This window comes from Streptomyces sp. BR1 (assembly GCF_052373795.1).
Lineage (GTDB): Bacteria > Actinomycetota > Actinomycetes > Streptomycetales > Streptomycetaceae > Streptomyces.
In genome coordinates this window covers 281,060-334,944 of record NZ_CM126252.1, presented here as the reverse complement: position 1 = coordinate 334,944, position 53,885 = coordinate 281,060, and the positions used below count along the sequence as shown (strand labels likewise).

The window sequence follows — 53,885 nt, the reverse complement described above, 5'->3', positions numbered from 1 at the left end:
CTCGCTCGCCGATCCGCATCCGTACCACCTCGTGCTCGTACGACGACGCCACGACTTGAACCTGACACCGGTGTCAACTCCTACGATCCCGGCATCCCAACCACGTCGTACAAGGAGGAAACAGCGATGAGTGACCTGACCGGCAAGGTAGCCCTCGTCACCGGTGGCAGTCGTGGGATCGGTGCGGCCATAGCGAAGCGCCTGGCCGCCGCAGGGGCCGCCGTCGCCCTCACCTACGTACAGGCAGAAGACCAAGCCCGCACCGTTGCCAAGGACATCGAGGCGGACGGCGGGCGGGCTCTCGTCATCCAGGCCGATCTCACCCAGCCCACCGCCGCCGCCGAGGCAGTGGAGCAGACCGTACGCGAGCTCGGACGCATCGACATCCTCGTCAACAACGCGGGCTTCCTCACCTACGGCCCACTCGACGAGGTGTCCGTCGACGAACTCGACCGGGTGCTCGCTGTCGACGTCCGGTCCGTGTTCCTGGCCGCGCAGGCCGCCGCCCGGCACATGAGCGACGGCGGACGGATCATCAGCATCGGATCGTGCTTCAACGGGCGCGTTCCCGGACCGAACTTCGTCCTCCAGGCGATGGCCAAGACCGCGCTCGTCGGGCTGACCAGGGGACTCGCCCGGGAGCTGGGGCCGCGCGGGATCACCGCCACCATCGTGGACCCGGGCCCGATCGACACCGACATGAACCCCGCCGCCGGGGAGACCGCCGACTTCCAGCGTTCCCTCACCGCCCTCGGCAGCTACGGCCACGCCGACGACATCGCCGCCGCCGTGGCCTACCTGGCGGGCCCCGGCGGACGGTACATCACCGGCACCGCCCTCGCCGTCGACGGCGGATACACCGCCTGACGGCGAGCCTCTACGGGGCGGCCGCGAGCGGGGAAGCCGAGATCGCCCGCCTGCTGTCGGCGGCCGGGGCGAGCCCACCCGCCCGTTGGCATCTTCCGCATCAGCCTCAGTTTCCGCTGCCGATGGTTCACGGCGGCCGAGGCCAGCCCAAAGGGCACACGGCCGAGCCAGCCATTCCCACCCCCCCCGCCCCCCACCGCCGCCTACCGTGCCTCAATCGGCCCATCCCTCCGCGCGCCACCCCCACCCCCCACGTTCCAATGAACAAGTGACCGCCGGACAGTTCACCGCGCCCCTCACCGCGCCGCTGCCGCCGCCCCACGTCGCCGTGGCGCCCCACGACTGTCTCGCGCGCAACGAATGGATCTGCGGCCAATACCTCTCCACCCGCCGCCACATCCTCTGGGACGCCGTCGTCCAGCACCTTCAGCTCACAGTCGTATCCGTACTGCTGGGGCTCGCCATCGCCCTCCCGCTCGCCGTCGTCGCGCGGCGTTGGCGGTGGGCCGCCGGGCCCGTGCTCGGGGTCACCACCGTGCTGTACACCATCCCCTCCCTCGCGATGTTCTCGCTGCTCCTTCCGGTGTACGGGCTGTCGGCGACCCTCGTCGTGGCCGGGCTCGTCCTGTACTCGCTGACCCTCCTCGTACGGAACATCCTCGCCGGGCTGCGAGCTGTGCCCGAGGACACGCGGCAGGCCGCGCGCGGCATGGGATACGGGCCCGTACGGCTGCTCCTCGCCGTCGAGCTGCCGCTCGCGCTGCCCGCCGCCATGGCGGGGCTGCGGATCGCGACCGTTTCCGCCGTCTCGCTCGTCACCGTCGGCGCCATCGTCGGATACGGCGGACTCGGCAACCTCATCTACTCCGGCATGAACACCTACTTCAAGGCCCAGGTCCTCACCGCCTCCATCCTCTGCGTCGTCATCGCCATCGCCGCCGACCTCGTACTCCTCCTCGCCCAACGGCTGCTCACGCCATGGACCCGGGCGGTACGGGCATGACCCCGGGCACGATCTCGCGCGCCGAGACCCCGGTCCCGCACCCCGCCACCCCGGCGGTACCCGTATGACCACCCTCACCGACGCCTGGTCCTGGCTCACCGGCTCCGCCCACTGGCACGGCGAGAACGGCATCTGGCACCGGCTGGGCGAGCATCTCTGGCTCACCGCCCTGTGCCTCCTCCTCAGCTGTCTCATCGCGCTGCCCGTCGCACTCGTCCTCGGACACCTCGGGAAAGGCGGCGCCCTCGCCGTCAACCTCTCCAACATCGGCCGCGCCGTGCCCACCTTCGCCGTACTCGTTCTGCTGCTCCTCACCCCGCTCGGCCGGCACGGCGAGGCCCCGACGATCGTCGCCCTGATCCTCTTCGCCGTACCGCCGCTGCTGACCAACGCGTACGTCGGCATGCGCGAAGTCGACCGGGACGTGGTGAGGGCCGCTCGGGGCATGGGGATGACCGGTAGCCAGCTGCTGTGGCGCGTCGAGCTGCCGCTCGCGCTGCCCCTCGTCCTCACCGGCGTACGCATCGCCGCCGTCCAACTCGTCGCCACCGCCACCCTCGCCGCGCTCGCGGGCGGCGGCGGACTCGGACGGATCATCACCGCCGGATTCAACCTCGCCTCCACCCCGCAGGTCGTCGCGGGCGCGATCCTGGTCGCCGTGTTCGCGCTGGTCGTGGAGGCGATCTTCGAGGTCGTCCAGCGCCTCGGGCCGCGATGGGCGAGGGCCGGCGGTGCCGGATGAGGCTCCTTCGCGCACTCCTCGCCCGGCCGTGGCGCACCCCTCGCCTCCACCGCGCACTCCTCGCCCGGCCACGGCGCGCCCCTCGCGCCCACCGCGCACTCCTCGCCGCCGCCCTCCTCACCGGAACCGCCACCGCCTGCACCACCGGCCCCACCCTCGAAAACCAGGGCGCCGTCACCGCCCCGCCCGGCGACAGCAAGCACCTCACCATCGGCACCGCCGGATTCACGGAAAGCGATCTGCTGGCCCAGATGTACGCCCTGCTGCTCAACAACGCCGGCTACCGCACCAAGATCCTGTCCGTCACCAACCGTGAGCTGTACGAACCCGCCCTCGAATCCGGACAGATCGACGTCGTGCCCGAGTACGCCGCCACCCTCGCCGACTGGCTCAACGCCAAGGCGCACGGCCCCGACGCACCCCCCGTCGGCTCGCCCGACCTCGCGAAGACGATGACCGCGCTGCGGCGGCTCGCCACGCCACGCGGCCTCACCGTCCTCGACCCGGGCCGGGCCGTCGACCAGAACGCGTTCGCCGTCACCGTCGACTACGCCCGGCAGCACAAGCTGAAGACGCTCAGCGATCTCGGCGCCTCGAAACTCCCCGTACGACTCGCGGCGGGTGACGAATGCGTTCAACGCCCGTACTGCGAACCCGGGTTGAAGAAGACGTACGGGATCGACATCACCGCCGTCGACCCCAAAGGTGTCGGCACCACCCAGTCCAAGCAGGCCGTCCAGAACGGGCAGGACCAGATGGTCCTCACCACGACCACCGACGCCACCCTGGACAACTTCGGACTTGTTCTCCTCGCGGACGACAAGCATTTGCAGAACGCCGACTACATCGTGCCCGTCGTGAACCGCTCCCGAGCGGGCAGCAAAGGAGTGACTGACGCACTCGGCGCGCTCAACACCGTACTCACCACAGCCGACTTGGCCAGCCTCAACCAGCAAGTCGACAGCTGGCGGCGGTTGCCGCAGGACGTGGCCAAGACCTACTTGGAGTCGAAAGGCCTGCTGCGGCCGCGGCCCTGAATCCGGTCCCGCAGACGGTCCTTGCCGCGGCGGTGCAGACGGTGCTGGACCCGGCCCAGGACGCGGTCCGGCGGTGGCTCGTCCGGCAGGTCGTCCAGGCCCTGCTGTACGCGCGCGTGGACGTGCACGTCGTGCCAGCCGTCGGCGTGCAGCTGGGCGCTGCGCCGGGTGCTCTCGGTGGGGAAACCGGACTTCATGGCGACGCGGCAGGCCGCCTCGTTCGCCATGGGGTGCGCGATCTCGATCCGGTGCAGGCCGACCGTGTCCAGCGCCCAGTACGCGAGCGCGGACACGCCCGCCGGAGCCACGCCCTGGCCGCGCGCCGGGGGCAGTACCCAGTACCGGCACTCGGCGCGGCCGACCGCCAGCTCCAGATGGCACAGCGCCGCCCACCCGATCACCGCGCCGTCCGACGCCCGGGCCATCGCCCAGTGCGCGTCCGTCTCCGCCCGCCAGCCCTGGCGCCAGCGCGCGATCCACTCCCTCGTCTCGATCTCGCAGTCCGCCCGCCGACGCGTCCAGTGCTGGATCGACGGATCCTGGTACGCCTCGTAAACGAACGGCGCGTCGTCGAGTTCCCAAGGGCGCAGGAACAGACCGGCGGAGACCGGGAGCGAGGGCTGCTCGGACCGGCCGAGGCGGCCCGCCGGAACAACCGCAGGGACCAGCTGGGGCATACGCACATCATGTCAGCCGAGCACCCTCGGAGGGGCGCGCTCCGGTCGGTCCGCACACAATCCGGCAGGAATCCGCGCCTCCCCCGGCACGCACCCGCGCCCCCGCCATTCACCACCGTACAAGCCCAGTTGACCCGACAATGGGGCAGTCGAAGATCGCGAGAGGGGTAAGTGGACATGGATCACAAGGAGCTACGGGACCGGTTCGCCGCGCTGACCAGCGCGCACGTCGCGGACGCCTGCCTGCGTGCCGGCGTCCCCGTGCGGTGCGCGCCCGCCGAAGTGCAGGCCGTGGTCGAGGGCGGACGCGTCGCCGGACGCGTCGCACCCGCCCGGCACGTCGGCAGTGTCGACATCTTCCTGGAGGCGTACGAGGAAGCCGCGCCCGGCGACGTACTGGTCGTCGACAATGGCGGGCGGCGCGACGAGGCGTGCGTCGGGGACCTCGCCGTGCTGGAGGCCAAGGGCGCGGGGCTCATGGGCGTGGTCATCTGGGGGCTGCACCGCGACACCGCCGACATCCGGGCGATCGGCCTGCCGGTCTTCAGCATGGGCTCCACTCCGACCGGCCCGCAGCGCCTCGACGGCCGCCCCGAGGACGCGGTGGAATCCGCCGTGGTGGGGCAGTGGACGGTGAGCCGCGCGGACGTGGTCCTCGGTGACGACGACGGCGTCCTGTTCGTCCCCGCCGACCGCGTCGACGAACTCCTCGCCCTCGCCGAGACCATCCGCGACACCGAGCGCCGCCAGGCCGAACGCATCCGCGCGGGCAACTCCCTGCGCGGCCAGGTCCAGTTCGAACGCTACCTCGCCGAACGCCGCCGGAACCCGTCCTTCACCTTCCGCGAGCACCTGCGGGCGGTGGGCGGCGCGATCGAGGAATAGCCCCGGCCGAAGCCCCCTCAGGCCGTGCCTGCGCCCTCTCAAGTCGTACGTGCCCTGCGTGCCGGGCGACAGTGATCGTGATACGACCATGGTCATACGTCCCCGGGAACGAAAGGGTGTCCACGATGCTGTTCGGTGCGCACGAGCCGCTGGCCGTCGAGGTGGCGACCGTGATCCGAGCCGGGGACGTCCCGCGGCTCAAGGCGCTGCTCGCCGCGCACCCCGGTCTCGCCGGGGCGCGGCTCGGCGACGAGCTGAAGAACCGCACCCTGCTGCACGTGGCCACGGACTGGCCGGGCCACTTCCCCAACGGCCCGGCGGTCGTGACCGCGCTCGTCGAGGCGGGCGCGGACGTGGGCGCGCGGTTCACCGGGCCGCACTCCGAGACCCCGCTGCACTGGGCGGCCAGCTGCGACGACGTCGCCGTCCTGGACGCCCTGCTCGACCTCGGCGCGGACATCGAGGTCGACGGGTCGGTCATCGCGGGCGGCACGGCGATCGCGGACGCGGTCGCGTTCGGCCAGTGGCACGCCGCCCGGCGCCTGCTCGAACGCGGTGCCCGCACCACGTTGTGGCAGGCGGCCGGGCTCGGCGAACTCGACCGCGTAGCCGCCTACTTCACCCCGCCCGCCACTCCACCGCCCGCGATCGAGGTCACCGAGGCGCTGTGGTGCGCCTGCCACGGCGGCCACCGGCCGACGGCCGCGTACCTCCTGGAGCGGGGCGGCGACATCAACTGGGTCGGCTACGACGAACTCACCCCGCTCGACACCGCCGCCCGCGCGGGGCATGTCGAGTTGGTGGCGTGGCTGCGGGGGAGGGGCGCGAGGTCGGCGCAGGACCGGGCGTGAGACGCCCCAACCTCCGTATGGTCGCGTGGCATTGAGGGCATAGCCGTACGTATCGGGACGGGCCACCGGTGGGGAGCGCGTTGGGGCACCCATCGGTAACGAGGTATTCACCGCAAGGGTCTACCCGCATAGATGGCTGAGATGTTGTCATGCCTCTATCACTCCGTTGGACCCCACCTAGTCCTTCGGAGACCGCCTCGATCCAACGGGAGCCCCCACATGCCTCGTTTTCGGCAACTCGCTGTCGCCGCGTCCTCTGTGATGCTCGCGACCGGCGGTCTGATCGTCTCCACCGGCACCGCCCACGCCGCCGTCACCTGCTCGCAGAGCTACCTGCCGCTGCCCGACGCCTCCTGTCAGCCCGGCGCCCTCAACCCGGACGTCACACAGGACACGATCCAGGACACGATCTGTGTCGGCGGCTACAGCACCTCCATCCGTCCGCCCACCAGCTACACCAACGCGCTCAAGGTGCAGCAGATCGCCCAGTACGGGTACAGCGACACCAACACCGCCGACTATGAGGAGGACCACCTCATACCGCTCTCGCTCGGCGGCAACCCGCGCAGCCCGCAGAACCTGTGGCCGGAGCCGCGCTACCAGGCGGGCGGCAGCACCTCGACCGACAAGGACACCGTGGAGTACAAGCTGTACCGCGCGGTCTGTGCAGGAACGGTTCAGCTCGCCCCGGCGCAGCAGGCCATCGCCACCGACTGGACCACCGCACTGGCCCAGGTCGGCCTCTCGTAATCGCCTCGCGCCCATCGCTCCCGCCGTGCACGCCCACGGCGGGAGCGCCGCGCAACTCGCCTCCGACCGCCCGGAATTGCGGACACCCGCTCCGGAACGGCAAATTCCCCACCATGTTTCGGTCAGGGTCTGTCCGGGCTGTCGCGAGCACGCCAAGATCTCCCTGGCGTCGGGCCACCCCTGTGCCCGGCGCGGGGAGGAGAGCGCATGATGCCCGCACGGCGTCGACGACGGTTCATGACCTGCACCGTCGTGGCCGCCGCGTTCGGACTGGTCGGCACCCAGTCGTTCGCGGCGTCCGGTGACACCAGACCCAGACCCTGGAACGCGCGCCACCAGGCCGACATCGGCCGCAAGCACACCAAGGCGGTACTAGCCGGACACGGCAGGTCCGCCCTCGCCGCCCAGGGCGGGGACGACGGCTCCGACGAGGCCGAGAACTCCGCCGAAGGCACCGCCCAGTACACCGAGGCCCGCACCGCCCCCGGCGTGGTGGCGCCCGGCGCCTACGGCGCCGCCTGGGCGCAACTCCAGTCCATGCCGCACACCCGCGGCGACTGGGACCATGTGACCAAGAAGGCGTACAACTCGGACGACCCCCGCTACCGCGACATCAACTCCAACTCCAGCGGCGGCTCCGGCGACGTGACCGGCCGGATCACCGGCATCGCCGCCGACGACCAGGGATATGTGTACGCGGGCGGCGCCAACGGCGGGGTGTTCCGCTCGAAGACCGGCGGCGGACACTGGCAGCCCATCGCCGACAAACTGCCCTCCCTGTCCACCGGAACCCTCGCCCTCGACAGCTCCAAGCGACTCTGGTACGCCACCGGCGAGTCCAACACCGGGGCGACATCGTTCGTGGGCACGGGAGTCTACGTACTCGCGGACCCGCAGCACGGGCAGTTCCAGCCGGGTGGCCGCGTCGGCGGCGCCGAGCTGGAGAGCACCGTCATCCACGCGCTGCGCTTCGCCGGAACCACGGTGTGGGCGGCGACCAGCCGAGGTGTCTGGTCGCACTCGACGACCACCCTCTCGGGACCGTGGAAGCTGGAGTTCGCGCCCAACCCGGACTATCTGCCCGGCGGTTCCAAGGCGGCCGACCCGTCCGCCCCGTACAAGAACATCGCCAATGACATCGCGGTCGACCCGAAGGACCCGAGCAAGGTCCTGCTCGCCGTCGGCTGGCGGGGCGGCGACACGTACAACGGGCTCTACGGCAAGCAGAGCGACGGCAGTTGGAAGCCGGTCAGCGGGCTCGGCGACCTGCCGACCAGCAGCGACGACGTCGGCAATGTGACGTTCGGTGCGGCGGCCGACGGTTCGCGGCTCTACGCCATCGACGAGTCCCCGGCCCAGATGGCGTCCAACCCGGACAGCGGTCTCAAGGGCGTATACGTCTCCAAGAACGGCTCGCCGTTCGGGCCGTGGACGCAGATCGCCGACTACACCAAGCTCAAGAACTCCGGCTCCGCGCTCCAGGGCGCGGGATACATGCCCGGCATCCAGTCCTGGTACAACCAGTTCCTCCAGGTCGATCCGACCAATGCCGACCATGTCTACCTCGGTCTTGAGGAAGTCTTCGAGACGAAGAACGGCGGGACGAGCTGGATCACCCCCGGCCCGTACTGGAACTTCTCGTTCCCCTGCTGGAGCATCGACCCCACCAAGCAGACCGGTGACTGCTCACCGACCACCCACTCCGACCAGCACGCCGTCGCGATCGGCTCCTACAAGGGCAAGAGCTGGGCGTACGTCGGCAATGACGGCGGTATCTACCGGCGCCCGCTCAACGGAGCGGTCGACTCCGGCGGCCACGCCAAGGACTGGCAGTCGCTCAACGACGGCACCATCGACACCCTCCAGTACTACTCGGTCGGCATCGGCAAGGACCTCGACCACGGCGGGGTCTCGATCACCGGCGGGCTCCAGGACAACGGCCAGTCGATCCTGCGCGCCCACGACAAGGTGATGGGCTCCAACTTCGGCGGCGACGGCGGCGACACCATCGCCGACCCCGCCAACGGCTGCGACATCGCCGAGGAGTACGTCTACCTCGACATGTGGGTCACCCAGGACTGCGGCGCCAACAACGGCGCCTGGGCCACCGACCCGACCAAGGCCACCGAGTACGAAGTCGCCCCGCCCGACAAGGACCTGGGCGGCGCGGGTGCCCGCTTCATCGCCCCGATCGCCGCGGACGCCAAGGACGGCAACACCTGGGTGGCGGGCGGCCGTCACGTCTGGGTGCAGACCAAGGGCTACGCGATCCGCTCCGGCGCGGAGTGGAAGAACGCCTTCGACCTCGGTGCAGGCCATGTGGCCACCGCCGTCGCCTCCTCGGGCGGCACGGTGTACGCCGGTTGGTGCGGTCCCTGCAACAACCAGGGCTTCAGCCGGGGCATCGCCGTCGGCAACGCGGACGGCACCGGCTGGCACCAGCTGAACCTGCCGGTCGACGCCACGATCCCGAACCGCTACATCTCCGGCTTCGAGGTCGACCCGGCCAACGCCCAGCACGTGTACGTCGCGGTCAACGGGTTCTCGCGCAAGTGGACCGAGGGCCCCGGCGCGGGCTACGGCCACATCTTCGAGTCCCGTGACGGCGGGGCCAGTTGGACGGACATCTCCGCCAACCTGCCCGACGTGCCCGCCAACACGGTCAAGCTCCTGCCGAACGGCGGCCTCGCCCTCGGCACCGACCTCGCCGTCTTCTACCGGCCGGCCGGCGCGAGCCAGTGGCAGGTCCTGGGCTCGGCCCTGCCCACCACCGCCGTCCTCCAGCTGAAACTCGGCCCGGACGGCGAGCTGTACGCGGCCACCCATGGACGCGGCATGTGGTCCTTCGACCCGCGACGGCTGAAGCACTGAATCACTGAAGGACTGAAGCACTGACGGACTGGAGGGGCGTACGATCTGCCCCTCTCAGGACTCCGGCCCCCGTACGGCGTATGTCGTACGGGGGCCGCCGTGTTGCGGCCGACTCGGTTCTTCGGGTCCTCGTGCGGGGCCGTTGTCAGTGGCGCGTGCGAAGGTGATGAGCATGAGTACGACACCTGACGGGCGCCGGATTCCGGCGCCGCACGCCGACGAACGAACCATGCTGGAGAGCTGGCTGGACTTCCAGCGGGCCACGCTCGCGCTGAAGTGCGCGGGGCTCGACGACCGCGAGATACGGCTGCCCGCCGTCGGGCCCTCCCGGATGACGCTCCTCGGCCTGGTCCGGCACATGGCGGAGGTCGAACGGAACTGGTTCCAGCGGGTGTTCGCCGCCACGGATATACCGACGGTGTACGGGGAGGACGGCGACGCCGGATTCGCCCTCGACCCGGGCCGGGGCATCGACACGGCGCTCGCGGAGTGGCGGGCCGAGGTCGCACGCGGCCGCGAGCTGACGGCGGACGCGTCGCTGGAGGACTCCGGCACCCTGCCGGACCACGACGCGGCCGTGCTCGGGGACAAGACTGTCTCGCTGCGCTGGATCCTGATCCATCTCATCGAGGAGTACGCGCGCCACAACGGCCACGCGGATCTGATCAGGGAGCGCATCGACGGCACGACGGGGGTGTGACGCCCATCAAGGGCGTGTGACGCTGTTGTCCGCGAGCGGCAGCCGGGCCTCGAACGCGGCGCCGCCTGCCGCTGCGTCGACGACGGTCAACGTACCGCCGTGCCGCTCGATGACGTCCCGGGCGATGGCCAGACCGAGCCCGGCGCCGCCGTCGTCGCGGCTGCGGGCGTCGTCGAGCCGGACGAACCGCTCGAAGACACGCTCACGGTCGGCGTGGGGCACACCGGAGCCGTCGTCGGCGACCGTCAGCACGGCCTGCGCGCCCTCGGTACGCAGGCTCAGCGTGACGGTCCCGGTGGCGTGGCGCTGCGCGTTGTCGAGCAAGTTGCCCAGGACACGGCCGAGTTGACCCCGGTTGCCGTCGACGTCGACCGCGTCGTCGGTGAGGTGGACGGTGGGGGTGATCCGCTCGGTGGGAGCACGTTTGGCGAGTTCTTCATGGACGAGGGAGGTGAGCGGGACCCTGGTGGTCGGGGGATGGTCACCCGCGTCCAGACGGGCCAGCAGAAGCAGATCGGAGGCGAGATCCTGAAGTCGTACGGTGTCCTCCAAGGCGCCGCTGACCAGTTCGCCCCACAACTCGGGGTCCGGGTGGGCCTGGGCGACCTCCAGCTGGGTGCGGAGCACCGTGATCGGGCTGCGCAGCTCGTGCGAGGCGTCCGCGATGAACTGGCGCTGGCGGGTCCCTGACGCCTCCAGCCGGTCCAGGGTGGCGTTCATCGTGACGGCCAGTCGGGCGATCTCGTCCTGGCTGCGCGGCACGGGCACGCGCCGGTGCAGCTCGCGGTCGCCGATCGCGGCCACCTCGGCACGGATCGCCTCCACGGGCCGCAGCGCCCAGCCCGTCACCCGCCAGGTGACCAGGGCGACGGTCAGGACGAGCAGCGGTACGACGACGACCAGCGCGACCCCGATGGTCTCGTCCGCCGCGTCGGCCTGCCGCAGCGACGTGCCCGCGTACACCGTGACCAGCCCGTTCGCGGTGGCCGTGGTGACCTGGACGACGCGCTGGCGGTGCTCCTCGCGCATCCGTCCGCCGTTCCAGGTGCCACGGACAGTGCCGGGCGAGCGGGGCTGGTCGGTGGTCAGGGCGGGGCGCCCCGCGAGGTTGGGGCTCGCCGCGAGGACCCGGCCCCGGGCGTCAACGACCTGGAGGAAGTCCGCGCCGCGCTCCGGCGCCAGTACGGGGTCGAGTCGGCCTGCGGCGGCCAACTCGGCGGTGTGCAGGGCCTGGCGTTCGGCACCGGTCTGGGCATTGCGGATGAGGTTGCGGTCGAGGAGCCCGAGCAGCCCGAAGGACGCGACCCCGAGCGCCAAAGCCACCACCAGGGACGCGCCCAGAGTGGCCCGGGCGCGGACGGAACGGGGGCGCAGGCGGCGGGCGAGGTCGCGGAGCGCCGCGCCCCGGCGCCTGGCGCCTCGCTGCTCAGCCACCGTCGGCCGCCAGTCGGTAGCCCGCGCCACGGACGGTCTCCACCGAGGCCCGGCCGAACGGTGCGTCTATCTTCCGCCGGAGCGCACTGACATGGACCTCGACGACGTTCAGATCACCCTCGTACGCCGTGTCCCAGACCTGGTGCAGGATCTCCCGTTTGGGCACCACCTCACCGGCATGCCGGGCCAGATACACCAGGACGGCGAACTCGCGCGAGGTCAGCCGGGCCTCGGTCCCGCCCCGGGTGCACCGCTGCGCCGCCGGGTCGATCACGAGATCGCCGAACTCCATGATCTGCGGACTGCGCCGCCCGGTGCGCCGGACGAGCGCGCGCAGCCGCGCGACCAGGACGACGTACGAGAACGGCTTGGAGAGGAAGTCGTCCGCGCCCGTGTCGAGCGCCTCCGCCTCGTCGTACTCGCCGTCCTTCGCGGTGAGCATCAAGATCCCCGACTCGCAGCCGGCCGCCCGCAGCCGGGCACAGATCCGGTAGCCGTTGAGGCCCGGCAGCATGATGTCCAGCACGATGGCGTCGTAGTCGTGCTCACCGGCCAGCCACAGTCCGTGCGGGCCGTCGTGGGCGACGTCCACCGAGAACCCCTCGGCGCGCAGCCCACGCTGCAATGCCGCGGCCAGTCGCCGCTCGTCCTCGACCACCAGTACGCGCATGGGTCCAGGTTCTCAGGCCAACCTGAGGAGTTCCTGAAGAAACCTTCAGGTTGCTTCAGCGAGGCTTCAGCATGCGCCTCGCAGCATCTGACGCAGCCGGGCGCAGCGCCCGGCTGCCAGATCGCGAGGAGCAGTCCGATGACTCAGTCCAATCCCCAGCCCTCCGAGGGCCCGGCGGGCCCCGGTGAGGCGGCGGCCGACACGACCGGCAAGGCGGCCGCCCGCCGCGGCCGATTCGTCCGGCTGACCCGGCAGGGGCGCACGCGATGGGTGGTGCTCGGCGTGGTCGTCCTGCTCGGCGCGGGAGGTGTGGCCGCGGCGGTGGCGGAACACCACCACGAGGGTCACCGGGGTGGGTACGCCGCCGAGGCCCGGGGTCACCACGGCGAGCGGGGTGCGGACGGCCGCGGGCAGAAGATGCGCGGTGAGCGGCCCGGCGGCGGACAGGGCTGGGGCCGCATGGGCCACGGCCCGGCCGGCGGCGGATTCGGCCAGGCCCCCGCGCCGCTGCCCGCGCTCACGGCCGCGCAGGCCGTGGACAAGGCGGCGGCCACTGTCTCCGGGGGCAAGGTCGAGGCGCTGCGGGTCGTGGCCCAGCAGGGCGGCGGCAGCGCATGGCAGGCCGTGGTCCTCGGTCCCGACGGCGTGCGCCACGAGGTGACCCTGGCGGGCGCCGACGGCACGGTGACCAGCAACACGGTCGTCGGGGGAGCCCCGGCCGCCAAGGGCTGATCAAGGGGGGAGGGGCGTCGGGCGCAGGTGGCCCGACGCCCCTCACCGCTATCCGTCCCCGCGATCCGCGGTGTCCGCCGTGAGCCCGGAGACGAACCACTCGGGACGGTTCTTCCGGAGCTCCGACAGCGCGGGCAGGGTGTCGGTCAGCGTGTTCTGGAGCGGATAGTGATTGCACTCCTCGATCTTCACTTCACGGCCGCCGAGGCGAACGGTCATCGTCAACACCTCATACGCTCCCACCGCGTCCCCCGCGCCCCAGCTCTCCCAAGCGGAGTCAGTGGAGAGGCGTACCTGCTCCACGCAGGAGTAAGGGATGCTGAGGGGGATGAAGTTGGTGCGAATGGTGATGCGCGCGTCGGTGAACGCGATCATGCCCGACGTGCGGCCGTACCAGCCCACATTGACGTAGCCGATGAGCTGTTCGTCCCCGTAGATCGCGCATTTGCTCTTGACCTTGCCGATCTGTCTGGCGGTCTTGCGTGTTTGGGTTCCGCCCTCCGGCACCAAGGGGATGCCGGTGTCGGCCAGCAGCATGCGCAGGGCGTCGACGAAGGAAGCCGGCTCGCACCGGTGCTGCTCGATATGGGCGTCCACCTGGGCTCTGTCGAAGCCGTAACGGTTCTTGCCGGACACCTGGCTGAAGTAGGGCGCTCTCGCTCTCCTCCGGCGACGGGGGTCGGCGACGAGGGCGATCACGTCGAGCCGGTACGCGTCGACCTGTTCGATGTCGTATCCGGCGCCCTTGACCGGGTCGAAGTGGGGACGCCCGGACGGCGTCGTCGGTGACGCCGTGGCCGACGGTTCAGCCGACGTGTTCGTGGGCCGTGCCGGGCTGGTCCGGTCGGTGTTGCGTACGAAGGGGAAGTGGGACGCGCTGTCGGTGGTCAGCCGGTTGGGCGCGGGCAGGCCCGCGTGCCGCAGCCGCGCCGCGAGATGCGGGTAGATCGTGTCGAGTGTGAGCCACGGCGACTCGCCGGGCAGTCCTGACCGTACGAGTTCGAGAAGCTGGCCCGTGAACGAGGTGGGAACCGCGCTCTGCTCCGCGAGGGGCGGCACATGGGCCACTTCCAGGTCGGCGGCGGTGAGCGTGTACACACCTCTGGCCGCCACGGCGTTCACCGTGTCCGAGCCGAGGGCTTCGATGGCGCGCCCGGAATAACAGCAGTCGAGGATCACGATCTTGGCGGCGGCGGGACTGTCGAGCAGCGCGCTCTTCACCCTGCTGTATTCGATGCCGGTCAGATCGGGGTCCTGGGGATCGGTGTCGTGGACGGTGAGGATCAGTTCGCCGGACGAGCCGATGTGGCCGTGGCCGACGTAGTACAGCAGCAGTGTTCCGGTCGTCTGCTGGGCGAGGCGGCGGATCCGGCGGACCGCGTCGACCGCGTTGGGCGGCTGCTCGGCTGTGACCTGTGCGGACGGCCACCCGCCGAGGGTGGGATCGATGAGCATGTCCCGCATGGCACGCAGGCTGTTCGCGGCGGCGGGAACCGGGAGAATGCCGGGGTGCTTGAAGGCGGAGGCCCCGAGCAGCAGGGCGTGGGACCCGTCGAGGCCCGTACGGAGTTCACTCACCGGTACCGCCACTGGCACGGATTTGCCGCAGTATCTCCTCGATGATCGGTGCGGCCTGCGCCGCCGCCGCGTCCGCCACGCCCAGCCGGTACGTGGATCCGTCCGGCAGCGTCATGTCGAACTCCACCGCCGGACGACGGCTCTTCAGCCACGCGGTGAGCGACTGCGCCAGGGCGACGGCGACGCCGCCCGATCCGACGGCGATGCTCACCACGTCCAGTACGCCCGTGGAAAGGTCCTCCGGCCCGGCGGGCTTGTACTCCGGCCGCACCTGGCCCGCCAACTGACGTTCGGACCGCAGCCACCGGAACAGCGCCACGAGCTCCAGTACGCCCTTGTCGCCGACGGCACCGATCTTGACTTCCATCGAACCCCCCACTGCCGCATGCCCGTTGCACCGCACGCCCCTTCCCGCCCTCCGCTTCCGCGCTCGACGGGATGCACGACAGTGTCCCAACAGGCGACTCGCATGTCCTGAATTCGCGGAAGCCGACATGACGTTTGTCATGCGGGGCTGGTGTCCGGAGACACTGATGGGGTGTCAGGGCCGGCCCGTACTGTCAAGGGCATGGAGATCGACAAGAACACCGAGTCCGCACCGTCCACCTCGTCCACCGCGCGCCGTACCGAGTGGAGCCTGTCGCTGCTGGGCGGGATCAAGCGCCGTGGGGCGTTCGAGGCGCGGGAGCGCACGGTGCATGTGGCCGCCGTGGGCGGGGCCAAGCTCGACCACACCGACGCCCAGCTGCCCGCCGGGCCGACGCACCTGGTGAAGGCGGCCGTGGTCGGCGGTGCGGAACTGGCCTACCCCGAGGGCGCGTCCGCCGAGGTCGACGCCTTCTCGGCCATCGGCGGCGTCGACCTGACGGTGCCCGCCGGGACGACGGTGGAGGTGCGCGGCTTCTCGCTGCTCGGCGCGCGCAGCAGTGGTGTGACGGGGGAGCCGGGCGGTCCGGTGGTGAAGGTGCGTTCGTACTCGCTGGTGGGTGGGGTGAAGGTCCGTCAGGGCGAGTAGATGTGGTCTGACCGGTACGGCAACGGGCCCCCGGAAACAGATTCCGAAGGCCCGCCACTGTTTGCAAGAGGCTTTACGGCAGAGTCCACCGCTGGTTGGCACCGCCGTTGCAGTCCCAGATCTCCAACTGATTGCCGTTGGTCGTGTCGGCCCTCGGGACATCGAGGCAGCGTCCCGACTGCACGCTCACCAGGGAGCCGTTGGACTGCGGTACCCACTGCTGGTTCTGCCCGCCGTTGCAGTCCCACAGCTCGACGAGTGTGCCGTTGAGCGTGCCCTGTCCCGTCACGTCGAGGCACTTGCCGTTCGGGCCGCCGAGCCGCAGCATGCCGTTGCCCCACGACCAGACCTGCGCCCCGGTGCCGTTGCAGTCCCACAGTTGGACGCGGGTGCCGTTGGTGGTGGCGCCCGCGTTGTCGTCGACGCACTTGCCGGTGAGGCCGGACGCGATCGGGCCGAGGTGCGGCGGTGACGGTGTGCCCGGGGTGAGCGCGAAGTTGTCGAACTGGTCGGTCTGGTAGCCGGTCACACCGAGCCCCGCCTGGCCGCTGGTGAACGAGTAGTCCTTCGCGCTGCCGAGCGGCGATCCGTCGGCGTATGCCGTCAGCGTCGCGTCCTGCATCGTGAACGACAGCTTGTGCCACGTACGCAGGTTGAGCGGGCTCGTCGTCCCGCTCGCCAGCGTGGTGAAGTGCCATGACGTATCGCTCTTGTCGATCGACCAGGCGCCGTTGTCGCTGATACGGAAGTGGTACGCGTTGAGGCCGTTGTTGTTCCGCCCCTGCTGGCCGACCCGGCCGAGCAGTTCCACACTGCCGGACTGCTCCAGCATCGCGTCCGCGGAGACCGTGTAGTTGTCCCACGAGCTGTCGCCCATAAACGTATAAGGCGCGTTGTACGGCTCGTCGGTCCAGCGGATCGGGACGGTCGGGGCCATCTGCCGCAGACAGGTGCCGGCGCGGCCGCCGCCGCAGGCCACGGTCTGGAAGGCGCCGTTCATGTCGGTGAAGTACTTCGGGCTGGTGGTGGCCGCCGGCGTCTCGAAGGAGTCGGAGTAGGGCAGTTTCATCGCGGCGGCGGCCGGGGGAGTGGCCGTGCCCTTGCCCTGACCGGTGGTCGTGGTGAGGGTGTATACGTGCCCCGGTTGGAGGGTGACGGTGTACGTGCCGGACGATGACGGTGTGACGTCCTGACCTCGTACGAAGTAGTCGGAGTGGTTGGCCGAGTTGAGGTCGGTGGACCAGACGTGGACGGTGCCGTTCGACAGCCCACCGGCGACGGTGAACGTCGCGGTCTGGGCGGCGGTGGCGTCCATCGTCTCGATGACGGTGGAGTAGTCGGAGTTGTTGGTCGACTTCAGTGACACGTAACTGCCATTGGCCCGGTTGCCGCCGAGGAGGCCGCTCGCCGAGTCGATGTAGCGCCAGCCCGGCTGGACGAACTGGGTGGTGTGCGCGGTTACCCAAGTGGTCTTGCCGATACTGTAGTTGCCGGACCAGGGTTGCGCGGCGATCGACATACCGTCGGTCGAGAAGTAGAGGTTCGGGTAGAGCGCGGCGACGACCGGCCAGTTGATGTACGAGGTCATCTTGCCGTCGATGTAGTCGCGGTTGATCGCGCGGGCGACGGCCTGGGCGCCGGCGTCGGCGTCCTCGGAGCCGTTCTCGCTCGCCCACAGCGGTTTGCCGAGTCCCTGTGCGGTGGGTGTGCTCGGGCAGGACTTGAAGTCACCGAGGTAGCCGCAGGGGTAGTGGACGCCGACGATGTCGACGGCGTTCTTGAACGCGCTGTCGGTCGCCATCGCGTCGGCGACGTCCCATCCACTGTCGGCCGCGACGACTTTGGTGCCGTACCCCTTGGCGACAAGCGCGGACTTGAGGTTCTTGTACCACCCGGCGTTCCAGTTGCGTTCGTTCCAACCGCCGAGGTAGTCGATGGTGAGGTTGTGCTGCTTGGCGCACCCGAACCAGGACATCAGGTAGTTGACCATGTCCTGGGACCAGAAGTTCCCACCCCCGATCCACCCCGGCGCGCCCCAGGCCAACCCGTACAGCTTGATACCGGGGTTACGGGCCTTGGCCTGTTCGGCGAGCCACCACTCGTAACCCTGGTTGCAGTCAACGGAGTTGGCCGTGTGCATATGGCTGGCCTCGGCGCCGTCGGTGGAGTTGGTGTCACCGCCGATCTCGATCTTCAGTACCTGGAGGGAGGCGCCGTATCCGGGTTTGAAGAGGTAGTCGAGTAACTGGCTGCGCTGGGGCTCGGGGTAGTCGACGAGGAGTCGGGTGTTGCCTCCGCCGCCGCTGATCGCTCCGACACCGTCGAAGGTGAGGCCGGGTTCTGTGCCGTCGATGGTGACGGAGGTGGTCGTGCCTGTCGTGCCTGTCGTGGCGCGGGCGACGGGTGGGCCCCAGCCCGTGAGGGCGCCGATCAGGAGCGCGAGGAGAGCGAGGAGGGTTGGTCCCCGATGTCTGGCTATGGAGGTTGTGGAGATCATGTCGACTCCACGGAGGTTGGATTGACCGTGATCGAGCTGCGCCCCTGGGTGGCTGGTTCTCATGGATGCCCATGATCGAGCAACTTTCAACACAGGCAAACAGATTCACTCATGCGTGGGAGATGGTGGGGGAATCTGAGGGCGGTGTCAACGGGTGGGGACGAATGGGGGGCGTGCGCGCCCGGGACGGCGTGCCGCTGGCCGCCCAGTAGGCGGCCCGTGCCCGATGCTCAGCTCTGCTTGAGCGTCACGACGACGGAGCCCGGTCCGAAGCCGAGGTCGCCGTTGGAGACGGTGACAGCGGTGGGAGCGGTACCGACCGGAAGCTGACAGGCGGCCCAATCGGGCCCGCTCTCATGCGGGTTGAGCCCGTTCTCGGGACCCTTGCCGTGGTGACTGTTCTCGTAGGCCATCGGTGGTGTTGGCGGTTCCCCGATGGCGTCGTAGAACGCGGTCATGACGCTCGCGTCGAGAGCACCGCCACGAGTGCCCCGGCGGCCAGCGTGGTCAGGTGTGGTGACTCTGCTGCAGTACGGCCGCACGCGCCTCCTGGAGCTCCGTACTCTGAGGCTCATGCGCGAGGCGAGCAGGGTGGGGGTGAACGGTAGCGGGATTCGGGACGGAACGGCCCCGGAGCGATTGGTGGTCAACTCCTGAGCCTGACGTATATGCGACTGGCTGAGGTGTTGGCGGGGTGATGGAAGGTTCACAGCCAGCGCATTGGCGCACCAGGGGCAATGGTCTCTGGTGCGGCTCCAGTTGGGGTGGGGCAGCGGGGCTTCCTCGTCTTGCCTGAGGCCGGTGGTCGGTGCTTCGGCTTCGAGCGCGCGTGGTGGGAAACCCCTCCCTCGGCTCAGCCGGTCTTGACGTTGATCGCGCCGCTGCTCGTGGTCACGTCGAGGTGGTGCGGGCCCGACGGGTCGTCGTCGATGGCGACCTCCTGGCCGCCGCTGTGGCTCTGCGTGGTCACCCGGTACCTGCCGTCCGGGACGGTCACCGTGACGGCGCCGCTGCTCGCGTGTGCCTGGACGTCCTCGGGCGAGGACGCGTGGAGGTCGATGGCGCCGCTGGACGACTTGGCCTTGATGGGACCGCCGTTGAGTCGCTTCCCGGTGATCGCGCCGCTGGACGCATGTATGTCGACCGCGCCCTTGACGTCGTCCAGGTCGATGGCCCCGGACGAGGTCGACACGGATACCGCGCCCGTGTGGGACAGTTGGACCGCCCCGCTCGACGTCCCACCGGTCACCGGGATACCCGCCGGCAGGTCGACCGTGTACGCGACCGAGCAGTCGTCACCGCAGCCGCTCAGCACCAGGACGCCGTTCTCGACGTGGTGCGTCGGCCCGGGGCGGTCACCGTCGTACTCGACGTATCGGTGCAGGTCCACCTTGGTGGCGCCCTCCTTGCCGCGCAGGGTGACCGCACCGGAGCCACTGTCCAGGCGCACCGACGTGATCTTCTCGGACACCGTGGTGTCGTCGTCGAAGTGGTCACGCAGCATGCCGCACGCGCTGAGCCCACCGAGGGCGATTCCGGTCGTCGCGACGGCAGTGAGCAGTCGGAGGCGCGCACGCATGAAGTATTCACCGTTCCTGAGAGTGTGTAGGGCGTCCCCTCCTGGGACGCCCCAACGCTATGCGGGTAGTTGGCCGCCCGCCATGGGGTAAACCCCCGGATTCGAGGTGGCATTAACTACACCTTGACCTCAAGTTTGGTTCAGCTTCTACCTTCATGGTCATCGGCAGCAGCCAACCAAGGAGGCATTCCTATGACCACGTCCACGACGAGCTCCGCCGTCCCCGCGCACTACCGCAACGCCGTGATCGCTCACATCATGCTCGATGGTGCCGGCGGCGCGATCGACTTCTATGTCGCCGCGTTCGGCGCCGAGGAGTTGTTCCGTCTCGGTGGTCCGGACGGGCGGATCCTGCATGCCGAGGTGGGTATTCAGGGGTCCACCATCATGTTGGGCGACGCCGAGGGGCCTGTTTTCCGTGCGCCTACCGCCGTCGGGAGCACCACCGTGGGGTTGCACGTCTTCGTCGAGGACGTGGATGGGCTTGTGGAGCGGGCCGTTGCGGCCGGGGCCGAGTTGCTGCAACCGCCCACCGACCAGTTCCACGGTGACCGCACGGCCATACTCCGGGATCCGTACGGGCACGTATGGGTCTTCCTCACGCATGTGGAGGATCTGACCCCGGACGAGATCGCGCGTCGGGCGGCGCGGCTGCGTTGAGGAGCGTTTCGGCCGCGGTGGTGCGGGCGTAGAGGACCGAGCGGCCGGCTCGGTGGGCGGTGACCAGGCCCGCGTTGCGCAGCGCGGTCAGGTATTGGGACACCCCCGCCGGGGACAGGCCGGTGCGATGGGCCAGTTGGGTGGTGGAGGCCGGGGTGTCGAGTTCGGCCAGCAGGCGGGTTCGTGAGCGGCCGAGTACGGCGGCGAGAGCGTCGGTGTCGGGGGTGGGGCCCGGGGTCCAGAGGGAGCCGATGCCCCGTGCTGGGTAGGCGAGTTGGGGTGGTTCCGGTGGTGCGACCCTGGTGATCAGACGCGGCCCCGTGAACGCCGAAGGGACCAGCAGCAACCCCGGGCCCGACGTCGTGCGGGACAGGGGTTTGCTGCGGCGGTTCAGGTGCAGCGCGCTGCCGTCCCACCGCACCGCGCTGTGCAAGTCGTTGAGTACATGGCCCGCGCCGTGCTCGGCGACCTGACGGGCCCGGTGGAAGGTGTCGGTGTCCAGCACCGCGCGGATGCGTGCCCAGTACGGCGCGAGGGCCAACTCCCAGTATGTCTGGATCTCTTGGGTGAGTCGGTCCAGGTGGGTGTGCGGGTCTTGGTGCAGCGACCGCAGTCGGGGGCCGAGGCGTTCCTGGTGGTACTCCAGGTGGTCGAGGTCCTTGCGGATCCGTTCGATCGGCGCGTCCTGGACGGCCGCCAGCTCCGCGGCCGGTGTCGGCGTCGGTCCTGCGGACGCCGGGTTGAGGAAGTACGGGAAGAAGCCCGTCGGCGGGATCAACTCCGCGAGCCAGCCCCGATCAAGACCGGCCGCCGCCACCCGTGGCCGGACCTGCTGGATCCAGGGGCCATGCACCGGGTAGGCGGACGGGTGCTGGGACAGCAGCCGGAAGCTCGTCACCACCTGCCACATCGGCGAGACGGCGAACCGCACTTGCGCCAGATCGCTCGCCGAGAACTCCAGCTCCGCCAGGACGACCACCCTCATCAGGATTCACGTATATCTGAATCAGTGGCGGCCACTCTAGCCCGTACAGATCATTCCGACATGACCTCAAGCACCGACAGCCCCGCGATCACCGCCGCCGCATCCGGCACTTGGACCCTCGGCGACCTCGTCGTCCACCGCATCGGCCTCGGCGCGATGCGGCTGCCGCAGCACGGCGAGGCACTGGTGCCCGGCGCCGTCCCGCGCGACCGCGACCAGGCGATCCGCGTGCTGCGCCGCGCCGTCGAGCTCGGGGTGAACCACATCGACACCGCCGCGTTCTACTTCTCGCCGCTGCGGTCCGCCAACGAGCTGATCAACCGGGCGCTGTCCCCGTACACCGACGATCTCGTGATCGTCACCAAGGTCGGTCCGGGCCGGGACCCCTCGGGTGGCTGGCTGCCCCATGCCGACCCACGGCGACTGCGCGGCCAGGTCGAGGAGAACCTTCGTCAGCTCGGCCGCGACCATCTGGACGTGGTGAACCTGCGCATCGTGGGCGCCGATTCGATCGCCGAGCGGTTCGGCGCGCTGGCCGAGCTGCGCGAGGCCGGGCTCATCCGCCATCTGGGCCTGTCCAACATCCGCCCCCACCACCTCGCCGAGGCCCAGGCCATCGCGCCGGTGGTCTGCGTCCAGAACATGCACGGCATCGGGGCGTCACCCGAGCAGGACGAGCTCCTGCGTACGTGCGGTGAACAGCGCATCGCGTTCGTACCGTTCTACTCGATCGCCGGTACCGGACGCCAAGCCGGTGCGACCGCCGACGACGGCGGCACGGTGCACACCATCGCCCGCGCCCACGGAGCGAGCGCGGCGCAGATCCGGCTGGCCTGGACCCTGCACCAAGGCCCCAACGTCCTGGCCATCCCCGGCACCGGCGACCCCGACCACCTCACCCAGAACGTGGCCGCCGGCGCCCTGCGCCTCTCCGAGAGTGAACTCACCGCCCTGGACGCCCGCCCCGACGCCGTCACCACGTAAAGCAGGCGCCAACCCCCTCACGCATCCGCCACCGAATCGAACTCCACCTCCTCCCGCCCCACCCCCTGCGCATCCGCGTCCACCGACCTCCGCAGGGCCTCGTGGAGCTTGGCGGGGGTGAGGACGCCGACGAAGTGGGAGCCGTCCAGGACCGCGACCCAGCCCGCGTCGTACTGGAGCATCTCGCTGAACGCCTGCTTCAGAGGGGCGCCGACCTGGACCCAGGCCTCCATCCGGCGGGCGAGGTCGGCGACCGTGCCCGGGGTGCCGGCCAGGGACAGCTCGTCCGTGGAGACCCAGCCGTGGAGTTCGCCGGACGCGTTGAGGACGACCGCCCAGCGTGCCTCGGTCTCGCGCAGACGGGCGGCCGCGGCCTCGGCGGGTTCGTCCAGGCGGGCTACTGGCGGCTGTTCCAGGTCGGCCTCTTCCACCGTTGTTACGGAGAGACGCTTCAGGCCCCGGTCGGCGCCCACGAACTGGGCCACGTACGGGGTCGCCGGGGCGCCGAGGACCGCCGCCGGGGTGTCGAACTGTTCGATGCGACCCTGTCCGTACACCGCCATCCGGTCACCCATCCGTACCGCTTCCTCGATGTCATGAGTGACCAGGAGGACCGTCTTGCGGACCGTCGCCTGAAGGCTGAGGAACTCGTTCTGCAGCCGCTCGCGCACCACCGGGTCCACCGCGCCGAACGGTTCGTCCATCAGGAGGACCGGCGGGTCGGCGGCCAGAGCGCGCGCCACTCCGACGCGCTGGCGCTGACCGCCCGACAGCTGGGCCGGATAGCGCGCGCCGAACGTCTTCGGGTCCAGACCCACCAGGTCAAGGAGCTCCGCCGCCCGCGCCCGCGCCTTCGCCCTCTTCCAGCCGACGAGGGCCGGGACGGTGGCGGTGTTGTCCAGGACCGTACGGTGCGGGAACAGCCCCACCTGCTGGATGACGTAACCGATCCGGCGGCGCAGTTTCACCGGGTCGAGCGACGCGATGTCCTCGCCGTCCACCAGGATGCGGCCGGACGTGGGCTCGATCAGGCGGTTGACCATCATCATGGTGGTCGTCTTGCCGCAGCCCGAAGGGCCGACGAGGGTGACCAGTTCCCCCTCGCCCACATCGAAGGACAGGCCGTCGACGGCGCTCGTACCGTCCGGGTACACCTTGCTGACCTGCTCGAACCGGATCATGGAACCACGCTAGGAGGGACGGGGGCCGTACGCACACCGACCACGGCCGGGCGAGGGCGACCTCATTGAGGCCCGCCGGGGTCCTTCGGGCTTCGGTGAAGATCGTTCCGCCTCGTAAGCTGCCCTCATGACAGACCAGTTGGAGCAGTTGGAAGAGATGCCCGACGACTGGCAGCGCGCGCTGGCGGTCGTCGCCCACCCGGATGACCTGGAGTACGGCTGCGCCGCGGCGATCGCCGGATGGACCGACGGCGGCCGTGAGGTCACCTATCTGCTCGCCACCCGTGGCGAGGCGGGCATCGACGGTGTCGAGCCCGCCACCTGCGGGCCGCTGCGCGAGCGGGAGCAGCGGGCGAGCGCGGCCGTGGTCGGCGTCTCGGCGGTCGAGTTCCTGGACCACCAGGACGGCGTGATCGAGTACGGCATCGGGCTGCGCCGGGACATCGCGGCCGCCATCCGCCGGCATCGGCCCGAGCTGGTCATCACCCTCAACCACCGGGACACCTGGGGCGGCGTCAGCTGGAACTCGCCCGACCACCGTGCCGTCGGCCGGGCCACGCTCGACGCCGCCGGGGACGCCGGAAACCGCTGGATCTTCCCCGAGCTCGCCGAGCAGGGGCTTGAGCCGTGGAACGGTGTGCGATGGGTGGCGGTGGCCGGTTCCGTCTCGCCCACCCACGCCGTCGACGCGACCGCCGGTCTCGAACGCTCGGTGGACTCCCTCATGGAGCACCGCAGCTACATCGAGGGCCTGACGAGCGAGGACCCCGAGACGTACTGCCGCACCTTCCTGACCGGCAACGCCGAGCGCGCCTCGGCCCGGTTCGGCGGCCGCCCGGCGGTGTCCTTCGAGCTCTTCCCGCGCTGACCGCAGGGTCTGTTCGGGGGTTCCCGCGCGCGGCCGTGGGCCGATATTCTGACGGACCGTCAGTGCATCAGCCCACGGCCATATGCCCCCGTACACGAGGCGAGGCGACCGCGCGATGATCGACACCCTGGACCGGGAGATCCGCGACGGCGAGGAGCGGATACGTCTCGACGTCACCGAGCACGGAATCGGCGTCCTCACCCTCTGCCGCCCCGGCACGCTCAACGGCTGGAGCTGGGAGTCCAGCCGTCAACTCGGCCTGCTGGCCGACCGCATCCGCTTCGACGACTCGATCCGGGCCGTGCTGCTGCGCGCCGAGGGCCGGGCCTTCTGCGCCGGGATCGACGTCACCACCCCCGGCGGCGCGATCACCGGCCGCTCCCCGGCCGAACGCACTCACCGCTACTACGAGGGCATCCGCTGGGTGCACGAGCGGTTCGCCGTGTTCGCCCGGCTGCCGCAGCCCGTGGTGGCGGCGGTGCAGGGGTACTGCCTGGGCTTCGGCTTCGAGCTGGCGCTGATGGCCGACATCAGGATCGCCGCCGAGGACGCCGTCTTCGCGCTGCCGGAGGCGCAGCTCGGCGTCGCCGTCGACGCGGGCGGAGATCTGCGCATCGCCCGGGACGCGGGCGCGGGCTGGGCGAAGTACCTCGCCCTCACCGGCCGCCGTATCGACGCGCCTACCGCCGAGCGGCTCAACATCATCCAACTGGTCGTATCCGATGGCGAGTTGGAGCAGCGGGCGCGCGAGATCGCCGAGCAGATCGCCGACAACGCGCCGCTCGCGGCACGCGGGGTCAAGCGGAACATCGACGCCTTCGCCGACGCCGGGATGGCCGAGGCCCTCGACCGTACGGCCATGGCCGCCGCACTCACCCTCACCTCCGAGGATGCCCGCGAGGGCTACACCGCCAAGGCGGCCCACCGCCCGCCCGCCTTTGAGGGTATGTGACGTCTCGCCCCTCAAGGATCACCCCTCGAAGGGGCCCCTGCCCAACTGCTCCCGTACGGTTCGCACCGGCGCCGCGACCACCGTCCGCCGCTGCCAGTTCGCGCCGTCCACCACCAGGGTGTGACCGCTGATGAAACGGGCGTACGGGGAGGCGAGGAAGGTCGCTGCCCAGCCGAGCTCATGGGGCTGTCCGACCCGTAACGCGGGCTGGCGGGCGGCGAGTTCGCCGGATGACTCCGCCGTGTCGAGTCCGGCCCGGATCGCGTCCGGCAGGTCCGGGTGCGGGAAGAGACCCGGGACGAGACCGTTGACCTGGATGCCGTACGGTCCCCACTCCACCGCCAGCGTCTCCACCAGATTCCGCACACCGGCCTTCGCCGCCGCCGAGTGCGCATGCCCCGGACCGCCCGTCCACGCGTAGGACGCCCCCACGTTGATCACCGAACCGGGCGTCCCCGCCGCGAGATGGCGGCGGCCGAACTCCCGGGTCATGAACCAGGTCCCGGTCAGCGTGATGTCGACGACCACACGCCAGGCGTTGGGGGACAAGTCCTCAGCTGGAGAAGGGAAGTTGGCGGCGGCGTTGTTGATCAGGATGGCCGGCAGTCCGACCGTCCGCTCGGCCTCGTCGAAGGCCTCGCCGACCTGCTCCGGCTGCCGGACGTCGCACACCGCCGTCACCACCCGGCCGCCGAGGGCCGCCAACTCCTCCCGTGCTGCTTTCAGCCGCTCCTCGGTACGCCCCACGATCACCAACTCCGCGCCGAGCCGGGCGAATTCGGCCGCGATCGCCTTGCCGAGCCCGGAGCCACCGCCGGTGACCAGGACCACGGTCCCGTCGTACGTTCCCGGCGGCAGTGCGTGGGTGCCCGGTGGGGGAGGGGCGGGGAGGCCGGGCGGTGCGGAGTGCGTGCTCTCGTCCGTCATGGCGGCATGCCTATCGGGCGACGGTCGAAAACGCCATGGCCGTGCCGAGTGCGAAGACCGATGCGGATTGCGATGACGTGCCGGGTTGACAAGTGGTCTTGCCGATTCTGCAATGGGATGTATGGATGAGGAGCGGGAACTCGACGACGTACTGAACGAGGTGGGGCCCCGGCTGCGGCGGATCCGTAAGGATCGGGGCGCCACGCTCGGGGATCTGTCGGCGGCCACCGGGATCTCCGTGTCCACGCTGTCCCGGCTGGAGTCCGGGCACCGTCGGCCCAGTCTGGAGCTGCTGCTGCCGATCGCCCGGGCCCATCAGGTGCCGCTCGACGATCTGGTGGGCGCGCCACCGGTGGGGGATCCCCGGGTGCGGGCCAAGCCGATCGTGCGGGGCAGCAAGAGCATGTTGCCGCTCACCCGCCAGCCGGGCGGGCTCCAGGCGTACAAGGTGGTGGACCGGGGCTTCGGCACGCAGCCCGAGCCGAGGATCCACGAGGGGTACGAGTGGCTGTATGTGCTGGCGGGACGGCTGCGGCTGGTCCTTGCGGAGCACGATGTGGTGCTGGCGGCGGGCGAGGCGGCCGAGTTCGACACACGGTTGCCGCACTGGTTCGGACCCGCCGGGGACGCGCCGGTGGAGTATCTGAGCCTGTTCGGGCCGCAGGGCGAGCGGATGCACGTACGGGCGCGGCCCAAACAGCCGTAACCGCTCGATCCGCACACGCCCTCCCAGCCACCCGCGTGGCTGATCCTCGCCCCGATCGCCGTCACCTGTTCCCTCAGCGGCAAGCGACCGCTTAGTATGCCGCTGAGCAAGGGTACGCAGCGGTACCGCCTACAGCGCGTGGAGGCTCCGAATGCAGGCATGGCGAGTGCACGAGAACGGCGAGCCGGGCGAGGTGATGCGCCTCGAAGACGTCGAGCCGCCCGCGCCGGGACCGGGGCAGGTCCTCCTCAAGGTGCGTGCCGCGAACATCAACTTCCCGGACGCGCTGCTCTGCCGGGGGCAGTACCAGATCAAGCCGCCGCTGCCGTTCACGCCCGGTGTGGAGATCTGCGGCGAGACCGAGGACGGGCGGCGGGTCATCGCCAACCCCGTGCTGCCGTTCGGTGGTCTCGCCGAGTACGTGGTCGCCGACGCGGCGGCGCTGCTGCCCGCGCCCGACGCGCTGGACGACGCCGAGGCGGCCGCCCTGCACATCGGCTACCAGACCGGCATGTTCGGGCTGCACCGCAGGGCCAACCTCCAGGAGGGCGAGACGCTGCTCGTGCACGCCGCCGCCGGGGGTGTCGGCAGCGCGGCCGTCCAGCTCGGCAAGGCCGCCGGGGCCAAGGTCATCGGCGTGGTCGGCGGGGCCGAAAAGGCCGCGATCGCCCGGGAGCTGGGCTGCGACCTGGTCATCGACCGGCGGACCGACGACATCGTGGCCGCCGTGAAGGAAGCCACCGGCGGACGCGGCGCGGATGTCGTCTACGACCCGGTCGGCGGTGACGCGTACGCCAAGTCCGCCAAGTGCGTGGCCTTCGAGGGCCGGATCCTGGTCGTCGGCTTCGCCAGCGGCAACATCCCGGCGCCCGCGCTCAACCACGCGCTGGTGAAGAACTACTCGATCGTCGGTCTGCACTGGGGGCTGTACGCGCAGAAGGACCCGGCGTCGATCCTGCGCTGCCACGAGCAGCTGACCGAGCTCGCCACCAAGGGCGCCGTCAAGCCGCTCATCAGCGAGCGCGTGTCGATGAAGGACGCCGCGGCCGCCGTGCAGCGCGTCGCCGACGGCACCACCACCGGCCGCGTGGTCGTGGTCCCGGAAGGGGCCCTGTGATGAGCGAGCAATGCGACGCCGACGAACTGCGGGCGCGTACACAGGAGTTGCTCGCCGCGCACCCGCCCGCCACCACCGACGCGATCGACTTCCTCAAGGCCCGGTTCGACGCCGGGCTCGCCTGGGTGCACTACCCGGTCGGCCTCGGCGGGCTCGGTGCGCCGCGCTCGCTGCAGAGCGTCGTCGACGCCGAGCTGGAGGCGGCGGGCGCGCCCGACAACGACCCGCGCCGGATCGGGATCGGCCTCGGCATGGCCGCGCCCACCATCCTCAAGTACGGGACGGACGAGCAGAAGCAGCGGTTCCTGCGGCCGCTGTGGGTCGGCGAGGAGGTGTGGTGCCAGCTGTTCAGCGAGCCCGGCGCCGGATCCGACCTGGCGGCGCTCGGCACCCGGGCGGTGTGTGAGGGCGAGGACTGGATCGTCAACGGGCAGAAGGTGTGGACCTCCAGCGCCCATCTCGCCCGCTGGGCCATCCTGATCGCCCGCACCGACCCCGATCTGCCCAAGCACCAGGGCATCAGTTACTTCGTCTGCGACATGACCGACCCCGGTGTCGAGGTGCGGCCGCTGCGCCAGATCACCGGCGAGGCCGAGTTCAACGAGGTCTTCCTCACCGATGTCCGCATCCCCGACGCCCACCGCCTCGGCGGGATCGGCGAGGGCTGGAAGGTCGCCCAGACCACGCTGATGAACGAGCGGGTCTCCATCGGCGGGATGCGGCTGCCCCGCGAGGGCGGGATGATCGGGCCGGTCGCGAAGACCTGGCGCGAGCGCCCCGAGCTGCGCACCCACGATCTCCACCAGCGTCTCCTCACCCTCTGGGTCGAGGCCGAGGTCGCCCGGCTCACCGGTGAGCGGCTGCGCCAGCAGCTCGTGGCGGGCCAGCCCGGGCCCGAGGGCTCGGGCATGAAGCTCGCCTTCGCCCGGCTCAACCAGGAGATCAGCGGTCTGGAGGTCGAACTCCTCGGCAACGCGGGCCTGTTGTACTCGGACTGGACCATGCGCCGCCCCGAGCTCGTCGACTTCACCGGCCGCGATGCCGGATACCGCTATCTGCGCTCGAAGGGCAACTCCATCGAGGGCGGCACCAGCGAGGTACTGCTGAACATCGTCGCCGAGCGCGTCCTCGGGCTGCCCGCCGAGCCGCGCAACGACAAGGACATCGCGTGGAAGGACCTGGCCCGATGAGCGAGAGCGCCCCCGATCTGCTGTACTCCGAGGCCGAGGAAGACCTCCGGGCCGCCGTCCGCTCGCTCCTCGCCGACCGTACGGACACGCCGTCCGTGCTCGCCCGCGCCGAGTCCGACACCCCGTACGACCTGGGGCTGTGGCGGTCGCTCGGTGCCGACATGGGGCTCGCGGGGCTTCTGGTGCCGGAGAAGCTGGGCGGCCAGGGTGCCGGTCACCGCGAGGCGGCCGTGGTCCTGGAGGAGATCGGCCGGACCGTCGCCCCGGTTCCGTATCTCACCAGCGCGGTCGTCGCCACCGGGACGCTGCTCGCCCTGGACACGTCGAGTGATGAAGTGGCCGGGCTGGTAAGGGAGTTGGCGGCCGGGCGCCGGACCGCCGCGCTCGCCGTGCCGTTCGCGTACGGGCCCGACTCGCTGCGGCTGCACGGCGGGCTCGACGGTGTGGTGTCCGGCGTCGCCGACGCGGCCACCGCCGATGTGCTGTTCGTCCCGACCGGCCAGGGGCTGTACGCCGTGGAGGCACATGATGCGGTCATCGCGCCGCTCGTCCCGCTCGACCTCACCCGGCCGCTGGCCTCGGTGACGTTCGACGGTGCGCGCGGCACGCTGCTCGCCGACGCGGAGACGGGACGGGCGGCCGTGCGGCGCGGGCTGCTCGCCGGGGCCGGGCTGCTCGCCTCCGAGCAGTTGGGGGTCGCGGAGTGGTGCCTGATGGAGGCCGTCGCGTACACCCGGGACCGTAACCAGTTCAACCGGCCGGTGGGGTCTTTCCAGGCGCTGAAGCACCGGATGGCGCAGCTGTGGCTGGAGGTCGTCTCCGCGCGGGCTGCCGCCCGCAACGCCGCCGACGCGCTGGCGACCGGCAGCCCGGACGCGCCGCTCGCCGTGGCGGTGGCGCAGGCGTACTGCTCGGGCGTCGCGGTGCGGGCCGCCGAGGAGTGCGTGCAGCTGCACGGCGGGATCGGGATGACGTGGGAGCACCCCGCGCATCTGTATCTCAAGCGCGCCAAGTCGTCCCAGCTCGCGCTGGGTTCGGCCGGCGAGCACCGGGCGGCGGTCGCGGAGATTGTGGGGCTGCCCGGACCGGCATAGTGCACGGCGAGTGTCCCGTTTTTGACCACCCCTTTGCGGACTGTTTAAAGTGCGAGCTGTTGCGAGTAGCTCGCAATAACAGTTGATCTTCAACAAGGGGTGTGGGGCATGGTCGCCCGTTCGATCCGTGGAGCGAGGCGAGGGGCGGGTGCCGCGGCGCTGGCCACCGTGCTGGCCGTCGCCGTGGCCGCCTGCTCGAATCCCGGTGGCGGCCGGGAAAGCGGCGCCAAGGGCTCGGTGGTGGTGGGCATCGCATACGAGCCCGAGACCCTGAGCCCGCTCCTCGGCTACGGCAAGGACGGCAACTCCAAGATCTTCGACGGGCTGCTCACACAGGACGCGGAGATGCGGCTGAAGCCCGCGCTCGCCGTCGCGCTGCCCGAGGTGAGCGCCGACCGGCTGACGTACACGTACAAGCTCCGCAAGGGCGTGAAGTTCAGCGACGGGGAGCCGTTCACCGCCAAGGACGTCGTCTACACCTACACGACCATCCTCGACAAGAAGACCAACAACCCCTCCAAGGGCGAGCTCGACGCCGTCAAGGAGGTCCGCGCGAGCGGCGACGACACGGCGGTCTTCACACTCAAGTACCCGTACGCGCCGTTCGCGCAGCGCACCGTGCTGCCGATCGTGCCCGAGCACGTCGCGGGCAGGCAGGACGTCAACAGCGGCGCGTTCTCCTCGGCGCCCATCGGTACCGGCCCGTACACGCTGGTCAAGTGGTCCCGGAACGAGAAGATCACGTTCCAGGCCAACCCCTCGTACTGGGGCGGCGCGCCCAAGGTGAAGAAGTTCACCATGGCGATCGTCAAGGACGACGACGTACGCGCCACCCGGCTGCGCTCCGGCGACCTCGACGGCGCGATCCTGCCGCCCAACCTCGCCGAGGGCTTCGCGAAGGACAAGCACAAGAAGACCCACACCGCGAAGACCTACGACTACCGCAATGTGACCCTGCCGACCGGCAACAAGGTCACCGGCGACACCGCCGTGCGCCGCGCCCTCGATCTCGCCGTCGACCGCAAGGCCATGGTCGACAAGATCCTGGACGGCGCGGGCAAGCCCGCCTACGGTCCGGTCCCGACCGGCAGCCCCTGGTTCGCCGAGGGCACCGAGCGGCCGTACGACCTCGCGAAGGCCAAGAAGATCCTCGACGACGCGGGCTGGAAGCCAGGCGCCGACGGCATCCGCGAGAAGGACGGCACGCGCGCTGCCTTCCCGCTCTGGTACCTCTCCGGTGACAAGCTCCGCCAGGACCACGCCCTCGCCTACGCCTCGGACGCCAAGAAGGCGGGCATCGCCATCACCACCCAGGCCGGCACCTGGGAGGTCATCGAGCCGAGGATGAAGCAGGACGCGGTCCTCGCGGGCGGCGGCTCGCCCGGCGACCCCGACTTCGACCAGTACGCGTTGCTCAACTCCGCGCTCGCGGGCGACGGCTTCAACAACATGGCGTCCTACGCCGACCCGGCCGTCGACAAGGCGCTCGACGACGGCCGCAAGAGCGGGGACACCGCCGCGCGCAAGGCCGCGTACGACAGCATCCAGCGCGAGCTCGTGAAGAACCCCGGCTACACCTTCCTCACCCACATCGACCACCTCTACGTCGTGAACGACCGCTGGGACGGGCTCTCCACCCAGACCGAGCCGCACGACCACGGCCTCGCCTCCGGCCCGTGGTGGAACGTCGAGACCTGGGCGCCGAAGAAGTGAGCCGCCGCCTCCCCTGGGGGCCGATGGCACGGATGGCGGGGCGGCGGACCCTGTTCGCCGCCCCCGTCCTGCTCGTGGTGACCTTCGGCGTCTTCGCCGTCGCCGCGGCCTCGCCCTTCGACCCGGTCAAGGCCTACGCGGGCACCGCCGGGCTCACCGCCTCGCAGCAGAACCTGGACCAACTGCGCGCCAACCTCGGCGTCGACGAGCCGCTCGTGACCCGCTGGTGGGACTGGCTGACCACCGCCCTCACCGGCGACCTCGGCGACTCCAGCGTGCTGCGCCAGCCCGTTGCCGACGTCATCGGCGAACGCCTCGGCTGGTCCGTGCTGCTCGCCGCCACCGCCTTCCTGGTCGCGATCGTCCTCGGCACCGGCCTCGGTGTGCTCGCGGCCCGCCGCTCGGGCGGCTGGCTCGACCGCTGCGTCAGCTCCCTCGCGTACACCCTGGAAGCCGCGCCCGCCTTCTGGCTCGGACTGCTCGCCATCTGGTTCTTCGCGCTCAAGCTGGACGTGCTGCCCGCCGGAGGGCTGACCGATACGGCGAGCGACACGATCGCTTTTGATCAGGTGACGAGCCACCTGGTCCTGCCCGCCGCTGTCCTCGGCGTCTCTCAACTGCCCTGGTTCTTCCTGTACGTACGTCAGGGCGTCGCCGACGCGCTCGACGAGGATCCGGTGCGCGGGGCACGCGCGCGTGGGCTGAGCGAGCGGACCGTTCTGCTCGGGCACGCCCTGCGCTCCGGGATGCTGCCGATGCTCACCCTCGTCGGCTCGCGGGTGCCCGAACTCATCACCGGCGCCCTGCTGGTCGAGACGGTCTTCAGCTGGCCCGGCATCGCCGCCGCCACCGTGCAGGCCGCCACCTCCGTGGACTTCCCGCTGCTCGCCGCGCTGACCGTGCTCGCCACGGCGGCCGTGCTGCTCGGCAACCTCGTCTCCGACCTTCTGTACGGGCTCGCCGATCCGAGGGTGGGCTTCGATGGCTGACGCCACTCACTCCACAGAACCCGTCTGGCGTTCGCGCGGACGGACGCGCCGCTCCACCCGGACCCTGCGGGTGCGTTCCTCGGCCGTGGTCGCCGTCGCGGCTGTGCTCGCGGTGCTGGTGGTGCCGCCGCTGGTCCACCTCGACCAGCAGGCCGTCGACCTCTCGCAGAAGCTGCTTCCGCCGTCCTGGGAGCACCCGTTCGGCACCGACGACGTGGGCCGCGATCTTCTTCTTCGCTGTGTGTACGGGCTGCGGATCTCGCTCCTCGTCGGGGTGGTGGCCGCGCTGGTCGCCACCGTCGTCGGCACGGTCGTGGGCGCGGTGGCGGCGGCACTCGGCGGCTGGACCGACCGGCTGGTGATGCGGCTAGTCGACGTCTTCTCGTCGGTGCCCCATCTGCTGCTCGGCATCTTCGTGGTGGCGATGTTCCGGCCCGGCGTCTGGCCGGTGATCGCCTCGGTCGCGGTGACGCACTGGCTCTCCACCGCCCGTATCGTCCGCGCCGAGATCCTCTCGCTGCGCTCGCTCCCCTATATCGACGCGGCGATCTCCGGCGGCGCCTCCCGGCTGCGCGTGACGGTCCGCCATCTCCTGCCGGGCGTGCTGCCGCAGGCCGGGCTCGCGGCGGTGCTGATGGTGCCGCACGCGATGTGGCACGAGTCGGCGCTCTCCTTCCTCGGCCTCGGCCTGCCCAGCCACCAGGCCAGTCTCGGCAACCTCGTCCAGTCGGCGCGCGGCTCGCTGCTCGCGGGCGACTGGTGGCCGACGCTCTTCCCCGGCCTGCTGCTCATCGTGCCCACCCTGGCCGTCGCGGGCCTGGCCGGCGCCTGGCGTGAACGGCTCAACCCGCGCCGCCGATCGGAGCTGACGCTGTGACCACCGTCCTTTCCGTACGCGGTCTGTCCGTGCGCTTCCGGATGCGCGGCGGCCGCCATGTCGCCGCCGTCACCGACGCCTCGTTCGACCTGGCGGCGGGGGAGTGTCTGGCCCTGGTCGGTGAGAGCGGCTGCGGCAAGTCCGTCCTCGTCTCGGCCCTGCTCGGACTGCTGCCGGGCAACGCCGAGACGGCGGGCAGCGCGGTCCTGCACGGCGGCGACCCCATCGACCTGCTCACCGCCGACGAGCGAACCCTCGCGCGTACGGTACGAGGACGCCGCGTCGCCCTCGTACCGCAGAGCCCGGCGGCCCATCTCACTCCCGTACGCACCATCCGGGCCCAACTGGCCGAAACCCTGCGGGAGTTGAAGGGCACGCCGAGAGGTGAGCTGCGCGCGGCCACCGAGGCGGCCGCCGAGCGGGCCGCGTTCCCGCTCGGGCACCTCGACCGTCATCCGCACGAGCTCTCCGGCGGGCTCGCCCAGCGCGCCGCGACCGCCATGGCGCTGATCGGGGACGCGCCGCTGCTGCTCGCCGACGAGCCGACGACCGGGCTCGACCGCGACCTCGTGGACCGGACCGCCGACGAACTGCGCCGCTGCGCCGACGACGGCCGGGCGCTGCTGATGATCACCCACGATCTGGCGGCGGCCGAGCGGATCGCCGACCGGGTCGCCGTGATGTACGCGGGGCGCGTCGTCGAACTCGCCGACGCGGCCTCGTATTTCGGTGGGACCGGACCCCGCCACCCGTATGCTCGGAGCCTGCTCGACGCGCTGCCGGAACGGGCGTTCACGCCCATCGCGGGCATGCCGCCCGAGCTGGGCGACCTGCCGGCGGGCTGTGCGTTCGCGCCCCGCTGCGAACGGGCCACCGGCCGGTGCGGCACGCCGCCGCCGTTCGACGGCCGGGTCGCCTGTCACCACCTGGAGGAGCCCGGCCGTGCTTGACCTGAAGAACATCACCGCCGGGTACGAGCGCGGCGAGCCGGTCGTACGGTCGGTCAGCCTCGGCATCGCCCCCGGTGAGGCGGTCGGACTGCTCGGCCCCAGCGGCTGCGGCAAGTCCACGCTGGCCCGGGTCGCGGCGCTGCTGCACCGCCCCGACGGGGGCACGGTGACACTCAACGGCGTACTCGTCACCGCCTGGCGCCATCGCGCGCCGCGCGAGCTGCGCACGGCTGTGGGGGTCGTCTTCCAGTCGCCCCGGCTCGCCGCCGATCCCCGGCTGCGGCTGCGCGAGATCGTCGCCGAGCCGCTGCGGGCGACCGGGCGCCAGATCGAGGTCCGCGAGCGGGTCGACGAGCTGGCGGAGATGGTCGGCCTCGGCGGCGACCTCCTCAACCGCCGCCCCCACGAGGTCAGCGACGGCCAGCTCCAGCGCGCCTGCCTGGCCCGCGCCCTGGTCCTGCGGCCCCGGCTGCTGGTCTGCGACGAGATGACGGCGATGCTGGACGCGTCGACGACGGCGGCGCTGGTGGCGGTGGTCGAGCGGTACCGGACTGTGTCGGGTGCGTCGTTGCTCGCGGTCGGGCATGACCGGAAGCTGCTCGACCGGTGGTGCGACCGTACGACGGGTTGGGCTGAGCTGTAACGTCACTTCAGTCACACGAGTGCGCTGCTGTGATGTGTTGTTTTCGGCTGCGGACCGTGGGTGGCTGGTCGCGCAGTTCCCCGCGCCCCTAAAGGGACGCGGAACAACCGGCCAACTCTGTGAACGGCCCTGCCCGTCCGCCCCGCCCCACCCCCATACTCGGTCGAGTCCCGCCGTCCCTCGTCCCATCACCCACGGGAGAGACCTCATGGCTCGACTGACCCGCCGCAGTGCCGTCGCCGCCCTGGCCGCGGCCGCCGCCGGAGCCGCCATCGCGCCCGCCGCGGCCGCGGACGAACGCACCGGCCGCCCCACCGGGCCGAGACCGCTGCGCAGGACCCACGCGCACAACGACTACGAGCACCCGCACCCCCTCTTCGACGCCCTCTCGCACGGGTTCACCAGCGTCGAGGCCGATATCTTCCTGGTCGACGGACAACTGCTGGTCGCCCACGACCCGACCCAGCTCGACCCCACCCGTACGCTCGAAAAGCTGTACCTCGACCCGATGCTCGCCCGCGTCCGGGCCAACCACGGCTCGGTGTACCGGGGTTACCACCACTCCGTACAACTGCTCGTCGACATCAAGGCCGACGGCGCGGCCTGCTACGAGGAGCTGGACCGGCGGCTGCGCCCGTACCGCCGGATGCTCAGCGGTTACGCGCACGGCCGCACCCACCTGGGAGCCATCACACCGGTCATCTCCGGCGACCGGGCCGCCCGCGTCCCCATGGAGGCGCAGAAGTCGCGCCTCGCCTTCTACGACGGACGGCTCGACGACCTCGGCACGGCCGCGACCGCCGACTTCATCCCGCTCATCAGCAGCAACTGGACGGAGAGCTTCAGCTGGGTCGGCGCGGGCCCGTTCCCGCCCGCCGAGCGGCAGAAGCTGCGCGCGATCGTGACACAGGCCCATGCGCACCGCCAGCGCGTACGGTTCTGGGCGACCCCGGACCTGGCCGGGCCCGAGCGGGACGCCCTGTGGAGCGAACTGCTCGCCGCCGACGTCGACTACATCAACACCGACGACCTCGCGGGCCTGGAAACGTTCCTGCGCGCCCACGGCGAGTAGCCGGGCCGCGGTCGCCTCCCGCACCTCACGTCACCCGCAGTCAACACCCGTACGGCGGACACGCCATATGCCCGGCCCGTCCGCCTCCTCCGCCACACTGGCCGCCGAATGCCGCAATTCCGGCGCGGTGGAGGAGGTTGGCCATGGCCATTTCGATCTCGGTGGTGCTGTTGCTCGTGGTGCTGGCGGTGATCTTCCTCCGCAGCGGCGGCCTGAAAGCGTCGCACGCCATGGTCTGTGTATTGCTCGGCTTCTTCCTCGCCGGGACGAGCATGGCGCCGACCATCCAGGACGGCCTGAACGCCACCGCGAGCGTGGTCGGTAGCCTCAGACCGTGACAGCGGCCCGACAGAAGATCACCGCCGAGGCGCGCCGCGCCCGCCTCGGCCCCCGCCATCTGCTCACCCCCGGGACCCGGGCGAAGACCCCGGAGGCGGTCGCGGACGCGCTGGTGGCTCTGCATGCCACCGACCCCGCCACGGTCCATCTGTCCGTGGCCGCCCGTATGAGGACCGCGTCCGTCGCGGAGCTGGAGCGCGCCCTCTACGAGGACCACTCGCTGGTACGGATGCTGTGCATGCGCCGCACGATGTTCGTACTGCCGACGGCGCTCGCCCCGGTGGCGGATGCGGCGGCCGCACGGGCCGTCGCCGTCCGGGAGCGCAAGAACCTGGCGAAGGTGATCGAGGAGCAACTTGGCTTCGACGGTAAGTGGTTCGCCGCAACGCAGGAGGCCGTACTGACCGCCCTCGCGGCCCGGGGCGAGGCGACAGCGGCCCAAGTGGCCGACGACGTGCCCGACTTGAAACGTCAGATCGTCATGGCCGAGGGAAAACCCTACGAGGCGAGGCCCCGCATCACCAGCCGCTTCCTCGGCGTTCTCGCCGCCGAAGGCCGTATCCGGCGCGGCCGCCCGCTCGGCAGCTGGGCCTCCAGCCAGTTCCGCTGGACGGTCGCCGAACCGCACCCCGACCTTCCCGTCGACGAGGCCAGGACCGAGCTCGTAGCTCGCTACCTCGACGCGTTCGGCCCGGCCACCACCGAGGACGTGAAGTGGTGGACGGGCTGGACGCGGACCGAGACCCGCAAGGCGCTGGCCGGCACCGACGCCGTGGCCGTCGACCTGGACGAGGGCCCCGGCCACGCCCTGCCCGACCAGCTGGACGCGCCGCCCGCGCCCGAACCCTGGGCCGCGCTGCTCCCCGCCCTCGACCCCACCCCGATGGGCTGGCGCCACCGCGACTGGTACCTCGACACCGACCACAAGGCCGAACTCTTCGACAAGACCGGCAACATCGGCCCCTCGGTGTGGTGGAACGGCCGCATCGTCGGCGGCTGGGCGCAGCGCCCGGACGGTGAGACCGTCACGCAGGTGTTCACGGATGTGGGCGCCGCCGCACGCCGGGCCGTCGACGCCGAGGCGGCCCGGATGGCGGAGTTCTTCGGGGACGTACGCATCCGCCCGAGCTTCCGCACCCCACTGGAGCGGCGGCTCTCGGCGCAGGGCTGATCGGGGGCGTCAGATCAGCCGGGACCGGATCAGGAACCGTACCCCTTCCGGCGCCTCCAGGGAGAACCCGCTACCGCGTCCCTCCACCACGTCGACGATCAGCCGGGTGTGCTGCCACACCTTCTGCTGGCTCGCCGAGATCCAGAAGGAGACGGGCTCCTCGACCCCGTCGACGTGGAGTGATTCGAGCAGCACGTCCGAGCCGCCGGTACGGAACTCGCCGTCCGGGTAGCACATGGGCGCGCTGCCGTCGCAGCAGCCGCCCGACTGATGGAACATCAGCGGACCGTGGACCGCCCGCAGCCGCCGCACCAGCTCGGCGGCCGCGGGCGTCAACTCCACGCGCGCGTGAGTCTCGGACATGGGCACCACGCCCCTATGGCGATAGGCGAGTTACGGAATGAACGCGTCGGCCCAAGTCAGGTAAGCAGGTGGGGGGTTGCGGGGACGTTGCAGTGATGCTTAGGGGCAGACTCGGGCTCAGGCCGTCGCCGCTCGGCGGGCCAGGATGCCGACCGCCGCGCGGTTGAGGGTGCGGCCGCGTACGTCGAGGGTGACCTCCGCGAAGCCCGCCTCGACGAGTTCGTCGTGGAGCTGCTCGGGGCTGGTGTTCATCGTGTGGCGGTGGTGGACGATCACCAGGACGCCGCCGGGGCGCAGTACGCGCTGGAGTTCCTTGTAGGCGGCCTGGCGGTCCCAGAGGGTCACGTTGTTCACGGAGATCGCCGAGTCCACGGACGCGTCGGGCAGACCGGTGTTGTCCGCCGTTCCCTCGCGCAGAGTGGCGTGGCCGGTGGCCAGGTGCAGGGCGCAGCGTTCACGGGCCAGGGCGCGCATCGTGTCGGACGGGTCGACGCCGATCGCCCGGCCGCCGGGGGCGACCGCCTCGGCGGCGAGCGCGAGCCCGACCCCGGGGCCGGGGCCGATCTCCAGGACCTGCTTCCCGGGGGCGAGCTCGGCGTGCTCGACCGCCCACGCCTCCTGTTCCGCGTTGCCGCGCGACATGATGGCGCCTCCGATCAGACCGGGTATGCCCCGCGGGCGGCCGAAGATCGGGTCGAGGATCTGCAGGAGCAGAGAGTTCATCTGGTCGGCGTCCAATCCATGGAGAGCAGACGGGGGAAGAGCTGCGTCGGATGGTCTTTTCCGGACCTAGAGGATCGCTGGAGAGCGGCGCCGCCCCGGTCGAGGAGCCCGCCGCACACCCCTCGCGGCGCGCCCCACGCCTCAGCCGTACGTCCAGCGGAGCTCGACCGGTGGTCGAGGCCGCGCGCTGACGGTGACGGGCACATCGGACGGGCCCATCGACAGAAGGTGCGTTATGAGCGGGTTCACTCTCACCGAATTCCGGAAGATCGTGGAGCTCTGCTTCGACGGGGCGGACGCCGCCGCGCTGGACGAGTCGGTCCTGGAGACGGAGTTCGGCGACCTCGGCTACGACTCCCTCGTCGTGTACGAGATCGCCATGCGGGTGCAGGACGACTACCACGTCACCATCCCGGACGAGGCGCTCGACGAACTGCGGACCCCGGGTTCCCTCATCGCCTACGTAGCCACCCGGATCCCGGCGGACCGGTGATCCCCACGCCTTGCGAGGAGTTGCTCCAGTGAGCCGAAGTGTCGCCATCACCGGCATCGGGGTCGTGGCCCCCGGAGGTATCGGGCGGAAGGCGTTCTGGGATCTGCTGATCTCCGGGCGGTCGGCCGGCCGCACCATCTCGTTCTTCGATCCGTCCCGCTTCCGCTCCCAGATGGCCGCGGAAGTGGACTTCGTCCCCGAGCGGTACGGGCTTTCGCCGCGCGAGATCCGGCGGCTCGACCGCGCCGCGCAGTTCGCCGTGGTGAGCGCCCGTGAGTGCCTCGCCGACAGCGGTCTGGAGTTCGCCGCGCTCGACCCCGAGCGCGTCGGTGTCAGCGTCGGCAGCGCCGTCGGGGGCACCACCAGTCTGGAGCGCGAGTACTTGGTGCTCAGCGACAGCGGGCGGCAGTGGGAGGTGGACGGCTCGTATCTCTCGCCGCACCTCTTCGACGCCTTCGTGCCCAGTTCGCTGGCGGCCGAGGTCGCCGCGCTGGTGGGCGCCGAGGGCCCGGCCGCCGTCGTCTCCACCGGCTGCACCTCGGGGCTCGACTCCGTGGGGTACGCGCGCGACCTCATCGCGGAGGGCCGCGCCGATGTGATGCTCGCGGGCGGTACGGACACGCCGATCTCGCCCATCGCCGCCGCCTGCTTCGACGCCATCAAGGCGACCTCGCCCCGCAACTCCGACCCGGAGCACGCCTCCCGGCCCTTCGACCGCACCCGGGACGGCTTCGTGCTTGCCGAGGGCGCCGCCATGCTCGTACTGGAGGAGCTGGAGCACGCCCGGGCCCGGGGCGCGCACATCTACGGCCTGGTCTCCGGCTACGCCTCGCGCTGCAACGCGTACCACATGACCGGGCTCAAGCCGGACGGGCGCGAGATGAGCGAGGCGATCACGGCGGCGCTCACCGAGGCGCGGCTGCCGGGCGACGCCGTGGACTACATCAACGCCCATGGCTCGGGCACCAAGCAGAACGACCGCCATGAGACGGCCGCGTTCAAGCGGGCCCTGGGCGAGCACGCCTACCGGACGCCGGTCAGCTCCATCAAGTCGATGGTGGGGCACTCGCTGGGCGCGATCGGCTCGATCGAGATCGCCGCCTGCGCGCTCGCGATGGAGTTCTCGGTGGTGCCGCCGACCGCGAATCTGCACGAGTCGGACCCGGAGTGCGACCTCGACTACGTACCCAACGAGGCACGCGAGCGGCCGCTCGACACCGTACTGAGTGTGGGCAGCGGATTCGGCGGATTCCAGAGCGCGATGATCCTCTCGCGGGGCGCGGCATGACGGCGCTGTCCGCGCAGGAGGCGCCTGCGAAGCTCGCCGAGGCCGTCGTCACCGGTATCGGCATCGTCGCCCCCAACGGCCTGGGCACCGAGGCGTGGTGGAGCGCGACGCTGCGCGGCGAGAGCGGGATCCAGGCGATCCGCGACTACGACGCCTCCCGCTACCCCTCACCGCTGGCCGGACTCATCACCGGCTTCGACGCGGCCGAGTATCTGCCGGGACGGCTGCTGCCCCAGACGGACCGGGTCACCCGGCTCGCGCTGGCAGCCGCTGACTGGGCACTTGAGGACTCGGGCGCGGACCCGTCGTCGCTGCCCGAGTACGCAACGGGCGTGGTGACATCCAATGCCACCGGCGGATTCGCCTTCACCCACCGCGAGATCCGCAAACTGTGGACCCGGGGCCCGCAACACGTCAGCGTCTACGAGTCGTTCGCCTGGTTCTACGCCGCCAACACCGGCCAGATCTCGATACGCCACGGGCTGCGCGGACCCAGCAGCGTCCTCGTCGCCGAACAGGCCGGCGGGCTCGACGCCCTCGGCCACGCCCGGCGCACTCTGCGCAAGGGCTCGGCCCTCGTGGTCTCGGGAGGAGTCGAATCCGCGCTCGACCCCTGGGGGTTCGTGGCGCACCACTCCAGCGGACGCCTCACGCGCTCCCACGACCCGCGTCGCGCCTATCTGCCCTTCGACGCGGCGGCCAGCGGACACGTACCCGGCGAGGGCGGCGCGATCCTCGTCGTCGAGGACGCGGCACAGGCCCGCGCCAGAGGTGCCCACCAGGTGTACGGGCGTCTCGCGGGCCATGCTTCCACCTTCGACCCGCAACCCGGCTCGGGCCGGCCGCCGGGGCTTGCCCGGGCGGCCCGCCTCGCGCTCGACGACGCCGGACTCGGCCCCGGGGACATCGACGTGGTGTTCGCCGACGCGGCCGGCGTCCCCGCGCTCGACGACGCGGAGGCGGCGGCCATCGAGTCGGTCTTCGGCCCGTACGGCGTCCCCGTCACCGCGCCCAAGACCCTCACCGGGCGGCTCGCGGGCGGCGGCCCGCCGCTGGACGTGGCGGCGGCGCTGCTCTCCGTACGGGACGGGGTGATCCCGCCGACCGCTCACATCGAGCGGCCCGTCCCCGGCCACCGCCTCGACCTGGTACGGGGCGGACCCCGGGACGCCCGCGTGCGCGCGGCGCTCGTCCTGGCCCGGGGACACGGCGGATTCAACTCGGCCGTGGTGGTCACCGCGCCCCAGGACCGGCCCGAACACCGGGACAACGACCGGCGATCGCGAGAGGCGGCCCCCGCATGAACGAGCTGACATTCCTGGAACTCAAGCGCATCCTCGTCGAATGCGCCGGTGAGGAGGAGCAGTCCGACCTCACCGAGGAAGCCCTCGACGCCCTGTTCACCGACCTCGGATACGACTCGCTCGCCGTCCTGGAGACCGCGGCGGAGGTCGGCCGCCGCTACGGGGCCGACCTCAGCGACGAGGACGTGGCCGGCGCGGACACCCCGCGCGCCTTCCTCCGGCTGGTCAACCAGACCCTGTCCGCCGCGGCCTGAGAGGACGACGACGATGACCACCGTAACTCCCTTGTACGGACAGGCACTTGTCACCGGAGCGACGCGCGGGATCGGCCGTTCGGTGGCCCGTACCCTCGCGGAACGCGGCCACCCGGTCTTCCTCTGCGCCCGCGACGAGGCGGCCGTCGCCGCCGAGGTCGCCCACCTCACCGAGCGCGGCTTCACGGCGGCGGGTGCGGCCTGCGACGTGACCTCGCCCGAGCAGGTACGGGCGTGGGTGAAGCGGGCCGTCGAACGGTTCGGCCCGGTCCAAGTGCTCGTGAACAACGCGGGCCGCAGCGGTGGGGGCACCACCGCCGAGCTCTCCGACGAGCTGTGGCACGACGTGATCAACACCAATCTGAACAGCGTCTTCCTGGTGACCCGCGAGGTCCTGACGACCGGCGGGCTGAGCGGCCGCGCGGGCGGACGGGTCATCAACATCGCCTCCACCGGCGGCAAACAGGGTGTCGTCCTCGGTGCCCCCTACTCCGCCTCCAAGCACGGCGTGGTCGGCTTCACCAAGGCACTCGGCCTGGAACTCGCCAGGACGGGCGTCACCGTCAACGCGGTGTGCCCCGGATACGTGGAGACCGAGATGGCGGGCGATGTGCGCCGCCACTACGCGGACCTGTGGAACGTCACCGAGGACGACGTACTCGCGCGCTTCGAGGCGAAGATCCCGCTCGGCCGCTACACCGAACCCGACGAGGTGGCAGCCTTGGTCGGATTCCTGGTCAGCGAGCAGGCGGCGGCCATCACCGCGCAGGCCCTCAACGTCTGCGGCGGCCTTGGCAACTACTGAGGCTCAGGAGGAGTCGAGCATGTCGATCGAGTCAGCCGTCGAGCCCGCCGGGCAGCGCCGCACGGCCGCACCCCTGCGCAGCGCCGAGCACCACGCGGAACTCGCCGCACCCGCGCGCCGCGCCTACCAACTGATCGCCGACGTCACCCGCTGGCCGGTGCTGTTCCCGCCCTGCCTGGCCGCCCGCGTCCTGGAGAGTGACCGGGACTCCGAACGTATCCGGTTGTGGGCCATCGTCGGTACGGACGTGCGGAGTTGGACCTCGCTTCGTCTCTTCGACGAGGAGCGGCTGCGCGTCGACTTCCGCCAGGAGACGCCGAGCCCGCCCGTCGACTGGATGAGCGGCCACTGGCACTTCGAGGAGACGGCCGCGTACCGGTCACGCCTGACGTTGGGCCACGAGTGGTCGGTGTCGGGTAGCCCGGGGGAGGAGCGGCGGATCGCCGAGGCCCTGGAACGCAACAGTCGGGCCGAGATCGAGGCGGTCGCTCAATGGGCCGAACGCCCGTACAAAATAGATGAGTTGGTGTTCTCCGTAAGTGACGAGACCGTCATCAACAGCTCGCCCCAGCAGGTGTACGACTTCCTGTACCGGGCCGACCTGTGGCCGGAGCGGGTGGCGCATGTGGCGGGGCTCGATCTGGAGGAGACCGGGGACGCGGAAGCCGACGGGGCGCTCGTGCAGACGCTCGACATGAAGACCAGGACCGACGACGGCTCGGTGCACGCCACCCAGTCGGTACGGCTCTGTTTCCCCGACGAGCGCATCGCCTACAAGCAGACCACCGTGCCGCGCGGACTGCGCGGGCACAGCGGGGAGTGGGTGATCACCCCGGTGGCGGACGGCACCCGGGTCACGGCCCACCACCAGGTGGCACTCGACCCGGCGGCGGTGGAGGTGGTGTTCGGTCCCGGCACCACGTTGGCCGAGGCGCGACAGCGGGCCGGGGCGCTTCTGAGCGGCAACAGCATGCGCACGCTCGAAAGCTGCCGCCGCAATACGGAGGGCACGTCGGCCGTGGCGGGAGGCGGGGCGCGATGACGCAGGCCGTGCTGCCGCAGAGAACTGCCCGGATGCTGGAGGTCGCGGACGGCGTCCACGCGTATGTCCAGGAGCCGGGCGGCTGGTGCCTGAACAACGCGGGGGTGCTGCTCGACGGGAACCGAGGACCGGTGGTCGTCGACACGGCGGCGACGGAGGCCCGCGCGCTCGCCCTGCGCGCCGCGATCGGGAAGCTCACCGCACGCTCGCCCCGACTGCTGGTCAACACCCACTTCCACGGCGACCACTGTTTCGGCAACGCGCTGGTCGCGGGCCCGCACACGACGATCCTCGCGCACGAGCTCGCCCGCGTCGAAATGGCCGGTGCCGGGCTCGGGCTCATGGGGCTGTGGCCGGACGTCGAGTGGGGCGGCATCGAACTGCGCCTGCCGGACCAGACGTATGACGGTGGCCGGATGGTCCTCCATCTCGGGGAACGTACGGTCGAGCTGCTGTACGTGGGGCCCGCGCACACCACCAACGACACCGTGGTGTGGCTGCCCGAGGAGCGGGTGCTGTTCGCGGGCGATGTGCTGATGCCGGGCTGCACACCGTTCCTGCTCATGGGGTCGCTGCACGGGTATCTGCGGACCATCGAGCGGCTGCGCGCGCTCGGACCCCGTGTCATCGTCGGCGGGCATGGGCCGGTCTGCGGTCCGGAGATCCTCGACGAGACGGCCGGATATCTGCGCTGGCTGCGCCGGACCGCCGAGGAGACCCTCGCCGCCGGACTCGACCCGATCGAGGCGGCACGCGGGCTCGGATCCCACCCGTATGCGGAGTGGCAGGACCCCGAGCGCCTGGTGGGGAATCTGCACCGGGCGTACGTGGAGCTGCGCGGCGGAGCCGAGGGCGAAACCCTCGACGCGGTCGGGATCTTCGGAGAGATGGTGGAGTTCAACGGCGGCCGTCTGCCCGCCTGTTACGCATGATCGAGGAGCTGGTGCCCGAATGGGCGCGGGCGGCCGAGGCCTTTTTCGACCCGCTCGGCGCCGCACCCCACCCGGCCGAGCTGCGGTTTCTAGCGCCCGGCGCAGTGGAGCGGCGGCGCCGGGAGTTCGCCACCGGACGCGCCTGCGCCCGCCGCGCCCTGGCAGCGCTCGGCGCCCCCGCACATGGCCCGTTGCCGCGCGACGCACGGGGCGCACCGGTGTGGCCGAACGGCACGCTCGGCAGCATCACGCACTGCACTGGATACCGCGCGGCTGTGGCGGCCCGCGCAGATGAGGCGTTGGCGCTGGGTGTCGACGCCGAACGGCGGCCCCGACCGCTCTCGGAACGGGCGACCAACGCCATCACAACGGAGTGGGAGGCTCGTCAACTGCTCAGGCTGCAAAGGGAGTTGGGTCACCCCTGGTCGATGCTGTTGTTCAGCGCCAAGGAGGCCGTCTACAAGGCCTGGCATCCCCACGCCCGGCGCCCCTTGTCCTTCCGGGACGCCGAGGTGCGTATCGACCCCGTCGACGAGGGGGGCGGTGTGCTCGCTGTCCGCCCCACCCGCCGCGCACTTCCGGAGCTGAGCGGTGGCTATCGTTTCGAAGACGGGCTGCTGGTGACGGTCGTACACCATGGGCTCACCCGTCCAGTACGGCCAGCGCCTCCTCGAACGCCGTCACATCTGCGGGCCCACCTGTCTCCCGCGCCGGAGCGAGCAGCGGCACGATGAGGCTGGCGCCCCTGCGTACGGCGGGATGGTGGCGTGCGGGGGCGCTCAGGCCGCGGTCGGTGCCGGCGTCCAGGAGCAGCAGCCCGGGCTCGGTTCCCTCGGCGTCCAGGACCGCCTTGAGTGCGGGCCAATACCGTACGGGCAGGGCCAGTTGGTCGGCCCAGAACGACGCGTCCCGGGCCTGCGACGGGGTGACGGGCGCCGCCGTACGGGACGAGATCACCGTGGTGTGCGGTACGCGCGGGCGCAGCCGGGCGAGCTCACGGCCGAACCGCGCGGCCGCCCCCGCCATCGACGGGCTGTGGAACGCGTGTCCGGAGCGCAGCGCCCGTACCGTACGGCCCATGGCGTGGAGCCGTTTGTGCGCCGCTTCCAGTGGTTCGAGCGGACCGGAGAGGATCGTCTGGCGCGGGCCGTTGAGGGCGGCGACGCTCACGGGGCCCAGGTCGTGGGGGAGTTCGTGCGGTGCCGCGGCGACCGCCAGCATCCCGCCGTGGCCGCTGCCATGAAGCGCGCGGGATCGTGCCGCCGTCAACGCCCCCAGATCCGCCGTCCGGTAGACCCCGGCGAGGCACGCCGCCGCGAGCTCCCCGACGCTGTGGCCGAGAAGGAGGTTCGGAGGACGCACCGCCGTACCCACCGCCCGGCCGAGCGCATGCCCCACGGCGAGCAGCAGCGGCTGGGCGACCTCGGCCGTGTCCATGTCCGGGTTGGGCGCAGGGCGCAGCCACTGCTCGGCGAGGCCGGTCCCCGCGCCCCCCGACACGGCGAAGAACTCGTCCATCCGCGCGGTGAATTGGGGCTCGGCCCCGTACAACCCAGCGGCCATACGCTCCCGCTGGGCCCCCTGACCTGGCAGCAGCAGCACGATCCTCCGGCTCTCCACAGCGCCTCCTCCCCGGCCGGGCCGCAAACCCGCCCGCTGGTCTCGTGGCGCAGACGGTGTCGGCGCGGTCTCGATACGAGGTGGACCGATGCTCAAGCGGAACTCGTCGCAGCCGCCCGACAGTCGGCGCACCCACGACCACCCACGACTATTGAGGAGCACCGGATGACGCGTGACAGGACACTCTTCGAGGACGACTTCCGGCAGGGGTTCGACACGGCCGGCCGCTGGCAGGTGCCGCCACTGGAGAAGGCGGTGGTGACCTGCTCGCACGACGGTCTGACCGTGGCACCCGCAGGCGTCGACCATGTCACCGGACAGCCGGTGTTCACGCACTCCGCCGACCACGACGGGGTCGCGTCCGGGATCGGTGACCACATCAAGTGGGTGGCCCTGGTGGGTGGTTCGGGCTCGGGGCGCCAGACGTTCGAGGTGCCCGCCTCCGGTCGGCTCGACTGCTCGATGACCCTGTCGGCGGTCAGCCTGGGCGGCGAGCGGCACCCCTTCGGGGCCGCCGTCGCGGATCCCGACAGCGATGTGCGGCTCGCCACCGCCGTGATGATCACCATGGACCCGGTGAGTCATATCGTCTGCGACTTCGTGCTCACCAACACCCGTGTCTACGCGCTGTACGAGCGGGTCCCGTCGCCCGGTTCGTCGTACGCCGCGTTCTCGTACGCCGTACCGGTCGCAGCCCGTACCCCCGAGCAGTGGCACGGCCTGACGGTCAGGGTCGAGGACGGCGGGAGCCGGGTGGTGTGGCGGGTGGACGGTGGCGAGGTGCTGCGGGTCGGGCGGCTCGGGCACCGGCTGCCCGACCGGCGGCACATGCTGCTCGACCACGGCGGCGAGGAGGGGGAGCCGGTGCGTCTGGGCAGGCTCGTCTGCGGGATCGGGATGCTCACGATGCTGGACGGCGCGGGCCCCGACGGCCGGGGTCTGGTCCGGCTGAATCCGGAGCCCGGCCACTACTTCTCGCCGCGTCAAGGTGCCCCGTACACCCAGGAGTTCGTGGACGGCGAGAGCCTGCCGCGCAGCAGGTCGTGGGGTGCGGGCGCGGTGCTCAACGTGCGCGATGTGGCGGTCCGGACGGCGGTTGACAGCGCGGTCGGAGCTGCATAGATTTGAGTGACTTTGCTTTGAAAGCAAATAGACTGGTGGCGGAGGCCCCCCATGAGTGAACAGCAAGCGGACAGCGGCCTGAGCTGGAACGAGCGGGTCATCAAGGAATTCCGGGCGAACAACGGCCGGGTGGGCGGCATGTTCGAGGGGGCGCCGATGGTGCTGCTGACGACCATGGGCAGGAAGACCGGCAAACCCCACACCAATCCGGCCATCTACTACAAGGACGGCGACCGCTATCTGGTCTTCGCCTCCAACGCGGGCCGGGACAAGAACCCGGACTGGTATCACAACCTCCTGGCAAGTCCCCAGGTCACGCTGGAGATCGGCACCGAGGAGGGCGCCGCCAAGCCCTTCGCCACCCGCGCCGAGGAGCTCAAGGGCGAGGAGCGCGACCGGTATTGGGAGCTCCAGTGCACCCTCGACCCCGGTTTTCGCGACTACGAGTCGAAGACCGACCGGAAGATCCCCGTGGTCGCCCTGCAACCGCTGGACCTCGGCGGGGACAATGAGCGCAGCCGCATGATCGGCCAGCAGCTGATCAAGCACCACAGCGATCTGCGCGGCGAACTGGCCCGCCTGCGCACCGCGATGGAGCAGGCGCTCGGCGGTGACGACACGGACGCGCGTCCCGCCGCCGAGCTCACCGAGCAGTTGCGGGCCCGCTGCCTGACGTACTGCTACGGCTTGCAGATGCACCACATCCGCGAGGACGGCTCGTTCTCCGCCTTCGAGGTCAGGTACCCCCATCTCGTCCCCGCCATCACCAAGTTCCGCGAGCAGCACCACGTGGTCGAGACGGCCCTGGCCGAGTTCGAGGAGGTGCTGGACAAGGGCCTGTCCGGCGACGGCGGCGACCTGGAGCGGCTGCGCGGCGAACTCGACCGCGTGGTGGCGGGCCTGGAGGCCCACTTCGCGTACGAGGAAGAGACCCTGCTGCCCGCCCTGGAGGGCTGATCCGTGCCGGACATGCGCTACACGGTCCTCGGCAAGACGGGCGTCCGCGTCTCCGAACTCGCCCTGGGCACCATGACGTTCGGCGACGACTGGGACTTACCGAAGGAGCTGCCCGGCAGACTCCTTGAGCAGTTCGCCGAGGCGGGCGGCAATGTGATCGACACGTCCAACGAGTACGGGCACGGCTCGGCGGAGTCCGTCATCGGCGAGCTGCTGCGCGGGCGCCGGGACTCCTTCCTGCTCACCACGAAGTACACGCTCCAGATCCGCCCCGGCGATGTGAACGCGGCCGGCAACCACCGCAAGAACCTGGTCGTCTCCCTTGAGGACAGTCTGCGCCGCCTCGGCACCGACCACCTCGACATCTTCTGGGTGCACGCGCGTGACACCCTCACGCCGGTGCCGGAGGTGATGCGGGCCCTGGACGACCAGGTGCGCGCGGGGAAGGTCCTCTATGTGGGCGTGTCCAACTGGCCCGCGTGGGAGATCGCCCAGGCCAACACCCTTGCGGAGCTGAGGGGGTGGACCCCGTTCGCGGCGATGCAGGTCCACTACAACCTTCTGGACCGCACCGTCGAGCGCGAGTTCCTGCCGATGGCGCACGCCTTCGACCTGCCCGCCTTCGCCTGGGGCCCCCTCGCGGACGGGCGGCTGACCGGGAAATACCTCAAGGGCGAGGGCGGCCGCCTCGACAAGGTGCCGTGGGGCAAGCCGCGCGGCGAGGGCGACGACGTGGTGCGCGAGGTCGTCAGGATCGCCGAGGAGGCCGGGCGCACCCCCGCCCAGATCGCCCTCGCCTGGCTCCGCTCACGCCCCGGCACGGTGATCCCCGTGGTCGGCGCCACCTCCGAGCACCAGATGCGCCAGAACCTCGAAAGCGTCGAAGTCACCCTGGATCAGGAGCAGTTGGCGGCACTGGACAAGGTGAGTGCGGTGCCGGCCGGGTATCCGACGACCATGCTCCAGTTCCCGGCCATGACCCGGATGGTGTACGGCGAGCACTGGCAGCGCGTCGACGACCGGCGCACCACCACCGGCCGCGCGGTCGCGGACGACCTGTTCTCCGTACGCCGCTGAGATCCACACGCAGGAGAACGACAGCGCGGGCCCCGTCCTTCTCGGACGGGGCCCGCACGGTTGGACCGGGTCGGGGACCGGCTCAGTCGGTGGTGCTGATCTTGAAGTTGCGCACCTTCAGGGTGACGCCCTGGCCCCAGAGGCGGTTGGACTCCAGGCTCTTGTCGTCGTGGAACTTCTGCGGGGAAGGCGCCCCCTTCGCCGGGTCGAAGTAGAAGCCGGGGGTGTCCTCCAGACGTACCAGACCGGCCTTGTCGCGGTCGTTCGCGCCGCCACCGCCGTCCAGGAGGTTGCCGGTGCCCAGGGCGCACTGCACCGACGACATCTTGACCTGCTCCTGCTTGCCGCCGTGGTCGATCCGCAGGTACTTGCGGTCGAACGCCAGCGTCCCGATGCGGTCGGTGGACAGCACCTTCTTCCCGTTGACCAGCCAGGTCACCCGCTTGCCGCCCTCGTCGTAGCGGACCTGGAGGCGGACCGGCTGACCGGGGACGCGCTTGGCGACCGGCACCGAGTAGTGGAAGGAGGCGTATGTGCTGTTCTCCACGGGCAGCCGCTCGTAGATCGCGTGGACCTCGGTGTTGGTGACCGAGAAGTTGGCCACGGTGTGCGAGGCGTGGTCCACCGTGATCACAGTGGCGCTGGCGAGGCGGGGGTCGGACTGAGGGTCGGTGACCGCCTTGCCGAAGGGGTGGTTCTCGGTGCCGTCCGTCTTCACTGAGAGGTCGGTGGTGCAGCTCCAGGACCCGGTCGCGGGGATCGCGAAGCCGTTCTTCGCGGACTCGCGCGGCTGCGCCACCCACTTGAGGTGGTCGCCGGTGCCGCCGCCGAAGCCGGTGGCGTCCTGGCCGGTCGTCGCGGCGAACGCGGGACGGCCCGTCTTGGCGTTGCGACCCGTCGGCACCACGGTGATCCCGTTGGCGTTGGACGTCACGATGCCGTCGCCCTGGGCGAGTTCACCGGCCGGGGTGTGGGCCTTGCCGAGCAGCCATGTCTGCTGGGCGTCGAAGCCGCTCGCGAAGGTGTCCTGGAACAGCACCTTCTCGGACCGGGGGGTGGCGGCCTGGGCGCCGCCGGTCAGCGTGAGGGCCGTGCACGCGGTGGCGGCCGCCACCACGCCGACCGCGATCCGCCGCGACCGCGCAAAGGGCCGTCGGCCCGCTCCAGCCTCTACGGGCATGAGATCTCCTCCATACATCGAGTCCATACGTCGGGTGCGTACGCGTCGGTGCGTACGCCCCGAGTCCGTACGTCGGTCCGTCTGCCGAGTGCGGCGCAGGCCGGATCGCTGCGCGCCGGGTCACCGTCGCGGCGGGACCTCGATTACCGCTCGAACCGACGAGGGCGCGCGTCGACAGGGGATCCAGCGCTCTTCGAGGTGTGCTGCGAAGCATCCCGCGAGTACGGATCAGTTCTCCCGGACGTCCACGGAAAGGGCGGGACACGCATGGACGGCATGGATCCATACCTTGAGATCTCCGACGAGGTGGCCACGGCGCTTCAGGAGAAGCGGCCCGTGGTCGCCCTGGAGTCCTCCCTGATCACCGCGAGCCCCACGCTCGAACTGGCCCTGGACATCGAGAAGTCGGTGCGCGACGCGGGCGCGGTACCCGCGACGATCGGCATCGCCGACGGCCGCGTCCTGGTGGGCATGGACGTGGAGCGGATCGAGCAGGTCAGGAGCGCCGAGCGGGTGCAGAAGGTGAGCGCCCGCGACCTCGGACTCGCCCTCGCCGGCGGGGGCCTCGGTGCCACCACGGTCGCGGGCACCATCGTGATCGCCGAGCGCGCGGGCATCGAGGTGTTCGCGACCGCGGGCATCGGGGGTGTGCACCGCCGGGCGCAGCAGACCTTCGACATCTCGCCCGACCTGCTCCAGTTCACCCGTACCCGGATGACGGTCGTCTCAGCGGGCGCGAAGAGCATCCTGGACGCGCGGCTGACCGCCGAGTACCTGGAGACGGCGGGCGTGCCGGTGTTGGGCTACGGCACGGACCGGCTGCCGCTCTTCTATGTGCGCGGCGGCGACATCGCCGTCCAGCGCGTCGACGATCTGCGCCTGGCCGCGCGGGCCGTGCGCACCCACTGGGCGGTCAACGGCGGCGGCACGGTGCTGCTGACGGTCCCGGTGGACGAGGCCGACGCGGTCGACGGGGCACTCGTGGAGGAGGCCATCGCGCAGGCGCTGGAGGAGGCGGACCGCACCGGTGTCACGGGCAACCGGGTCAGCCCCTTCCTGATGCGGGCGGTCTCCAAGGCGACCCGGGGCCGCACAGCGGCGGCGGGCCGGTCGGTCCTGCTGGGGACCGCCCGGGTGGCGGGCGAGTTCGCGGTCGGGCTGAGCGCCGAGCGCGCTGCCAAGGAGCAGCGGTGACGGGCGCACCGATGCCGGGTGTACGGGGCCTGGTCCTCGACCTCGACGGCACCCTGGCCGACACCCCGCAGGCCATCGCGACGATCACCTTGAAGGTGCTGGCCGCCCGGGGCGTCGACGCGGACGAGAGCATCGTGCGCCCGCTGATCGGCAAACCGCTGGACCAGAACTTCGCGACGTTGCTCGGGTGCGCGCCCGAGGACGCGGAGGTGGCGGCGGCCGTCGCCGAGTACCAGAGCCAGTTCCGCGCGCATCTCCAGGGGATCGCCCCCGAGGAGCTGGCCTACCCCGATGTGCCGGACGCCCTCCAACACCTGCGTACCCGAGGTGTGTTGCTCGGCCTCGCCACCTCCAAGCCGCGCGGCGCGGCCGAGCGGATGTTGCGCCTGATGGGCGTGTACGAGCTGTTCCACGTCGTGGCCGGGCACGACTCCGTACAGCGTGGCAAGCCCGACCCCGAGATGGCATTGCTCGTCGCCGACGGCCTCGGCCTCACCCCCGCGCAGTGCGTCGTCGTGGGCGACGGCGTCGCCGACGCGGGCATGGGCCGCGCCGCCGGGATGCGGGTGGTCGGGGTGTCGTACGGGGTGGCCGGGGCGGCCGAGCTGATGGCGGCGGGCGCGGAGCGCGTAGTGGACTCCTTCGGTGAACTCACCGTGCTCGTCACCGACCGGGTCTGACCCCAACAACCGTATATGTATGAGGAGTTGATATGACCCAGCCGACCACGGCGGAATCCACCGTCCTGTGGCGCGACGACTTCACGGACGGCCTGCGGGCGTCCGGCCCGGCCGCGCCCTGGCGGTTCGTGCAGGCCAACGCGGAGCATGTCGCCGACGATGCGGTGATCACCACGGACAGCGACGGTCTGCACCTGGTGGCCCCGGGGCGCAACGCCCGTACCGGCGAACCCGCCTTCACCCGGACCGTCCCGCGCGAGACCGGCGAACCGGGCTCGATCCCCGGCTTCGCCGATCACGCGAAGTGGATCGCCTACGTCAACCGCCAGTCGTCCGCGGGCTTCCAGGGCTTCGACGCCGAGCCCGGCCGCGTCCTCTCCGTCGAGGCCACGGTGTCGGGACGTACGTATGGCACCTCGGACCACCCCTTCGGGGACGCGGTCAGCGACCCGGACGACGATCTGCGGCTCGCCGGGGCGATGCTCAACACCATCGACCCGGAGACCTCGGTCGCCTTCGACTTCATCCTGACCAACAAGGGGGTG

General features: G+C 70.9%; 56 protein-coding genes (1 of these 56 cut by a window edge). 41 read left to right on the top strand and 15 right to left on the bottom strand.

Translation table 11 applies throughout. The features are described from left to right. Positions 1 to 126 precede the first annotated feature (126 nt). The 4 genes from ACT1U9_RS01535 to ACT1U9_RS01520 all read left to right on the top strand — a co-directional run bounded on the left by ACT1U9_RS01535 (position 127) and on the right by ACT1U9_RS01520 (position 3,649). Positions 127 to 867 carry an SDR family NAD(P)-dependent oxidoreductase gene (locus ACT1U9_RS01535; RefSeq protein WP_444538979.1) on the top strand — a complete coding sequence of 247 codons (741 nt, stop codon included), beginning with the start codon at positions 127 to 129 and terminating at the stop codon, positions 865 to 867. Positions 868 to 1,195: 328 nt separating this feature from the next. Continuing rightward, a complete protein-coding gene (locus ACT1U9_RS01530) occupies positions 1,196 to 1,870 on the top strand; it encodes an ABC transporter permease (protein WP_444538978.1) in 675 nt (224 codons plus the stop codon). Between the two features lie 64 nt (positions 1,871 to 1,934). After that, positions 1,935 to 2,612, top strand: a complete 678-nt coding sequence (locus ACT1U9_RS01525) for an ABC transporter permease (protein ID WP_444536538.1) — start codon at positions 1,935 to 1,937, stop codon at positions 2,610 to 2,612. Further along, a complete protein-coding gene (locus ACT1U9_RS01520) occupies positions 2,609 to 3,649 on the top strand; it encodes an ABC transporter substrate-binding protein (RefSeq protein WP_444536537.1) in 1,041 nt (346 codons plus the stop codon). The genes ACT1U9_RS01525 and ACT1U9_RS01520 overlap by 4 nt, the downstream gene beginning before the upstream one ends. On the opposite strand, the gene ACT1U9_RS01515 is transcribed toward ACT1U9_RS01520, so the two are convergent. Continuing rightward, a complete protein-coding gene (locus tag ACT1U9_RS01515; protein WP_444536536.1) occupies positions 3,610 to 4,326 on the bottom strand; it encodes a GNAT family N-acetyltransferase in 717 nt (238 codons plus the stop codon). The genes ACT1U9_RS01520 and ACT1U9_RS01515 overlap by 40 nt on opposite strands. Positions 4,327 to 4,503: 177 nt before the next feature. Here ACT1U9_RS01515 and ACT1U9_RS01510 point away from each other — a divergent pair, with 177 nt between their 5' ends. The 5 genes from ACT1U9_RS01510 (at position 4,504) to ACT1U9_RS01490 (ending at position 10,383) form a co-directional block, all read left to right on the top strand. Beyond that, entirely contained in the window at positions 4,504 to 5,211 is a 708-nt protein-coding gene (locus ACT1U9_RS01510; protein ID WP_444536535.1) for an RraA family protein, read from the top strand. A 125-nt stretch (positions 5,212 to 5,336) separates the two neighbouring features. Further along, entirely contained in the window at positions 5,337 to 6,062 is a 726-nt protein-coding gene (locus tag ACT1U9_RS01505) for an ankyrin repeat domain-containing protein (RefSeq protein WP_444538977.1), read from the top strand. Between the two features lie 219 nt (positions 6,063 to 6,281). Next, complete coding sequence (locus tag ACT1U9_RS01500; RefSeq protein ID WP_444536534.1) at positions 6,282 to 6,812, top strand: hypothetical protein; 531 nt, start codon at positions 6,282 to 6,284, stop codon at positions 6,810 to 6,812. A gap of 207 nt (positions 6,813 to 7,019) precedes the next feature. After that, positions 7,020 to 9,683: a glycosyl hydrolase gene (locus tag ACT1U9_RS01495; protein WP_444536533.1), complete on the top strand. Its 2,664-nt coding sequence runs from the start codon at positions 7,020 to 7,022 to the stop codon at positions 9,681 to 9,683. A gap of 172 nt (positions 9,684 to 9,855) precedes the next feature. After that, on the top strand, positions 9,856 to 10,383 hold the full coding sequence (locus ACT1U9_RS01490) for a DinB family protein (protein WP_444536532.1): 528 nt from the start codon (positions 9,856 to 9,858) through the stop codon (positions 10,381 to 10,383). A gap of 6 nt (positions 10,384 to 10,389) precedes the next feature. On the opposite strand, the gene ACT1U9_RS01485 is transcribed toward ACT1U9_RS01490, so the two are convergent. Both ACT1U9_RS01485 and ACT1U9_RS01480 read right to left on the bottom strand, forming a co-directional pair. Then, entirely contained in the window at positions 10,390 to 11,757 is a 1,368-nt protein-coding gene (locus ACT1U9_RS01485) for a sensor histidine kinase (protein WP_444538976.1), read from the bottom strand. A gap of 52 nt (positions 11,758 to 11,809) precedes the next feature. After that, on the bottom strand, positions 11,810 to 12,487 hold the full coding sequence (locus ACT1U9_RS01480; protein ID WP_444536531.1) for a response regulator transcription factor: 678 nt from the start codon (positions 12,485 to 12,487) through the stop codon (positions 11,810 to 11,812). A 138-nt stretch (positions 12,488 to 12,625) separates the two neighbouring features. On the opposite strand from ACT1U9_RS01480, the gene ACT1U9_RS01475 reads away from it, so the two are divergent. Next, positions 12,626 to 13,219 carry a hypothetical protein gene (locus tag ACT1U9_RS01475; protein WP_444536530.1) on the top strand — a complete coding sequence of 198 codons (594 nt, stop codon included), beginning with the start codon at positions 12,626 to 12,628 and terminating at the stop codon, positions 13,217 to 13,219. A 48-nt stretch (positions 13,220 to 13,267) separates the two neighbouring features. On the opposite strand, the gene ACT1U9_RS01470 is transcribed toward ACT1U9_RS01475, so the two are convergent. Both ACT1U9_RS01470 and ACT1U9_RS01465 read right to left on the bottom strand, forming a co-directional pair. After that, positions 13,268 to 14,797, bottom strand: a complete 1,530-nt coding sequence (locus tag ACT1U9_RS01470) for a caspase family protein (protein WP_444536529.1) — start codon at positions 14,795 to 14,797, stop codon at positions 13,268 to 13,270. Next, the gene (locus ACT1U9_RS01465; protein ID WP_444536528.1) at positions 14,790 to 15,164 is read right to left on the bottom strand and encodes an effector-associated constant component EACC1; all 375 of its coding nucleotides are present in this window, start codon (positions 15,162 to 15,164) and stop codon (positions 14,790 to 14,792) included. The genes ACT1U9_RS01470 and ACT1U9_RS01465 overlap by 8 nt, the downstream gene beginning before the upstream one ends. A 201-nt stretch (positions 15,165 to 15,365) precedes the next feature. Here ACT1U9_RS01465 and ACT1U9_RS01460 point away from each other — a divergent pair, with 201 nt between their 5' ends. After that, positions 15,366 to 15,812 carry a hypothetical protein gene (locus ACT1U9_RS01460; protein WP_444536527.1) on the top strand — a complete coding sequence of 149 codons (447 nt, stop codon included), beginning with the start codon at positions 15,366 to 15,368 and terminating at the stop codon, positions 15,810 to 15,812. Between the two features lie 73 nt (positions 15,813 to 15,885). Here ACT1U9_RS01460 and ACT1U9_RS01455 read toward each other — a convergent pair whose 3' ends face one another. The 3 genes from ACT1U9_RS01455 to ACT1U9_RS01445 all read right to left on the bottom strand — a co-directional run bounded on the left by ACT1U9_RS01455 (position 15,886) and on the right by ACT1U9_RS01445 (position 19,888). After that, on the bottom strand, positions 15,886 to 18,309 hold the full coding sequence (locus ACT1U9_RS01455) for a ricin-type beta-trefoil lectin domain protein (RefSeq protein WP_444536526.1): 2,424 nt from the start codon (positions 18,307 to 18,309) through the stop codon (positions 15,886 to 15,888). A 230-nt stretch (positions 18,310 to 18,539) separates the two neighbouring features. Beyond that, the gene (locus ACT1U9_RS01450; protein WP_444536525.1) at positions 18,540 to 18,767 is read right to left on the bottom strand and encodes a hypothetical protein; all 228 of its coding nucleotides are present in this window, start codon (positions 18,765 to 18,767) and stop codon (positions 18,540 to 18,542) included. 395 nt (positions 18,768 to 19,162) lie between these two features. Beyond that, on the bottom strand, positions 19,163 to 19,888 hold the full coding sequence (locus tag ACT1U9_RS01445) for a DUF4097 family beta strand repeat-containing protein (RefSeq protein ID WP_444536524.1): 726 nt from the start codon (positions 19,886 to 19,888) through the stop codon (positions 19,163 to 19,165). A gap of 192 nt (positions 19,889 to 20,080) precedes the next feature. On the opposite strand from ACT1U9_RS01445, the gene ACT1U9_RS01440 reads away from it, so the two are divergent. After that, complete coding sequence (locus tag ACT1U9_RS01440; protein ID WP_444536523.1) at positions 20,081 to 20,548, top strand: VOC family protein; 468 nt, start codon at positions 20,081 to 20,083, stop codon at positions 20,546 to 20,548. On the opposite strand, the gene ACT1U9_RS01435 is transcribed toward ACT1U9_RS01440, so the two are convergent. Continuing rightward, positions 20,487 to 21,533: a DUF5937 family protein gene (locus ACT1U9_RS01435; protein WP_444536522.1), complete on the bottom strand. Its 1,047-nt coding sequence runs from the start codon at positions 21,531 to 21,533 to the stop codon at positions 20,487 to 20,489. The genes ACT1U9_RS01440 and ACT1U9_RS01435 overlap by 62 nt on opposite strands. A 60-nt stretch (positions 21,534 to 21,593) precedes the next feature. On the opposite strand from ACT1U9_RS01435, the gene ACT1U9_RS01430 reads away from it, so the two are divergent. After that, positions 21,594 to 22,517 carry an aldo/keto reductase gene (locus ACT1U9_RS01430; protein WP_444536521.1) on the top strand — a complete coding sequence of 308 codons (924 nt, stop codon included), beginning with the start codon at positions 21,594 to 21,596 and terminating at the stop codon, positions 22,515 to 22,517. Positions 22,518 to 22,534: 17 nt separating this feature from the next. On the opposite strand, the gene ACT1U9_RS01425 is transcribed toward ACT1U9_RS01430, so the two are convergent. Further along, entirely contained in the window at positions 22,535 to 23,698 is a 1,164-nt protein-coding gene (locus ACT1U9_RS01425) for an ABC transporter ATP-binding protein (protein WP_444536520.1), read from the bottom strand. Between the two features lie 127 nt (positions 23,699 to 23,825). Between ACT1U9_RS01425 and ACT1U9_RS01420 the strand changes: the two genes are divergently transcribed. Both ACT1U9_RS01420 and ACT1U9_RS01415 read left to right on the top strand, forming a co-directional pair. Next, on the top strand, positions 23,826 to 24,566 hold the full coding sequence (locus tag ACT1U9_RS01420) for a PIG-L deacetylase family protein (protein ID WP_444536519.1): 741 nt from the start codon (positions 23,826 to 23,828) through the stop codon (positions 24,564 to 24,566). A 115-nt stretch (positions 24,567 to 24,681) separates the two neighbouring features. Further along, positions 24,682 to 25,518 (top strand): enoyl-CoA hydratase/isomerase family protein, encoded by an 837-nt coding sequence (locus ACT1U9_RS01415; RefSeq protein ID WP_444536518.1) that lies wholly within the window; start codon positions 24,682 to 24,684, stop codon positions 25,516 to 25,518. An 18-nt stretch (positions 25,519 to 25,536) separates the two neighbouring features. Here the strand turns inward: ACT1U9_RS01415 and ACT1U9_RS01410 are convergent, their stop codons facing one another. Further along, positions 25,537 to 26,445 carry an SDR family oxidoreductase gene (locus ACT1U9_RS01410; RefSeq protein ID WP_444536517.1) on the bottom strand — a complete coding sequence of 303 codons (909 nt, stop codon included), beginning with the start codon at positions 26,443 to 26,445 and terminating at the stop codon, positions 25,537 to 25,539. 112 nt (positions 26,446 to 26,557) lie between these two features. Here ACT1U9_RS01410 and ACT1U9_RS01405 point away from each other — a divergent pair, with 112 nt between their 5' ends. The 12 genes from ACT1U9_RS01405 (at position 26,558) to ACT1U9_RS01350 (ending at position 38,306) form a co-directional block, all read left to right on the top strand. Then, on the top strand, positions 26,558 to 27,151 hold the full coding sequence (locus ACT1U9_RS01405) for a helix-turn-helix domain-containing protein (protein WP_444536516.1): 594 nt from the start codon (positions 26,558 to 26,560) through the stop codon (positions 27,149 to 27,151). 151 nt (positions 27,152 to 27,302) lie between these two features. After that, positions 27,303 to 28,268 (top strand): NADPH:quinone oxidoreductase family protein, encoded by a 966-nt coding sequence (locus ACT1U9_RS01400; protein WP_444536515.1) that lies wholly within the window; start codon positions 27,303 to 27,305, stop codon positions 28,266 to 28,268. Further along, entirely contained in the window at positions 28,268 to 29,458 is a 1,191-nt protein-coding gene (locus ACT1U9_RS01395) for an acyl-CoA dehydrogenase family protein (protein WP_444536514.1), read from the top strand. The genes ACT1U9_RS01400 and ACT1U9_RS01395 overlap by 1 nt, the downstream gene beginning before the upstream one ends. After that, complete coding sequence (locus ACT1U9_RS01390; RefSeq protein ID WP_444536513.1) at positions 29,455 to 30,552, top strand: acyl-CoA dehydrogenase family protein; 1,098 nt, start codon at positions 29,455 to 29,457, stop codon at positions 30,550 to 30,552. The genes ACT1U9_RS01395 and ACT1U9_RS01390 overlap by 4 nt, the downstream gene beginning before the upstream one ends. A 108-nt stretch (positions 30,553 to 30,660) precedes the next feature. Further along, positions 30,661 to 32,265: an ABC transporter substrate-binding protein gene (locus ACT1U9_RS01385; protein ID WP_444536512.1), complete on the top strand. Its 1,605-nt coding sequence runs from the start codon at positions 30,661 to 30,663 to the stop codon at positions 32,263 to 32,265. A 23-nt stretch (positions 32,266 to 32,288) separates the two neighbouring features. Continuing rightward, positions 32,289 to 33,254 carry an ABC transporter permease gene (locus ACT1U9_RS01380; protein ID WP_444538975.1) on the top strand — a complete coding sequence of 322 codons (966 nt, stop codon included), beginning with the start codon at positions 32,289 to 32,291 and terminating at the stop codon, positions 33,252 to 33,254. Next, positions 33,247 to 34,131: an ABC transporter permease gene (locus ACT1U9_RS01375; RefSeq protein WP_444536511.1), complete on the top strand. Its 885-nt coding sequence runs from the start codon at positions 33,247 to 33,249 to the stop codon at positions 34,129 to 34,131. Before ACT1U9_RS01380 ends, ACT1U9_RS01375 begins: the two co-directional genes overlap by 8 nt. Positions 34,132 to 34,172: 41 nt before the next feature. Further along, entirely contained in the window at positions 34,173 to 35,081 is a 909-nt protein-coding gene (locus ACT1U9_RS01370) for an ABC transporter ATP-binding protein (RefSeq protein ID WP_444538974.1), read from the top strand. Further along, positions 35,074 to 35,724: an ABC transporter ATP-binding protein gene (locus tag ACT1U9_RS01365; RefSeq protein WP_444536510.1), complete on the top strand. Its 651-nt coding sequence runs from the start codon at positions 35,074 to 35,076 to the stop codon at positions 35,722 to 35,724. The genes ACT1U9_RS01370 and ACT1U9_RS01365 overlap by 8 nt, the downstream gene beginning before the upstream one ends. A 208-nt stretch (positions 35,725 to 35,932) precedes the next feature. Further along, positions 35,933 to 36,796, top strand: coding sequence for a phosphatidylinositol-specific phospholipase C/glycerophosphodiester phosphodiesterase family protein (locus ACT1U9_RS01360; protein WP_444536509.1), 864 nt, complete (start codon positions 35,933 to 35,935; stop codon positions 36,794 to 36,796). Positions 36,797 to 36,939: 143 nt separating this feature from the next. Next, positions 36,940 to 37,134 (top strand): hypothetical protein, encoded by a 195-nt coding sequence (locus ACT1U9_RS01355; RefSeq protein ID WP_101391222.1) that lies wholly within the window; start codon positions 36,940 to 36,942, stop codon positions 37,132 to 37,134. Then, positions 37,131 to 38,306, top strand: coding sequence for a winged helix DNA-binding domain-containing protein (locus ACT1U9_RS01350; RefSeq protein ID WP_444536508.1), 1,176 nt, complete (start codon positions 37,131 to 37,133; stop codon positions 38,304 to 38,306). The genes ACT1U9_RS01355 and ACT1U9_RS01350 overlap by 4 nt, the downstream gene beginning before the upstream one ends. Before the next feature lie 9 nt (positions 38,307 to 38,315). Here ACT1U9_RS01350 and ACT1U9_RS01345 read toward each other — a convergent pair whose 3' ends face one another. After that, complete coding sequence (locus tag ACT1U9_RS01345; RefSeq protein ID WP_444536507.1) at positions 38,316 to 38,669, bottom strand: DUF779 domain-containing protein; 354 nt, start codon at positions 38,667 to 38,669, stop codon at positions 38,316 to 38,318. 117 nt (positions 38,670 to 38,786) lie between these two features. Beyond that, complete coding sequence (locus tag ACT1U9_RS01340; RefSeq protein ID WP_444536506.1) at positions 38,787 to 39,392, bottom strand: class I SAM-dependent methyltransferase; 606 nt, start codon at positions 39,390 to 39,392, stop codon at positions 38,787 to 38,789. A 235-nt stretch (positions 39,393 to 39,627) separates the two neighbouring features. Between ACT1U9_RS01340 and ACT1U9_RS01335 the strand changes: the two genes are divergently transcribed. From ACT1U9_RS01335 to ACT1U9_RS01300, 8 genes are read left to right on the top strand one after another with little or no spacing between them, the layout of a single operon-like run. Beyond that, entirely contained in the window at positions 39,628 to 39,885 is a 258-nt protein-coding gene (locus tag ACT1U9_RS01335; RefSeq protein WP_188272776.1) for an acyl carrier protein, read from the top strand. Between the two features lie 28 nt (positions 39,886 to 39,913). Then, entirely contained in the window at positions 39,914 to 41,173 is a 1,260-nt protein-coding gene (locus ACT1U9_RS01330; RefSeq protein WP_444536505.1) for a beta-ketoacyl-[acyl-carrier-protein] synthase family protein, read from the top strand. Then, positions 41,170 to 42,477 carry a ketosynthase chain-length factor gene (locus tag ACT1U9_RS01325; RefSeq protein ID WP_444536504.1) on the top strand — a complete coding sequence of 436 codons (1,308 nt, stop codon included), beginning with the start codon at positions 41,170 to 41,172 and terminating at the stop codon, positions 42,475 to 42,477. The genes ACT1U9_RS01330 and ACT1U9_RS01325 overlap by 4 nt, the downstream gene beginning before the upstream one ends. Beyond that, positions 42,474 to 42,731 carry an acyl carrier protein gene (locus ACT1U9_RS01320; protein WP_444536503.1) on the top strand — a complete coding sequence of 86 codons (258 nt, stop codon included), beginning with the start codon at positions 42,474 to 42,476 and terminating at the stop codon, positions 42,729 to 42,731. The genes ACT1U9_RS01325 and ACT1U9_RS01320 overlap by 4 nt, the downstream gene beginning before the upstream one ends. Positions 42,732 to 42,744: 13 nt before the next feature. Further along, positions 42,745 to 43,536: a 3-oxoacyl-ACP reductase FabG gene (gene fabG, locus ACT1U9_RS01315; protein WP_444536502.1), complete on the top strand. Its 792-nt coding sequence runs from the start codon at positions 42,745 to 42,747 to the stop codon at positions 43,534 to 43,536. A gap of 19 nt (positions 43,537 to 43,555) precedes the next feature. Further along, positions 43,556 to 44,578 (top strand): aromatase/cyclase, encoded by a 1,023-nt coding sequence (locus ACT1U9_RS01310; protein WP_444536501.1) that lies wholly within the window; start codon positions 43,556 to 43,558, stop codon positions 44,576 to 44,578. Further along, positions 44,575 to 45,510, top strand: a complete 936-nt coding sequence (locus tag ACT1U9_RS01305; RefSeq protein WP_444536500.1) for an MBL fold metallo-hydrolase — start codon at positions 44,575 to 44,577, stop codon at positions 45,508 to 45,510. The genes ACT1U9_RS01310 and ACT1U9_RS01305 overlap by 4 nt, the downstream gene beginning before the upstream one ends. After that, the gene (locus ACT1U9_RS01300) at positions 45,507 to 46,244 is read left to right on the top strand and encodes a 4'-phosphopantetheinyl transferase family protein (protein WP_444536499.1); all 738 of its coding nucleotides are present in this window, start codon (positions 45,507 to 45,509) and stop codon (positions 46,242 to 46,244) included. Before ACT1U9_RS01305 ends, ACT1U9_RS01300 begins: the two co-directional genes overlap by 4 nt. Here the strand turns inward: ACT1U9_RS01300 and ACT1U9_RS01295 are convergent. After that, positions 46,153 to 47,130 (bottom strand): acyltransferase domain-containing protein, encoded by a 978-nt coding sequence (locus tag ACT1U9_RS01295; RefSeq protein ID WP_444536498.1) that lies wholly within the window; start codon positions 47,128 to 47,130, stop codon positions 46,153 to 46,155. The two genes, ACT1U9_RS01300 and ACT1U9_RS01295, sit on opposite strands and share 92 nt — an antisense overlap. A gap of 165 nt (positions 47,131 to 47,295) precedes the next feature. Between ACT1U9_RS01295 and ACT1U9_RS01290 the strand changes: the two genes are divergently transcribed. From ACT1U9_RS01290 to ACT1U9_RS01280, 3 genes are read left to right on the top strand one after another with little or no spacing between them, the layout of a single operon-like run. Further along, a complete protein-coding gene (locus tag ACT1U9_RS01290) occupies positions 47,296 to 48,252 on the top strand; it encodes a DUF6081 family protein (protein ID WP_444536497.1) in 957 nt (318 codons plus the stop codon). Between the two features lie 51 nt (positions 48,253 to 48,303). Continuing rightward, a complete protein-coding gene (locus ACT1U9_RS01285) occupies positions 48,304 to 49,209 on the top strand; it encodes a nitroreductase/quinone reductase family protein (RefSeq protein ID WP_444536496.1) in 906 nt (301 codons plus the stop codon). 12 nt (positions 49,210 to 49,221) lie between these two features. After that, positions 49,222 to 50,286 (top strand): aldo/keto reductase, encoded by a 1,065-nt coding sequence (locus ACT1U9_RS01280; RefSeq protein ID WP_444538973.1) that lies wholly within the window; start codon positions 49,222 to 49,224, stop codon positions 50,284 to 50,286. Positions 50,287 to 50,368: 82 nt separating this feature from the next. Here ACT1U9_RS01280 and ACT1U9_RS01275 read toward each other — a convergent pair whose 3' ends face one another. Continuing rightward, positions 50,369 to 51,466 (bottom strand): DUF6081 family protein, encoded by a 1,098-nt coding sequence (locus ACT1U9_RS01275; protein ID WP_444536495.1) that lies wholly within the window; start codon positions 51,464 to 51,466, stop codon positions 50,369 to 50,371. A gap of 276 nt (positions 51,467 to 51,742) precedes the next feature. Between ACT1U9_RS01275 and ACT1U9_RS01270 the strand changes: the two genes are divergently transcribed. The 3 genes in view from ACT1U9_RS01270 to ACT1U9_RS01260 are tightly spaced (at most 32 nt apart) and all read left to right on the top strand, a layout consistent with a single transcriptional unit that may run on beyond the window. Then, on the top strand, positions 51,743 to 52,660 hold the full coding sequence (locus tag ACT1U9_RS01270; RefSeq protein ID WP_444536494.1) for a pseudouridine-5'-phosphate glycosidase: 918 nt from the start codon (positions 51,743 to 51,745) through the stop codon (positions 52,658 to 52,660). Beyond that, positions 52,657 to 53,340: an HAD family hydrolase gene (locus ACT1U9_RS01265; protein ID WP_444536493.1), complete on the top strand. Its 684-nt coding sequence runs from the start codon at positions 52,657 to 52,659 to the stop codon at positions 53,338 to 53,340. The genes ACT1U9_RS01270 and ACT1U9_RS01265 overlap by 4 nt, the downstream gene beginning before the upstream one ends. A gap of 32 nt (positions 53,341 to 53,372) precedes the next feature. Further along, positions 53,373 to 53,885: the 5' portion of a DUF6081 family protein gene (locus ACT1U9_RS01260; protein ID WP_444536492.1), read on the top strand. It continues 486 nt past the right edge of the window; 513 of the gene's 999 nt are visible here — the first part of the coding sequence; its start codon is at positions 53,373 to 53,375; its stop codon lies off the right edge, out of view.

What these genes read in the sequence shown, in the direction of transcription:
- ACT1U9_RS01535 (WP_444538979.1), top strand. Translation starts at nt 127, where the DNA reads ATGAGTGACCTGACCGGCAAGGTAGCCCTCGTCACCGGTGGCAGTCGT.
- ACT1U9_RS01525 (WP_444536538.1), top strand. Translation starts at nt 1,935, where the DNA reads ATGACCACCCTCACCGACGCCTGGTCCTGGCTCACCGGCTCCGCCCAC.
- ACT1U9_RS01520 (WP_444536537.1), top strand. Translation starts at nt 2,609, where the DNA reads ATGAGGCTCCTTCGCGCACTCCTCGCCCGGCCGTGGCGCACCCCTCGC.
- ACT1U9_RS01515 (WP_444536536.1), bottom strand. Translation starts at nt 4,326, where the DNA reads ATGCCCCAGCTGGTCCCTGCGGTTGTTCCGGCGGGCCGCCTCGGCCGG.
- ACT1U9_RS01510 (WP_444536535.1), top strand. Translation starts at nt 4,504, where the DNA reads ATGGATCACAAGGAGCTACGGGACCGGTTCGCCGCGCTGACCAGCGCG.
- ACT1U9_RS01505 (WP_444538977.1), top strand. Translation starts at nt 5,337, where the DNA reads ATGCTGTTCGGTGCGCACGAGCCGCTGGCCGTCGAGGTGGCGACCGTG.
- ACT1U9_RS01500 (WP_444536534.1), top strand. Translation starts at nt 6,282, where the DNA reads ATGCCTCGTTTTCGGCAACTCGCTGTCGCCGCGTCCTCTGTGATGCTC.
- ACT1U9_RS01495 (WP_444536533.1), top strand. Translation starts at nt 7,020, where the DNA reads ATGATGCCCGCACGGCGTCGACGACGGTTCATGACCTGCACCGTCGTG.
- ACT1U9_RS01490 (WP_444536532.1), top strand. Translation starts at nt 9,856, where the DNA reads ATGAGTACGACACCTGACGGGCGCCGGATTCCGGCGCCGCACGCCGAC.
- ACT1U9_RS01480 (WP_444536531.1), bottom strand. Translation starts at nt 12,487, where the DNA reads ATGCGCGTACTGGTGGTCGAGGACGAGCGGCGACTGGCCGCGGCATTG.
- ACT1U9_RS01475 (WP_444536530.1), top strand. Translation starts at nt 12,626, where the DNA reads ATGACTCAGTCCAATCCCCAGCCCTCCGAGGGCCCGGCGGGCCCCGGT.
- ACT1U9_RS01465 (WP_444536528.1), bottom strand. Translation starts at nt 15,164, where the DNA reads ATGGAAGTCAAGATCGGTGCCGTCGGCGACAAGGGCGTACTGGAGCTC.
- ACT1U9_RS01460 (WP_444536527.1), top strand. Translation starts at nt 15,366, where the DNA reads ATGGAGATCGACAAGAACACCGAGTCCGCACCGTCCACCTCGTCCACC.
- ACT1U9_RS01455 (WP_444536526.1), bottom strand. Translation starts at nt 18,309, where the DNA reads ATGATCTCCACAACCTCCATAGCCAGACATCGGGGACCAACCCTCCTC.
- ACT1U9_RS01450 (WP_444536525.1), bottom strand. Translation starts at nt 18,767, where the DNA reads ATGACCGCGTTCTACGACGCCATCGGGGAACCGCCAACACCACCGATG.
- ACT1U9_RS01445 (WP_444536524.1), bottom strand. Translation starts at nt 19,888, where the DNA reads ATGCGTGCGCGCCTCCGACTGCTCACTGCCGTCGCGACGACCGGAATC.
- ACT1U9_RS01440 (WP_444536523.1), top strand. Translation starts at nt 20,081, where the DNA reads ATGACCACGTCCACGACGAGCTCCGCCGTCCCCGCGCACTACCGCAAC.
- ACT1U9_RS01435 (WP_444536522.1), bottom strand. Translation starts at nt 21,533, where the DNA reads ATGAGGGTGGTCGTCCTGGCGGAGCTGGAGTTCTCGGCGAGCGATCTG.
- ACT1U9_RS01430 (WP_444536521.1), top strand. Translation starts at nt 21,594, where the DNA reads ATGACCTCAAGCACCGACAGCCCCGCGATCACCGCCGCCGCATCCGGC.
- ACT1U9_RS01425 (WP_444536520.1), bottom strand. Translation starts at nt 23,698, where the DNA reads ATGATCCGGTTCGAGCAGGTCAGCAAGGTGTACCCGGACGGTACGAGC.
- ACT1U9_RS01420 (WP_444536519.1), top strand. Translation starts at nt 23,826, where the DNA reads ATGACAGACCAGTTGGAGCAGTTGGAAGAGATGCCCGACGACTGGCAG.
- ACT1U9_RS01415 (WP_444536518.1), top strand. Translation starts at nt 24,682, where the DNA reads ATGATCGACACCCTGGACCGGGAGATCCGCGACGGCGAGGAGCGGATA.
- ACT1U9_RS01410 (WP_444536517.1), bottom strand. Translation starts at nt 26,445, where the DNA reads ATGACGGACGAGAGCACGCACTCCGCACCGCCCGGCCTCCCCGCCCCT.
- ACT1U9_RS01405 (WP_444536516.1), top strand. Translation starts at nt 26,558, where the DNA reads ATGGGATGTATGGATGAGGAGCGGGAACTCGACGACGTACTGAACGAG.
- ACT1U9_RS01400 (WP_444536515.1), top strand. Translation starts at nt 27,303, where the DNA reads ATGCAGGCATGGCGAGTGCACGAGAACGGCGAGCCGGGCGAGGTGATG.
- ACT1U9_RS01395 (WP_444536514.1), top strand. Translation starts at nt 28,268, where the DNA reads ATGAGCGAGCAATGCGACGCCGACGAACTGCGGGCGCGTACACAGGAG.
- ACT1U9_RS01390 (WP_444536513.1), top strand. Translation starts at nt 29,455, where the DNA reads ATGAGCGAGAGCGCCCCCGATCTGCTGTACTCCGAGGCCGAGGAAGAC.
- ACT1U9_RS01385 (WP_444536512.1), top strand. Translation starts at nt 30,661, where the DNA reads ATGGTCGCCCGTTCGATCCGTGGAGCGAGGCGAGGGGCGGGTGCCGCG.
- ACT1U9_RS01380 (WP_444538975.1), top strand. Translation starts at nt 32,289, where the DNA reads ATGGCACGGATGGCGGGGCGGCGGACCCTGTTCGCCGCCCCCGTCCTG.
- ACT1U9_RS01375 (WP_444536511.1), top strand. Translation starts at nt 33,247, where the DNA reads ATGGCTGACGCCACTCACTCCACAGAACCCGTCTGGCGTTCGCGCGGA.
- ACT1U9_RS01370 (WP_444538974.1), top strand. Translation starts at nt 34,173, where the DNA reads ATGCGCGGCGGCCGCCATGTCGCCGCCGTCACCGACGCCTCGTTCGAC.
- ACT1U9_RS01360 (WP_444536509.1), top strand. Translation starts at nt 35,933, where the DNA reads ATGGCTCGACTGACCCGCCGCAGTGCCGTCGCCGCCCTGGCCGCGGCC.
- ACT1U9_RS01355 (WP_101391222.1), top strand. Translation starts at nt 36,940, where the DNA reads ATGGCCATTTCGATCTCGGTGGTGCTGTTGCTCGTGGTGCTGGCGGTG.
- ACT1U9_RS01345 (WP_444536507.1), bottom strand. Translation starts at nt 38,669, where the DNA reads ATGTCCGAGACTCACGCGCGCGTGGAGTTGACGCCCGCGGCCGCCGAG.
- ACT1U9_RS01340 (WP_444536506.1), bottom strand. Translation starts at nt 39,392, where the DNA reads ATGAACTCTCTGCTCCTGCAGATCCTCGACCCGATCTTCGGCCGCCCG.
- ACT1U9_RS01335 (WP_188272776.1), top strand. Translation starts at nt 39,628, where the DNA reads ATGAGCGGGTTCACTCTCACCGAATTCCGGAAGATCGTGGAGCTCTGC.
- ACT1U9_RS01325 (WP_444536504.1), top strand. Translation starts at nt 41,170, where the DNA reads ATGACGGCGCTGTCCGCGCAGGAGGCGCCTGCGAAGCTCGCCGAGGCC.
- ACT1U9_RS01320 (WP_444536503.1), top strand. Translation starts at nt 42,474, where the DNA reads ATGAACGAGCTGACATTCCTGGAACTCAAGCGCATCCTCGTCGAATGC.
- fabG (WP_444536502.1), top strand. Translation starts at nt 42,745, where the DNA reads ATGACCACCGTAACTCCCTTGTACGGACAGGCACTTGTCACCGGAGCG.
- ACT1U9_RS01310 (WP_444536501.1), top strand. Translation starts at nt 43,556, where the DNA reads ATGTCGATCGAGTCAGCCGTCGAGCCCGCCGGGCAGCGCCGCACGGCC.
- ACT1U9_RS01305 (WP_444536500.1), top strand. Translation starts at nt 44,575, where the DNA reads ATGACGCAGGCCGTGCTGCCGCAGAGAACTGCCCGGATGCTGGAGGTC.
- ACT1U9_RS01300 (WP_444536499.1), top strand. Translation starts at nt 45,507, where the DNA reads ATGATCGAGGAGCTGGTGCCCGAATGGGCGCGGGCGGCCGAGGCCTTT.
- ACT1U9_RS01290 (WP_444536497.1), top strand. Translation starts at nt 47,296, where the DNA reads ATGACGCGTGACAGGACACTCTTCGAGGACGACTTCCGGCAGGGGTTC.
- ACT1U9_RS01285 (WP_444536496.1), top strand. Translation starts at nt 48,304, where the DNA reads ATGAGTGAACAGCAAGCGGACAGCGGCCTGAGCTGGAACGAGCGGGTC.
- ACT1U9_RS01280 (WP_444538973.1), top strand. Translation starts at nt 49,222, where the DNA reads ATGCGCTACACGGTCCTCGGCAAGACGGGCGTCCGCGTCTCCGAACTC.
- ACT1U9_RS01275 (WP_444536495.1), bottom strand. Translation starts at nt 51,466, where the DNA reads ATGCCCGTAGAGGCTGGAGCGGGCCGACGGCCCTTTGCGCGGTCGCGG.
- ACT1U9_RS01270 (WP_444536494.1), top strand. Translation starts at nt 51,743, where the DNA reads ATGGATCCATACCTTGAGATCTCCGACGAGGTGGCCACGGCGCTTCAG.